54 protein-coding genes, 1 tRNA gene and 1 pseudogene (1 of these 56 cut by a window edge) are annotated in these 55,499 nt (G+C 30.5%); 32 read left to right on the top strand and 24 right to left on the bottom strand.

Annotation, left to right across the window (positions count from 1 at the left end; translation table 11 throughout):
• The 6 genes from PXD04_RS16550 to PXD04_RS16575 all read right to left on the bottom strand — a co-directional run.
• Positions 1–285 carry the 5' portion of a DUF3795 domain-containing protein gene (locus tag PXD04_RS16550; RefSeq protein ID WP_323735925.1) on the bottom strand. Its footprint begins 105 nt before the window's first position, so only the first 285 of its 390 coding nucleotides appear in the window; it begins with the start codon at positions 283–285; the stop codon falls past the left edge of the window.
• A gap of 420 nt (positions 286–705) precedes the next feature.
• Entirely contained in the window at positions 706–1,668 is a 963-nt protein-coding gene (locus tag PXD04_RS16555; protein WP_323735926.1) for an RNA-guided endonuclease TnpB family protein, read from the bottom strand.
• A complete protein-coding gene (locus tag PXD04_RS16560) occupies positions 1,643–1,831 on the bottom strand; it encodes a helix-turn-helix domain-containing protein (RefSeq protein WP_323735927.1) in 189 nt (62 codons plus the stop codon). The genes PXD04_RS16555 and PXD04_RS16560 overlap by 26 nt, the downstream gene beginning before the upstream one ends.
• 182 nt (positions 1,832–2,013) lie before the next feature.
• Entirely contained in the window at positions 2,014–2,418 is a 405-nt protein-coding gene (locus tag PXD04_RS16565) for a transposase (RefSeq protein WP_323735928.1), read from the bottom strand.
• 29 nt (positions 2,419–2,447) lie between these two features.
• Entirely contained in the window at positions 2,448–2,993 is a 546-nt protein-coding gene (locus tag PXD04_RS16570; protein WP_323735929.1) for a hypothetical protein, read from the bottom strand.
• Positions 2,994–3,316: 323 nt separating this feature from the next.
• On the bottom strand, positions 3,317–4,738 hold the full coding sequence (locus PXD04_RS16575; protein WP_323735930.1) for a hypothetical protein: 1,422 nt from the start codon (positions 4,736–4,738) through the stop codon (positions 3,317–3,319).
• Between the two features lie 541 nt (positions 4,739–5,279).
• On the opposite strand from PXD04_RS16575, the gene PXD04_RS16580 reads away from it, so the two are divergent.
• From PXD04_RS16580 to rpsB, 14 genes are all read left to right on the top strand, one after another.
• The gene (locus tag PXD04_RS16580) at positions 5,280–6,245 is read left to right on the top strand and encodes an RNA-guided pseudouridylation complex pseudouridine synthase subunit Cbf5 (protein WP_323735931.1); all 966 of its coding nucleotides are present in this window, start codon (positions 5,280–5,282) and stop codon (positions 6,243–6,245) included.
• A gap of 351 nt (positions 6,246–6,596) precedes the next feature.
• A tRNA-Ser gene (locus tag PXD04_RS16585) sits at positions 6,597–6,680 on the top strand.
• A 274-nt stretch (positions 6,681–6,954) separates the two neighbouring features.
• Positions 6,955–7,407, top strand: coding sequence for a 30S ribosomal protein S13 (locus tag PXD04_RS16590; RefSeq protein WP_323735932.1), 453 nt, complete (start codon positions 6,955–6,957; stop codon positions 7,405–7,407).
• A gap of 49 nt (positions 7,408–7,456) precedes the next feature.
• Positions 7,457–8,014 (top strand): 30S ribosomal protein S4, encoded by a 558-nt coding sequence (locus PXD04_RS16595; RefSeq protein ID WP_323735933.1) that lies wholly within the window; start codon positions 7,457–7,459, stop codon positions 8,012–8,014.
• A 44-nt stretch (positions 8,015–8,058) separates the two neighbouring features.
• Positions 8,059–8,451 carry a 30S ribosomal protein S11 gene (locus PXD04_RS16600; RefSeq protein WP_292475138.1) on the top strand — a complete coding sequence of 131 codons (393 nt, stop codon included), beginning with the start codon at positions 8,059–8,061 and terminating at the stop codon, positions 8,449–8,451.
• 24 nt (positions 8,452–8,475) lie between these two features.
• A complete protein-coding gene (locus tag PXD04_RS16605) occupies positions 8,476–9,273 on the top strand; it encodes a DNA-directed RNA polymerase subunit D (RefSeq protein WP_323735934.1) in 798 nt (265 codons plus the stop codon).
• Between the two features lie 5 nt (positions 9,274–9,278).
• A complete protein-coding gene (locus PXD04_RS16610) occupies positions 9,279–9,638 on the top strand; it encodes a 50S ribosomal protein L18e (protein WP_409988276.1) in 360 nt (119 codons plus the stop codon).
• A gap of 10 nt (positions 9,639–9,648) precedes the next feature.
• The gene (locus tag PXD04_RS16615) at positions 9,649–10,077 is read left to right on the top strand and encodes a 50S ribosomal protein L13 (protein WP_323735935.1); all 429 of its coding nucleotides are present in this window, start codon (positions 9,649–9,651) and stop codon (positions 10,075–10,077) included.
• 24 nt (positions 10,078–10,101) lie between these two features.
• Complete coding sequence (locus PXD04_RS16620) at positions 10,102–10,503, top strand: 30S ribosomal protein S9 (protein ID WP_323735936.1); 402 nt, start codon at positions 10,102–10,104, stop codon at positions 10,501–10,503.
• Between the two features lie 6 nt (positions 10,504–10,509).
• Positions 10,510–10,677, top strand: coding sequence for a DNA-directed RNA polymerase subunit N (locus PXD04_RS16625; RefSeq protein ID WP_323735937.1), 168 nt, complete (start codon positions 10,510–10,512; stop codon positions 10,675–10,677).
• Positions 10,678–10,838: 161 nt separating this feature from the next.
• The gene (locus tag PXD04_RS16630) at positions 10,839–11,027 is read left to right on the top strand and encodes a DNA-directed RNA polymerase subunit K (protein ID WP_409988277.1); all 189 of its coding nucleotides are present in this window, start codon (positions 10,839–10,841) and stop codon (positions 11,025–11,027) included.
• A 125-nt stretch (positions 11,028–11,152) separates the two neighbouring features.
• A complete protein-coding gene (gene eno / locus PXD04_RS16635) occupies positions 11,153–12,397 on the top strand; it encodes a phosphopyruvate hydratase (RefSeq protein ID WP_323735938.1) in 1,245 nt (414 codons plus the stop codon).
• A gap of 10 nt (positions 12,398–12,407) precedes the next feature.
• The gene (locus PXD04_RS16640) at positions 12,408–12,590 is read left to right on the top strand and encodes an indolepyruvate ferredoxin oxidoreductase subunit alpha (RefSeq protein WP_323735939.1); all 183 of its coding nucleotides are present in this window, start codon (positions 12,408–12,410) and stop codon (positions 12,588–12,590) included.
• 58 nt (positions 12,591–12,648) lie between these two features.
• Positions 12,649–13,245 carry a 30S ribosomal protein S2 gene (rpsB, locus tag PXD04_RS16645; RefSeq protein WP_323735940.1) on the top strand — a complete coding sequence of 199 codons (597 nt, stop codon included), beginning with the start codon at positions 12,649–12,651 and terminating at the stop codon, positions 13,243–13,245.
• 30 nt (positions 13,246–13,275) lie between these two features.
• Here rpsB and dusB read toward each other — a convergent pair whose 3' ends face one another.
• The 5 genes from dusB to PXD04_RS16670 all read right to left on the bottom strand — a co-directional run bounded on the left by dusB (position 13,276) and on the right by PXD04_RS16670 (position 16,724).
• A complete protein-coding gene (gene dusB, locus PXD04_RS16650) occupies positions 13,276–14,271 on the bottom strand; it encodes a tRNA dihydrouridine synthase DusB (RefSeq protein WP_323735941.1) in 996 nt (331 codons plus the stop codon).
• A 93-nt stretch (positions 14,272–14,364) separates the two neighbouring features.
• Complete coding sequence (locus tag PXD04_RS16655) at positions 14,365–14,604, bottom strand: hypothetical protein (RefSeq protein ID WP_323735942.1); 240 nt, start codon at positions 14,602–14,604, stop codon at positions 14,365–14,367.
• Between the two features lie 54 nt (positions 14,605–14,658).
• Complete coding sequence (gene amrB, locus PXD04_RS16660; protein ID WP_323735943.1) at positions 14,659–15,495, bottom strand: AmmeMemoRadiSam system protein B; 837 nt, start codon at positions 15,493–15,495, stop codon at positions 14,659–14,661.
• 135 nt (positions 15,496–15,630) lie between these two features.
• Complete coding sequence (locus tag PXD04_RS16665; RefSeq protein WP_323735944.1) at positions 15,631–16,083, bottom strand: universal stress protein; 453 nt, start codon at positions 16,081–16,083, stop codon at positions 15,631–15,633.
• Between the two features lie 443 nt (positions 16,084–16,526).
• On the bottom strand, positions 16,527–16,724 hold the full coding sequence (locus tag PXD04_RS16670; RefSeq protein WP_323735945.1) for a histone family protein: 198 nt from the start codon (positions 16,722–16,724) through the stop codon (positions 16,527–16,529).
• A gap of 349 nt (positions 16,725–17,073) precedes the next feature.
• On the opposite strand from PXD04_RS16670, the gene PXD04_RS16675 reads away from it, so the two are divergent.
• The 3 genes from PXD04_RS16675 to PXD04_RS16685 all read left to right on the top strand — a co-directional run bounded on the left by PXD04_RS16675 (position 17,074) and on the right by PXD04_RS16685 (position 18,905).
• A complete protein-coding gene (locus PXD04_RS16675) occupies positions 17,074–17,451 on the top strand; it encodes a metalloregulator ArsR/SmtB family transcription factor (protein ID WP_323735946.1) in 378 nt (125 codons plus the stop codon).
• Between the two features lie 14 nt (positions 17,452–17,465).
• Positions 17,466–18,233, top strand: coding sequence for an EFR1 family ferrodoxin (locus PXD04_RS16680; protein WP_323735947.1), 768 nt, complete (start codon positions 17,466–17,468; stop codon positions 18,231–18,233).
• Positions 18,234–18,359: 126 nt separating this feature from the next.
• Positions 18,360–18,905 (top strand): hypothetical protein, encoded by a 546-nt coding sequence (locus PXD04_RS16685; RefSeq protein WP_323735948.1) that lies wholly within the window; start codon positions 18,360–18,362, stop codon positions 18,903–18,905.
• Positions 18,906–18,984: 79 nt separating this feature from the next.
• On the opposite strand, the gene pstB is transcribed toward PXD04_RS16685, so the two are convergent.
• From pstB to PXD04_RS16705, 4 genes are read right to left on the bottom strand one after another with little or no spacing between them, the layout of a single operon-like run.
• Entirely contained in the window at positions 18,985–19,740 is a 756-nt protein-coding gene (gene pstB, locus PXD04_RS16690) for a phosphate ABC transporter ATP-binding protein PstB (protein WP_323735949.1), read from the bottom strand.
• 2 nt (positions 19,741–19,742) lie between these two features.
• On the bottom strand, positions 19,743–20,582 hold the full coding sequence (pstA, locus tag PXD04_RS16695) for a phosphate ABC transporter permease PstA (protein WP_323735950.1): 840 nt from the start codon (positions 20,580–20,582) through the stop codon (positions 19,743–19,745).
• Positions 20,582–21,442, bottom strand: a complete 861-nt coding sequence (gene pstC / locus PXD04_RS16700) for a phosphate ABC transporter permease subunit PstC (RefSeq protein WP_323735951.1) — start codon at positions 21,440–21,442, stop codon at positions 20,582–20,584. Before pstC ends, pstA begins: the two co-directional genes overlap by 1 nt.
• Positions 21,443–21,454: 12 nt before the next feature.
• The gene (locus PXD04_RS16705) at positions 21,455–22,246 is read right to left on the bottom strand and encodes a phosphate ABC transporter substrate-binding protein (RefSeq protein WP_323735952.1); all 792 of its coding nucleotides are present in this window, start codon (positions 22,244–22,246) and stop codon (positions 21,455–21,457) included.
• Positions 22,247–22,699: 453 nt separating this feature from the next.
• On the opposite strand from PXD04_RS16705, the gene PXD04_RS16710 reads away from it, so the two are divergent.
• The 4 genes and pseudogenes from PXD04_RS16710 to PXD04_RS16725 all read left to right on the top strand — a co-directional run bounded on the left by PXD04_RS16710 (position 22,700) and on the right by PXD04_RS16725 (position 26,608).
• Positions 22,700–23,053 carry an HIRAN domain-containing protein gene (locus PXD04_RS16710; protein WP_323735953.1) on the top strand — a complete coding sequence of 118 codons (354 nt, stop codon included), beginning with the start codon at positions 22,700–22,702 and terminating at the stop codon, positions 23,051–23,053.
• Positions 23,054–23,077: 24 nt separating this feature from the next.
• Positions 23,078–24,007 (top strand): ARPP-1 family domain-containing protein, encoded by a 930-nt coding sequence (locus PXD04_RS16715; RefSeq protein ID WP_323735954.1) that lies wholly within the window; start codon positions 23,078–23,080, stop codon positions 24,005–24,007.
• Between the two features lie 232 nt (positions 24,008–24,239).
• Positions 24,240–25,299 (top strand): annotated as a pseudogene (locus PXD04_RS16720) (transposase).
• Between the two features lie 154 nt (positions 25,300–25,453).
• A complete protein-coding gene (locus PXD04_RS16725; protein WP_323735955.1) occupies positions 25,454–26,608 on the top strand; it encodes an aldo/keto reductase in 1,155 nt (384 codons plus the stop codon).
• A 77-nt stretch (positions 26,609–26,685) separates the two neighbouring features.
• Here the strand turns inward: PXD04_RS16725 and PXD04_RS16730 are convergent, their stop codons facing one another.
• The 4 genes from PXD04_RS16730 to PXD04_RS16745 all read right to left on the bottom strand — a co-directional run bounded on the left by PXD04_RS16730 (position 26,686) and on the right by PXD04_RS16745 (position 28,430).
• A complete protein-coding gene (locus PXD04_RS16730; protein WP_323735956.1) occupies positions 26,686–27,216 on the bottom strand; it encodes a SprT-like domain-containing protein in 531 nt (176 codons plus the stop codon).
• A 16-nt stretch (positions 27,217–27,232) separates the two neighbouring features.
• On the bottom strand, positions 27,233–27,520 hold the full coding sequence (locus PXD04_RS16735; protein ID WP_323735957.1) for a hypothetical protein: 288 nt from the start codon (positions 27,518–27,520) through the stop codon (positions 27,233–27,235).
• A gap of 14 nt (positions 27,521–27,534) precedes the next feature.
• Positions 27,535–27,813: an STIV orfB116 family protein gene (locus PXD04_RS16740; RefSeq protein ID WP_323735958.1), complete on the bottom strand. Its 279-nt coding sequence runs from the start codon at positions 27,811–27,813 to the stop codon at positions 27,535–27,537.
• 461 nt (positions 27,814–28,274) lie between these two features.
• Complete coding sequence (locus tag PXD04_RS16745) at positions 28,275–28,430, bottom strand: hypothetical protein (RefSeq protein ID WP_323735959.1); 156 nt, start codon at positions 28,428–28,430, stop codon at positions 28,275–28,277.
• Between the two features lie 344 nt (positions 28,431–28,774).
• Between PXD04_RS16745 and PXD04_RS16750 the strand changes: the two genes are divergently transcribed.
• The 9 genes from PXD04_RS16750 to PXD04_RS16790 all read left to right on the top strand — a co-directional run bounded on the left by PXD04_RS16750 (position 28,775) and on the right by PXD04_RS16790 (position 47,836).
• Positions 28,775–29,356 (top strand): hypothetical protein, encoded by a 582-nt coding sequence (locus PXD04_RS16750; protein WP_323735960.1) that lies wholly within the window; start codon positions 28,775–28,777, stop codon positions 29,354–29,356.
• Positions 29,349–30,608, top strand: coding sequence for an N-6 DNA methylase (locus tag PXD04_RS16755; protein WP_323735961.1), 1,260 nt, complete (start codon positions 29,349–29,351; stop codon positions 30,606–30,608). Before PXD04_RS16750 ends, PXD04_RS16755 begins: the two co-directional genes overlap by 8 nt.
• A 29-nt stretch (positions 30,609–30,637) precedes the next feature.
• On the top strand, positions 30,638–32,440 hold the full coding sequence (locus PXD04_RS16760; RefSeq protein WP_323735962.1) for a hypothetical protein: 1,803 nt from the start codon (positions 30,638–30,640) through the stop codon (positions 32,438–32,440).
• A gap of 278 nt (positions 32,441–32,718) precedes the next feature.
• Complete coding sequence (locus PXD04_RS16765; protein WP_323735963.1) at positions 32,719–37,386, top strand: right-handed parallel beta-helix repeat-containing protein; 4,668 nt, start codon at positions 32,719–32,721, stop codon at positions 37,384–37,386.
• Between the two features lie 147 nt (positions 37,387–37,533).
• On the top strand, positions 37,534–39,456 hold the full coding sequence (locus PXD04_RS16770) for an Ig-like domain repeat protein (protein WP_323735964.1): 1,923 nt from the start codon (positions 37,534–37,536) through the stop codon (positions 39,454–39,456).
• Between the two features lie 149 nt (positions 39,457–39,605).
• Positions 39,606–42,665, top strand: coding sequence for a right-handed parallel beta-helix repeat-containing protein (locus PXD04_RS16775; RefSeq protein ID WP_323735965.1), 3,060 nt, complete (start codon positions 39,606–39,608; stop codon positions 42,663–42,665).
• 117 nt (positions 42,666–42,782) lie between these two features.
• A complete protein-coding gene (locus PXD04_RS16780; protein ID WP_323735966.1) occupies positions 42,783–44,666 on the top strand; it encodes a hypothetical protein in 1,884 nt (627 codons plus the stop codon).
• Positions 44,667–44,782: 116 nt separating this feature from the next.
• Entirely contained in the window at positions 44,783–46,666 is a 1,884-nt protein-coding gene (locus PXD04_RS16785) for a hypothetical protein (protein ID WP_323735967.1), read from the top strand.
• 141 nt (positions 46,667–46,807) lie between these two features.
• Entirely contained in the window at positions 46,808–47,836 is a 1,029-nt protein-coding gene (locus PXD04_RS16790; RefSeq protein WP_323735968.1) for an exonuclease domain-containing protein, read from the top strand.
• On the opposite strand, the gene PXD04_RS16795 is transcribed toward PXD04_RS16790, so the two are convergent.
• Positions 47,833–48,072: a hypothetical protein gene (locus PXD04_RS16795; RefSeq protein ID WP_323735969.1), complete on the bottom strand. Its 240-nt coding sequence runs from the start codon at positions 48,070–48,072 to the stop codon at positions 47,833–47,835. The two genes, PXD04_RS16790 and PXD04_RS16795, sit on opposite strands and share 4 nt — an antisense overlap.
• A 104-nt stretch (positions 48,073–48,176) precedes the next feature.
• Positions 48,177–49,433, bottom strand: coding sequence for a DUF438 domain-containing protein (locus tag PXD04_RS16800; RefSeq protein ID WP_323735970.1), 1,257 nt, complete (start codon positions 49,431–49,433; stop codon positions 48,177–48,179).
• A gap of 295 nt (positions 49,434–49,728) precedes the next feature.
• Between PXD04_RS16800 and PXD04_RS16805 the strand changes: the two genes are divergently transcribed.
• Entirely contained in the window at positions 49,729–49,857 is a 129-nt protein-coding gene (locus tag PXD04_RS16805; RefSeq protein WP_323735971.1) for a hypothetical protein, read from the top strand.
• Between the two features lie 134 nt (positions 49,858–49,991).
• Here the strand turns inward: PXD04_RS16805 and PXD04_RS16810 are convergent, their stop codons facing one another.
• On the bottom strand, positions 49,992–50,930 hold the full coding sequence (locus PXD04_RS16810; protein WP_323735972.1) for a DUF1848 domain-containing protein: 939 nt from the start codon (positions 50,928–50,930) through the stop codon (positions 49,992–49,994).
• A gap of 266 nt (positions 50,931–51,196) precedes the next feature.
• Positions 51,197–51,409, bottom strand: coding sequence for a hypothetical protein (locus PXD04_RS16815; protein WP_323735973.1), 213 nt, complete (start codon positions 51,407–51,409; stop codon positions 51,197–51,199).
• Between the two features lie 904 nt (positions 51,410–52,313).
• Between PXD04_RS16815 and PXD04_RS16820 the strand changes: the two genes are divergently transcribed.
• Complete coding sequence (locus PXD04_RS16820; protein WP_323735974.1) at positions 52,314–53,099, top strand: FHA domain-containing protein; 786 nt, start codon at positions 52,314–52,316, stop codon at positions 53,097–53,099.
• Positions 53,100–53,127: 28 nt separating this feature from the next.
• Here PXD04_RS16820 and PXD04_RS16825 read toward each other — a convergent pair whose 3' ends face one another.
• The gene (locus PXD04_RS16825; protein ID WP_323735975.1) at positions 53,128–54,093 is read right to left on the bottom strand and encodes a succinylglutamate desuccinylase/aspartoacylase family protein; all 966 of its coding nucleotides are present in this window, start codon (positions 54,091–54,093) and stop codon (positions 53,128–53,130) included.
• Between the last annotated feature and the right edge of the window lie 1,406 nt (positions 54,094–55,499).

Raw genomic sequence — 55,499 nt, forward strand, 5'->3', positions numbered from 1 at the left:
TCCCATTGTCATTGCTTTTTCCATGTCGATTTTTTGGTTTATGTGTGAAATTAGTGAGTCATGTTTTTCCACATCCTCGTATTTGTCGCATGGATATTCTTTGCATTCAAAACAGTATTCTACTCCTTCGTGTTCTATGCTGCATGGTGCGAAGGTACATAGTTTGTAACACATACTTCCCTCGATACATCCGGTGCATTCTTTTCTAATAAATAGTGGACATAGACTACAGTTTAGTCCACATAATGAAAATAGAAGATTTTCTCTCTTAAATTCTTTAGCCATTTAACTAACTCTCCTAACATAATATAATTAATTAATATTTATATTTAATCTATTACATTTGATGATTTTTGAATTAAACAGGTATAACTAATTTAAGTGTAGATGCTTTATTATATGAGGTGTATGAATTATTATAACTCCTATTTCTTTGAAGTATAATGTAATTGTTTTTATGCTTTTTTAGGCTCTGTAGAAAACCTTGCTTTGAGGGAAATATGAGTAATAACCCAAATATAGTATTTTTACAGAGGGAAATATTTTATTTCAATATTCTCCTTTCTTCATCATAATACAATTCTCACTCATATTGAGTAATTGTATTTTTCATTTGATTCCTGCCTAATTGCCGCTAATGCTAAGCATAGTAAGTGGTACAGGCGATCTCCGGGAAACCCTCGGTTCATATAAATTAATGTGTGATTAATAATGATTTTGTTTGATTTTTTTTAATCCTTCATGGTGTATGTTTTTGGCTGCGTTTATGTCTCTGTCGTGTTTGTTACCACATTGGGTGCATGTCCATGTTCGGTTGTTTAGCGTTAAGTCTTCATTGTAGTATTGACAGTTGTTGCATGTTTTGCTGGATGGGTACCATTGGTTTATGTGTATTAGTGTTCGTCCGTGTTCGTATGCTTTTTGTTCTATTATTTTTGTGAACATGTGCCATGATTTTTCTTGTATACTCTTGGATAGTCTGCTGTTTTTTAGCATACCTTTGATGTTTAGTGTTTCCATGCAGATTACTTGGTATTTTTCTGTTAATTGTTGTGCTATCTTATAGAAGTGATAGTCTAGTATGTTATGTATTTTTTCATAGGTTTGTGCTATTTTCTTTTTGATTTTATTATAGTTTTTGCTGCCAAATTCTTTCTTGGATATTTTTCTTTGTAATCTTCGTATTCTATTATTTAGCTGTGCGATTTTGTTTTGTTGTGGGAAAGGTATTATTTTGCCCGTGTTTATTGTGACAAAACGTGATACTCCCAAATCTATACCACAACTACGATTATTACTCTTAAAAATATGTCTTGTAACATTTTTACATAAAATAGAAATAAAATATTTGCCTGATGCTTTTCTTTTAACAGTTACAGATTGTATTTGGCCAGTTATCTTTTGATGGGTACGAAATCGGATCCAACCTACCTTAGGAAGACGAATAAATTTGTCCTTAATTCTGATATTGTTATTGATATTATTGGTTTTATAAGATTGTACTGGATTATATTTATTTTTATGGCGTGGATACTTGCTGATTTGGTTAAAGAATCTGTTAAATGCATTTTCTAAATTTTTCAATGATTCAATTAAACCTGTGGAATCAACTCGTTTTAACCAAATTTTAGACTTTTTTAGCTCAGTTAACATTAGCTGAACAATCATAAAAAGACAAATACTCCCCATTTTCAGTATATACTTTCTTTTTGGCATCCAGAAAAGTATTAAAAACAAACCGACAACAACCAAACTGATTAGTGAAAAAATTCTCCTGAACCTCATCAGGATAAATACGAACAACAAAACTCTTATACATAACAACTATCAAAAAAATACACCAAATAATAAAATATTTAAAAATAGATAATAAATTATTACTTATTGTATAGTTAATAATTATTTTTGATAATAGTATTTAAATATTTTGATAAAAAGTATTACTTTTCACACTTTATTCATATGATTTCTACAGGGCCCTTCTTTTAAAAAATTATGGCTCTGTAGAAATCCCTATTTTTGTACAATTTGAATCGATCTGTAAATATTGTAGAATACATTTTTAAGTTTTGTTTCTTTTATTTGTAATGTAGTACTTCTACTGTTGTTTATTCCGCGGAATTTTCTTTTTTCTACACTGTTTACTCCTTCTACTTGGTTTCTGAATCTGTATACTTGTGGTCTGAATATTGTTCTGCATTTTGACCTGTATGTACCACTTTTTTGTCTTGTTTTAACTGGTATTTGAAGCAATGCTGTAGTTTCTTCAACAATCGTTTGTTTAATTAGTTCAGTATCATAAGCTTTATCAGCTAATATGTATGTAGGATTATAACATCTTATAGCTCTAATTGCACTTATTGCGAAGTTTGTATCATATTTTGGTCCTTTTATAGCATTATTGTGTCTTATTAACATGTATTCTGAGTCCACAGTTATGTGGTTTTTTATGTAGCTACGTCTTGTTTTTTTTGGGTTCTGTTATTATAATATAGGTCAGAATATGAATTGGTGAATCCTGTTCCGTCTAAACTGAAATAACATTCAGAAACTGGGAAATGTTGTAATAATAATCTATCAATTTCTTTTAATTTTTCAACAGATAGTTTTTTAAAGAATTTTTGAATAGTAGTGTAATGTGGAATAGTTTTAAGGTTTAAAACTTTCGGTAATTTGTCTGATAATGATAAATTGTTTATAGTGTTCATATAATCATATTTATTATATGTTTTATATGCTAAAATTGCAAATAACTGAGGTAATGTGTATTTTTGTTTAGAATAAATTGAGGAATACTTATTAAATTTTATTTTAGCATAATTATATGCTGTTAAAACAAAATCTAACATCATATTACCAGTTAAATCTACTTTTTCAATTTTTGATAATTGTAGTAAAGAAGGAGTTTTCTGTCTTGAAAGTCCAAAATCGAAAAGTTTAAGTTGTCTAGAATTCAAATAATTATTTATAGAATAGATATTTTCTGTTTGCATAATTATATCTATTCTATTTCTATTATAAATACTTATTTTATCTTGTATTACTTTTTAGTTAATTATTATTCTGTAAAAATTAATTTACACTTGCAATAAGTGGTTGTTCAGAATCCGGTTGATGTTTGATTCTGATTTTTCTTTTTTGTGTTTGAAGTTGTGTGTTTTTAGAGTGTATGATTGGGTTTATTTACAAAAAAGAGTGTGTTCTTTGTTTCGTTTTGTTTTTATTGTTGTTTGTTTTTGTGTAGTTTTGAGAGAGAGAGTTATTGTGTGCAGTTAATTAGGGGCTTATAAATTTAGTGTTGTTTTGGGATTTTTTTTTAGATGTATGTGTTTAGATCTATGTTGTCTGTTTCTTTTAGTACGTTGCGGTGTGTCCAGCGTATTTGTGCTATTTTTATTGCTTTTTTGAGTCCTTGTAGTGTTTTATAGATTCTTTTTTGGCTTCGGGGTAGTGTGGTTCGGTAGTAGTTTTCTACTGTGTTGTTGGTTGCTGGTATTTCTTCATCAAGCAAGTGGTTTAACATGGTTTCTAGTTCGGGTTTGATTTTTTCTAGAAATTTTGTTATGTGTTTGTTTATTCCTTTTTTTTGGTTGTGTATGGTGTTGAATCGTCTTTTGGCTTCTTTGTATGTTTTTGCTGTGAATATTTTTTGTATGCGTTCTATGTCATATTGTATTTTCTTTAGTTGTTTATTGTTTTGTCGTATTTCTTTTTTGTGTGTGGATATTGCTTTTGTTAGTGTTTTAATTTTTTGTATTTGTGTGTTTGTTTTTTTATCTTTTAAAGGTATGCGTCCGGCGTATTTCTTTTTGTTTTGTTCTATGTTTTTTATTTTTGTTGTTTTACTGTTGATTTGTTCTTCTATTGTTTTGTTTTTTCTTCGTATTTTGTTGGTGTGTTTGTTTAGTGGTGTCATTAGGTTTTTCATTAAGTGGAAGTAGCATCTGTGGTGTATTGCTCCGGTTGCTTCTATTATTGTTTTGTAGCTTTTTCTTCCATCGGTTATTATTGCTTTGAGTGGTTGGGTGTTTATTGCTGTTTCTAAGAAGTTTTGTATAGTGTTATCATTAAATTCGTCCTGGGCTACTATGTATTCGTACATTATGAGTTTATTCAGATAATCTATTAATGTCATCCGTAGGTAGAGTTTTCTTTTAATAAAAACGTACTGTTCGTCATATGAATAAACTCCTGAGGGTTGTATGTTCATTTCTTTAATTTTTTGATATTGTTGTGATGCCAGATAATTCAGTAAGTCATTAGTATATTTTTGTTCATGATATAAAATAGTGTTACGTGGTATCTGTACTTCATACTGATCATAAATACTTTCTTTTTTATTTTGATATGATGAATATCCAATTAATGATTTTATTATTCCTTTATTACAGATACTTCTCATATAACTACAGAATTTATCTTTAAACTTAATAAGGGAGCTTATACAACTGCTTTTTTCACACTGATTATGAATATATTTTTGATATTTAACTTCCACATTTTTATTTAATCGAATACTTTTAGTACCATTACACGCTAATGGTTTTTTACAGACCTTACAAATAGGATTACGTTTAATAACACGTACTGGTAGGCCTTCTTGTAAAGCTATATCAATAATATCTTCAAAAACACGTGTTTGACAATCTTCATAAACTTGAACTTCATTAGTTTTACCACAAAAAATAATATCAAGTTCAAACATATTATCTTCAGTGGAGTTGAGAGTTTGTTTCATAATAGTATATATTACTCCACATCCTATATATACTATTTTATGAGCTTATTTTAAGAAATAATAAAATAATCGGGAGCATATTATATAATAAACATAGTATATCTCGGATTATTAAAATTTAAGCTTAAATCTTTCTTTTTATATCAATTAAACATTTATAGAACCTATTTAATTAAAAGTATCTTAAAACTATTAATTTAATTAATCAAGCTTTTATTTTAATTAATTTTAGAAAAAAGAAGTTTATCATTTTTTATATATTAAATAAAAACTAAATAATTATTTAATTTAAATTTAAGAATATTTAAATTGTTGTTTTAAAAAAGTATCAACCGGATTCTGAACAACCACGCAATAACTGTAATAATCTATTTTTATCAAAGTATTACTTGAATTTTTAGAAAATAATCGATTAAAATAGAAATTTTTTTGCGAAATATGATAAAAATATAGGTTTTCTACAAAGCCCTTTTTTAATAAAATTCTTTAATCACTTGTTATCATATATATTATTATAATTTATTTTAGGATTTGGTTTTCTATGGTTGATTATGATTTTAAACAAGAAGCTGATACTGATTATAGTTATGGTTGTCCACCTTCTGAGAGGACTTTAGAAGAGCATATTAATAAGGGTATTATTAATGTTGATAAGCCTTCTGGTCCTACTAGTCATGAGGTGGATAATTGGGTGAAGGATATTATGCATGTTGATAAGACTGGTCATGGTGGTACTCTTGATCCTAAGGTTACGGGTGTTCTTCCTGTTGCTATGAATACTGCCACCAAAAGTTTACAATTTCTGCTTTTTTCACCCAAGGAATATGTATGTCTTATGAGATTACATAAACCAATAAGTGAAGAACGTATAATTGAAATACTTGACGAATTTACTGGTAAGATTTATCAAATACCTCCAGTTAAATCAGCGGTAAAACGTGAATTAAGAGTACGTAATATTTATGAGATTAAACTATTAGAAATAAGAGACAATCAAGATGTACTTTTCAGGATAAAATGTGAATCAGGAACATACATAAGAAAATACTGCCATGACATAGGAGAAGCACTGGGCTGTGGAGCACACATGGCAGAACTAAGAAGAACAATGGCAGGATCATTCAAGGAAGATGAAACACTGACAACACTACAGGATGTTACAGACGCTTACCACTTCTACAAGGAAGATGGAGACGAAAAGTACCTAAGAGAAATTATTCAACCAATGGAACATACAACTAAATACGTGAAAAAGGTATATGTAAAGGATTCAGCCGTGGATGCAATATGTCATGGAGCAAGTCTGGCCAGTACTGGAATAGTAAAACTTAACAATCAGATACATGAAAATAACATGGTTGCAGTGATGACACTTAAGGATGAGCTACTGGCTATGGGGAAAAGTTTATATAGTGCGGATGACATAGTAGATATGGATACTAAAATAGTGGTAAATATACAAAAAGTATTTATACTACCAAATACATATCCTAAGATGTGGAAGTAATAGCATAGGAAAAAAATAATAAAACATATTTTTTTCGTATATGATTATTCTTCAAATAGCACAATAACATTTTTTAATTAACTGTAGAACCTGTAATATGCGTATTATGGGCGAGGTCAATATTAACATATTATTATTGGAAAATATAATAGTATAACAAAGTTTTACATAGATTAGCTTTGGCTATGTAAAAATATTATGAATAAAATAGAGTACACTCTCTGTAACATCGAATATATTGTCTTTTCTATTAGTTATTAAAAGATGAGACTATTTGGGAAGAATTTATATTCGAGAAGATAGATATTATTGTTTTAAAAGAACAGTTAAAATAATTATACGCAGATATATGCCGAGATAGTCTAGCTTGGTAAGGCGCAAGACTGGAAATCTTGTGGGCATCCGCCCTCCTGGGTTCAAATCCCAGTCTCGGCGCTTATAATTATTTTAAATTAATATCTTGAAAATTCATTAAAAAATTAACTACTTTTTAACGATTTATTTATTATTTTTAATCACAACATAAACAGGATACTGTTTTGACTAGATTAATTCCGAATTGATTAACTAGATAAATAACACATTTCAATGATAAATTTTATAATAATTATAATAATTCAAAGCTTATTTTTTCTTATAATAGAAATTACTTCACACAAATATTAGATTAATCTAGTTTTTTAATTATATGATAAAAAGGAGAATTCAAATGGCTGAAGAAGAATTTAGACATATGGTCCGTATTACTCGTAAAGACGTAGACGGAAGCAAAACAATTGCATCAGCTTTAACCGAAATCAGAGGAATAGGTAAAGCATTCGCAATAGCTATATGTAAAGTTTTAGATCTAGATCAAGAACAACAAATAGGTTACATCGATGATGCATCAGTTGAAAAAATCGAAGAAGTACTTGAAAACCCTCAAGAATTCGGAATTCCTGAATGGTTCTTAAACAGAAGATTTGATTACGAAACTGGTGAAACAAAACACCTAATCGAATCTGACTTAAACATGACATTACGTGATGACCTCAACAGAATGAAAATGATCAGAAGCTACAAAGGTAAAAGACACGAAGTCGGTCTACCAGTACGTGGTCAAAGAACTAAATCAACATTTAGACACGGTTCATCTGTTGGTGTAAGCAGATCAAGAGGATAAACTTAGAAAACAAAACTTTTTTATAAAAAAATATTAAGGAGATTTGATTATGGGACATCCAAGAAAACCACGAAAACAATACGACACTCCATCACATCCATGGAATGCAGAACGTATACAAGAAGAAAACAGATTAGCTGCAAAATATGGTTTAAAAAATAAAAAAGAAATATGGAAAGCAGACTCAAGAGTAAAAAGATACAGAAGAGATGCTCGTATTATCTTAGGTATGGACGTTGACGAAAGACAACAACAAGAAGCAGAATTATTAAACCATCTTGTAAGATTAGGATTTATCTCACCTAACGCTAAACTAGAAGAAGTATTAGACTTAAACGTAGAAGACGTTCTAAGAAGAAGATTACAAAGTTTAGTACACAGAAAAGGATTAAGTCAAACAGCTAAAGAAGCAAGACTATTTGTAGTACATGGTCACATTACCCTAAACGGTAAAAAAATTAACGCACCAGGACACTTAGTAGCAGTAGCTGATGAAGACAACATAGACTTCTATCCAGGTTCACCAGTTGCACATAAAGTAGATGCTCCACAAGAAGCAGAAGCAGAAACAGAAGAAGTAGCAGCAGAAGAACCAGACGAAGAATAAACACAAGATGTTATAATTACTAAAAATAATTTATAGGTGATAAAATGGCAGAAAATGATAAATGGGGTGTAGCTCACGTTTACTCATCATTTAACAACACTATTATAACCGTAACTGATATAACTGGTGCTGAAACAATTACACAATGGTCTGGTGGAAAAGTTGTACGTTCTGACAGACAAGAATCATCACCATTTGCAGCTATGGAAGCAGCAAACAGAGTAGCTGATGATATTAAAGAAAAAGGAATTGCTGGACTCCATATTAAAGTACGAGCTTCTGGTGGAAACGGTCCTAGAACACCGGGACCTGGTGCTCAAGCAACAATAAGAGCATTAGCAAGAGCTGGTATAAAAATTGGTAAAATTGAAGACGTAACTCCTATACCTCACGACGGAACTGGTAGACCAGGTGGAAAAAGAGGTAGAAGAGTATAAGTATTTTAACAAAAGGGTCATAGTATGAATATAGAAATAAGAGAAAAGGATGAAGAAAGAGCTGTATTTGTAGTTGAAGGTGTAGATGACACATTTATAAATACAATTAGAAGAATATGTCTAGTGGAAATCCCTACTCTTGCAATTGAAGATGTTAACATTTTCAAAAACGATGCAAAAATGTTCGATGAAGTACTAGCTCATAGATTAGGATTAATCCCAATCAAAACAGATTTAAACTCCTACATATTTAAATCAGAATGTGACTGTGACAATCATTGTTCAAGTTGTAGTGTTTCATTTCTTTTAAAAGAAAAAGGTCCTAAAATAGTATATTCAAAAGATCTAAAATCAGACGACCCAGCTATAAAACCAGTTTATGATACAATACCAATAGTAGAACTTCGAGAAGGCGAAGAAGTTGAATTAGAAGCTATAGCAGAACTTGGTTTAGGTTCCGAACATGCAAAATGGCAGGCAACAACAACATGTGGATACAAATACTATCCAAAAATCATCATAGACAACGATAAAGTAACAGATCTAGAAGAATACGTTGAAGAATGTCCAAGAAACGTGTTACAAATTGAAGACGGATTACTAACCTATAATGATGTGGAAAACTGTTCAACATGCAGAACCTGTCAAAGATTATCAGAAAAAGATGATAACGGCATAACCATAGACTTTGAAGAAGGGAAATATATATTCAAAATCGAAACAGACGGATCATTAAGACCAGAGGAAGTTCTAACAATAGCTTGTGATATACTATCAGAAAAAGCAGATAATATTATAAACTTTGTTAATGAGGAGGAATAATTAAAATGAAATTATCAAAAACTAACCCTAATACAATTGATTTAATCAAATCCCTCACCAAACAATCATCTGCAGAAGATGCTCCTATATGGAAAGCTGTTGCTAACGAGCTAAAAAGGGCTAATAGAAAAAACAATGAAGTAAATGTTTACCATATAGACAAATATTCTGACGACGATGATACAGTACTTGTACCAACAAAAGTTTTAGGTGAAGGTAACATAACCAAAAAAGTAACTGTAGCAGCATTTAAATTCTCACAAGAAGCAGAAAAGAAAATCGTAGCTGCTGGCGGAAAATGCCTAAAAATTGATGAACTAATGGCTGAAAATCCAAAAGGATCTAATGTTAAAATCATAAAGTAGGTGGATTAAGATGGTAACAATTATTGATGGAGAAGGATTAGTACTTGGAAGACTAGCAAGTACAGTCAGTAAAAGACTCTTAAACGGTGAAGAAATCACCATTATTAATGCTGAAAAAATAATCATCTCTGGTAACAAGGATTTTCTCTACGCTAGATACAAACAAAGAGTAGACAGAGCAAGTATCTCAAACCCAAGAGACTTAGGTCCAAAATACCCAAGAAGACCAGATGATATATTCAGAAGAACAGTTAGAGGAATGATTCCTTACAGAAAAGCTCACGGAAGAACAGCATACAAAAACTTAAAAGTAAACGTAGGCGTTCCAAAAGAGTTAGAAGGACAAGAAGTAGTGGAAGTTAAAGAAGCACAACCTAAAAATATTCAGAAAAGTATGGAATTAGGTACAATTTCTAAATTATTAGGTGCTAAATTTTAAATAAAACTAGAGGTCGTGTAAAATATGAGTAAAGTAGTACACACTAGTGGAAAAAGAAAAACCGCTATTGCTAGAGGTACAGTAAGAGAAGGAACTGGAAAAGTTAGAATTAACCGTAAACCAGTTGAATTATACAACCCAGAATTAGCAAGATTAAAAATATTCGAACCATTAGAATTAGCAGGTGACATGGTAAACTCTGTAGACATCAACGTAAGAGTAGTTGGTGGAGGAGTAATGGGCCAAGCAGAAGCTGCAAGAATGGTAATCGCTAAAGGTTTAGTAGAATACTTTGGTGACATCAACCTCAAAGACAGATATGTTCAATATGACAGAACAATGTTAGTAGGGGACCCACGTCGTACAGAATCCAAAAAATTCGGTGGACCAGGTGCAAGAGCTAGAAAACAAAAAAGTTACAGGTAAATTCTTATGTTACTCGTAAGATGTTTTTCGTGTGGAAAAGTTATCTCAGCAAGTTTTGATGAATTTAAGGAAAGAACAGAAAATGGTGAAAGTCCAAACGATGTTCTAGATGATCTTGGAATTACAAAATATTGTTGTAGAAGAATGTTCATATCACATGTAGATGTATGGTAAGGAACATTTTATTAGGAAACTAAATAAGGGAGCTAAAAATAATAAGGTAACATTACCTATTTAATAGGCACTCCTCTCCTTTTTACCTTTAAGGTATGGGGGAAAACTTTTTAGTTAAGTTGATGAATAGGATATATACCAGTAAGGAGCATTTAAGAAATATGCAATCTAGAAAAGATACAAGATTTGAAAAAGCTAGATTAATTGGATCACGAGCACTTCAAATTTCAATGGGTGCAACACCAATGGTTGAATTCCAACCAGACGAAGACACAATTAAAATAGCCATACGTGAATATGAGGAAGGAGTACTTCCATTAGATGCAGTAGTTAAAGATGAATACAAATAATTTTTTATTTATTTTTAATACACTGAGTATGAAAAAAAACTTTCTTATTTATACACTTATAAGCAGATAAAAAAATAGCCCTTTAATTGAACAACTATTTCTACATTTAAAAAGAGGTGTTTTTTATGGATAGTGTAATTGAAGACGTACGATTAAGAAAAATTATAGATAGTAGAGGAAATCCAACCGTTGAAGCAGACATATTAACATGGAACGGATTCGGTAGAGCTGCAGCACCTAGTGGAGCAAGTACAGGAGTAAACGAAGTTGCATCCTTCCCTGAAGGTGGAGTAGACCAAGTAATAGCTGAAGTAGAAGACTTAATATCATCAGAAATTATTGGAATGGAAGCAGAAGATCTAAGAGAAATAGACACAGTACTAAAAGAAATTGATGGTACAGACAACTTCTCAACAATAGGTGGAAACACAGCAGTAGCAGTATCCATGGCTACAGCAAAAGCAGCAGCTTCAAGTTATAACTTACCATTATACAAATTCCTAGGTGGAATAATGCCTGTATCAATTCCATACCCACTAGGAAACATGATAAATGGTGGAGCACACGCTGGTACAAACGCACCTGATATACAGGAATTCCTAGTTATCCCAGTAGGAGCAACCAGCATAATAGAAGCAATGGAAACAAACATTAACGTCCACAGAAGAATAAAAGAAAAAATCCAAGCAACTGACAGTACATTTACTGGAGGTAAAGGAGACGAAGGTGGATGGGCACCAAACCTTACCAATGAACAAGCATTAGAAATACAAACTAGTTCATGTACAGAAATAACTGATGAAACAGGAGTAGAAGTAAGACCAGGATTAGATGTTGCAAGTAGTGAATTCTGGAACGAAAAAGAACAAAAATACATCTATGAACGTGAAGGTGCTTCAAGAACTGTTGAAGAACAAATTGATTACATTGCTGACTTAGTAGATACATACAAATTCTTCTATGTAGAAGACCCAATTCAAGAAAATGATTTCGAAGCATTTGCAGAATTAACAGCAAAATCAGGTAAATATTGTTTAATCTGTGGAGACGACTTATTTGTAACCAACCCTGAAATTCTTGCAAAAGGTATTGAAGCAAAAGCAGCAAATTCCTTAATCATTAAACCTAACCAGATAGGTACATTAACAGATACTTATAACTCTATCCAATTAGCAAAAGCAAACAAATATGTTCCTGTAGTATCACATAGATCTGGTGAAACTACTGATGAAACAATTGCACACATAGCAGTAGCATTCAATGCACCAATTATTAAAACTGGAGCAGCTGGTGGAGAAAGAATTGCAAAACTTAATGAATTAGTCAGAATCGAAGAAGAATTACCAAATCCTAAGATGGCTGATTTATAATGGAGTTATTATGGATATTAGTATAAACTATGATAAGTGTAATAACATAGGTTGTCTTGAATGCCTGGACATTTGTCCTATGGATGTCTTTGATTTAATCGCAGAGCGTTTAGTTTATGATATTTCTAAGTGTGTAGGATGTCTGGCATGTCAGGAAGTATGTGCTTATGATGCTATCAGGGTTTTATATTAATTATATTAAAAACGAATTATTATTAAATAAAAAATGAATATTTTAAGAGGTAAATAAAATGTCTGAATTATTAATACCATTAGATAAGTACCTTGCAGCAGGTTTACACATAGGTACTCAACAAAAAACTAAAGATATGGAAAAATACATATACAGAGTAAGAGCAGATGGTCTTCACGTATTAGATGTAAAAAGCAGTAATGATAAAATTCTCATTGCAGCAAAATTATTATCAAAATATGATCCTGATGATGTGCTCGTAGTAAGTACAAGACAGTATGGTCAAGCACCTGTAAAAAAATTCGGTGAAGTAACTGGTTGTAAAACAATTCCTGGAAGATTTATTCCTGGTACACTTACAAACCCTAGATACTCAAAATTCATTGAACCTAAATTATTAGTTGTTACTGACCCACGTAGTGACTCACAAGCAGTTATTGAAGCAAGACAAAACGGTATTCCTGTTGTTGCATTATGTGATACAGAAAACCTTTTATCAAATGTTGATGTAGCTATACCTGTTAACAATAAAGGTAGAAAAGCTATTGCTTTAGTATACTGGTTACTTGCTAGACAAGTTTTAAGAAACAGAGGTATCTTAAATAGTGATGAAGAATTCGATTTAGAACCTACTGATTTCGAATTAAAAATATAATACTATTTATTAGTGGATAAGAATGGGTTCTTATCTATTTTCCTTTTTTTCTATTGATTCTAGATAGTTATCTAGTAATGTGTATAATTCTTTTTTTGTGTTTGTTTGAAATATTTTTTCTTTGATTCTTGCATTGAATGGTAGTTTTTTTATGTAGTATGATGCGTGTTTTCTGATTTTTATTATGGCTATTTTTTCATCTTTTTCTTCTTCTAGTAATAGTTCTGTGTGTTTTTTGATCATGTTTATTTTTTGTTGTGCTGTTATTGTTTCTGGTTTTTTGTTATGGTCTAGGTAGTTGTTTATTTGTTTTATTAGCCATGGGTTTCCTAGTACTCCTCGTCCTATCATTATTGCATCACATTTTGTTTCTTGGAGCATTTTTTCTGCATCGTAGCATGTCCATATGTCTCCGTTTCCGATGACTGGTATGTTTACATTTTCTTTCACTTGTTTTATTATGTTCCAGTCTGATTTTCCGGAGTATTGTTGTGTTTTTGTCCGTGGATGTACTGTTATTGCACTTGCTCCTGCTTCTTCTATTATTTTTGCTATTTTTGTTGCGTTGATGTGTTGTTGGTCCCATCCGCTTCTTATTTTTGCTGTAACTGGTATGTTTACTGAGTCTACTGTTTTTTCTATTATTTGTCTTATTAGTTCTGGTTTTCTTAGTAGTCCGCTTCCTGATTCTGCTTTTTGGCATATTTTGTCTACGGGGCATCCCATGTTGATGTCTATTATGCTTGGTTTTATGTTTTCTTCTATGTATTTGGATGCTTCTTTGTATTTGTCGGGTTGTTTTCCGAGTAGTTGTATTGCTATTGGTTTTTCGTCTTGTGTTATTTTCATTTTTTTCTTTGTTTTGTGGTCGGGGTTTAGTATGGAGTTTGTGTGTATCATTTCTGTTTCTAGTAGTCCGCAGTTCATGTTTTTTATTATTTTTCTGTATGTGTGGTCGCATATGTCTGCCATTGGTGCTAGTACTGTTTGGTTTTTTATTTTTATGTTACCAATTTTCCATTTCATTTGTTATCACATTTTTAGAAGTAGTATGTTATTTTTTGTGGTGGTTATTTTAAATAGTTAATGGGGGTGGGTGGTGAGGGGTTTTTTATTTGTTTATTCTTTTATGATTTTTATGAGGTTGTTGTATTGTGCTGCGTCTTCGAATATTTCTAGTAGGTCGGGGTCTATGTTTTCTGTGTTTTTTAGTGTGATTTGTGTTTTTGAGTAGTGTCCTATGAGGTATTGGTATATGTCTTGGTAGTCTCCGTCGTATATGGGTAGGTCGAAGGTTTCTTTTAGGTATTTGTTTGGGTTTTGGTTGAGTTTGTTTATGTCTATTTCGTATTTTGTCATTTTTTTTTCTTCCTATTATTTTTATAACTATTGTTATATTTGTTGTATTATATATTATTTACCTATAACAGCAGACATATAACCCACAACAGAATCATAGTCACCAGATACATCACCACTAGTACTATGATTTAAAACAATACTCCTATCATAATCCTGCAGTTTAGCCAAAGTAACAGCAGTAATAACAGGCCCATAACCACACATTGTAATATCATAATCAACAATATCATTTACCATATCATCCATACACATAGACTCAACAGATTTCATAACCTTAGCATCAAGGAACAATGCAGTATCAACATCCTCATAATGAGTTAAATCAGTACTGGCAACAACAACACACTTACGACCCAACTTAGACATAACCTTATCCAAACTACGAGCCAAATTCTCACACAACTCAGGCACTTGCCTGCTAATAACAATAGGAACAATCCTAAAACTATGACTACCACAAATATACTGAATAAAAGGAAGCTCAACCTCAATACTATGCTCCCTCATATGAGCAGCATTATCAACAACAACATTATCATCAACATTCAACAACTCCTCAACAAACTCAGTGTCAACATCAACAACACCAAGAGGAGTTTCCCATCCAGAATAACTGCAAACATCAATATTAGTACCAAAACCAGTATGATTAGGACCTAAAATAATAAAAGTATCAGGTAAATCATGACAACACAATTCACTAAAAGTATAAGAAGCGGTTAAACCCGAATAAACATAACCAGCATGGGGCACTACACAACTAACAACATTATCTAAATGAGCATCATCCTTATTATCAGTTTTTTCAAAATATTTCTTAATCTGACCAATCAGCAAATCCTTATCAGACTCATAAAAAAGACCAGACACACAAGGTTCACGTATCATAAATTATCACTAATATATATTTATGAAACATGAAACTAAAATAATAATCTAATCAAAAAACAAGACACAAAAAAAATACACTAAATATCATCAAACATTTAAAAGGACATTAATAAAAAAAAAGTTTAAAAAAAATTATTCTTTATTAGCTGGAATAACAAAAACAGGTACTGGAGCTTCCCTGATAATTTTCTCAGTAACACTACCTAATAAAAATCTGTCAACAGCACCTTTACCACTATTAGAAATTACAATCATGTCAATATTCTCTTTTTTACATAAATCAATTATAACATCACAAGGTTTACCACTAAGTGCCATTTTACGTATTTTTACATTACTCTGTTCCTGAATTTCAGCTACTTTCAGAACTTTTTCTTCAAATTCATTTAAAACCTTTTCACTATATTCTTCAACAGTTTTATATTTACCATAATCTTCTTTTTGAATATTGGTTAAGTGTCTTCTATCCACAACATGTAATAAAACTAGTTCAGCCTTTTCGTCTGAAGCAATTTGAAGTGCATGTTTAATAGCTGCTTCAGCATTTTTTGATCCGTCACTAGTTAATAAAATTCTTTTATACATATAACTCCTCAAATTTATTATAATTCTCTAATTAAAATTATGTTATAAAAGCCTAATAAATTTTAAGTTTATAAAAAATTATTTTTCATTAACAAAAATTGAATACCTTAGTAGATACTTACTGAAAAAGCATATAATTGCAAAAAACATATTCATAGGTTATAGTCTTATCTTATAAAAAGTTTATATGATTAAAGGGGATAATAGATCCTATTTAAAGCAAGATATGATATTATACCATAAAATATATCTTAAATGGGAACAATAAGTATTATGAAATAATATTATAAGAAACAAGTAATAATATACGAAAACAATAAAAAAATAGTAGTGTCATACTATATTATTTCTAATATGAATTGATAAAAAATAGTTTTAATAACAAAAGATTTTATTTAGATGTTACTAGTAAAAGTAACATCCTAAAATATTTCTTTAAACATTTATAATGCTAATTTAACATCATCAGCTGTGATAGTTTTACGACCAGCATGTTTAGCAAGTTTTGTTGCTCTTGCTGCAATTTGTTCTCCTTCTTCTTCAAGAAGGTTTGCAAGTTCTATTGCTGCGTCATCACTTATTCTTTCAGCACCTGCATTTTTTAATATTCTTTTAACTGGTGCAATTGGTAATTCTGCCATAAATATCTTTCTCCTATAATTCAATGTTTAATGCTTTGTAATTAGCATTATATAAAGGTTTTTATAAAAACTATATTTTTCATAAATTTATCCCTATTTTCAATTAATATCTACATTCATTTCCAAAAAAATTAATATAACAATTACCTATATTTGATTCAAAAAGTATTCAAAGTTCTGTAAATAAAAATATTGATTATACTTTCAAAGATATAAATTAATAATAATATATAATAAAATAACAATAATACTTGAAAAAATCATATACCCTAAATAACACACTACTCTTAACATAATATAATTATTTAAGCTAAGAAAATGAAATATTCTAATAGAAAGCGTGATAAAAATGAATATTCAAAACAATATCTATGAAAGTGATGAAGGAACATGTGACATAAATGTCATACACAAAGCATCGGTAGAAAATGCAAAAAATGCACTACTAGACCAGGATACATACATGGAACTAGCCGAAACATTCAAACTATTCGGAAACCCAACAAGACTAAAAATATTATCCTTACTAACAAAAGAAGACCTATGCGTATGTGACATCAGCGAAGCACTAGGCATGAGCCAATCAGCAGTATCACACCAACTAAGAATACTAAGAGAAAGAAACCTTGTAAAATACATGAAAGAAGGAAAACAGGCAAGATACTCATTAGCTGACGACCACGTAATAGGAATTCTAAACATAGGAATAGAACATGTCCTAGAATAATCAATTGTGATAATATGATCATATACTTCTCAGCAACAGGAAACAACCAACACATAGCAAACACAATAGCACAACACCTAAACGATAAAAAAGAATCAATAATACAACTAGACAAGAAAGAACAATACACTATCACATTAGAAGATAACGAAAAACTGGGAATAATAATTCCAACATACTTCCTTGGACTACCAAGTTATGTGGAAGAATACCTTTCAAAAACAAGGATAATACCGGCAAAAAATAACTACATATACATTATAAGCACGTATGGTACAAGCCCAGGATACTCCACAGGATACATAAAAGAATACCTAGAAGAACAAAACATACCCACACACGCACAATATACCATAAAAATGCCAGACACATGGACACCCTTTTTTGACGTGTCAAACAAACAAAAGAATAACACTATAAATGATAATGCACAAAGACAAACCGAACAGATAATAACAATGATAAAGGAACGAAAACAAGGAAAATACACTAAGAACACATTACCAAAAATAATTGCAAACATAGCACAATTAATGTATGACAGGCAAAGAAAAACAAGTAATCTTAAAGTAGATAACACATGCAACAAGTGTGGAACCTGTGCAGAGAACTGTCCAATAAACGCAATAACAGTAAATGATGATAAGATAGAATGGGTAACAGAAAGATGTGTTATGTGTCTCAGATGTCTGCATAAATGTCCACAATTTGCAATACAATACAAGAATATGACCAGAAAACATGGACAATACATAAACCCACACATAAAAACATTAGACTAAATACAAAACAATCAAAAAAATTTAAATAAAAAGCTTTCATAGTAGAATAAATATACAAAAACAAATATTCACAAGAACAGACAAAATACATACAACCATAAAAAAAATATAATAAGGAATGATAAAATGCAAAACGATATGCTAAACAAATTAATACAAGAATTCAACGAAACAATCGACCTATTAATAAAAGACTTCAAAGAATTTAACTATGATGAAAAAGCCTTAGGATTCCTAGCAACAAGAACAAGAACATTCATAACATTCTGCAACCTATCCCTAAACAACATAATATTCGCAGTACTAAAAAGGACAAAAAACTACAACTTTGACGAAGAAATAAAACAATCCAAAGACATAATAAACAACATATTCGAAAAAATAAACCACTCATTAGACCATATACTAGAACATGACCACGAAGAAGAACACGCCCACGACCACAGCCATGAACACCACATACACATAGATGTGGAAGATGTTCAGGATGATATAAATAACATACAAGAAAACCTTGAACTACTAAAAGAATTGTTCAAAAATCTATCAGACTTCGTAGTAACCTCAGTAAAATACCAAATAAACAACATCAACGATGAAGTATTTAAAAATGAATTCGAAAAATTCAAAACAAAACTAGCAGAAATCCAGAAACAATATAATCAAAACTAAAACTCCACTAAAAAAAAACCTAAACCTTTTTTCTCTTTTTAATAATAAAAAAATATAGTATGAAATAATATAATGGTAATTAACCAAACTTACCATTAATATAATCCAAAGTCTTATCAAAACGAGGATTACTAAAAATAGTGCTCGTAATATCACTTTCAACCAAGCACCCATCCAAAAAGAATGTAGTGTAATCAGAAACCCGTTTTGCCTGCTGCATATTATGAGTAACAATAATAATAGTATACTCCTTTTTAAGATCAAAAATCAAATCCTCAATCCTCCTGGTCGAAACAGGATCCAAAGCAGAACAAGGCTCATCCATCAACACAATCTCAGGATTCACAGCAATAGTCCGTGCAATACATAAACGTTGCTGCTGACCACCAGACAACTTTAAAGCAGACTTATCAAGGTCATCCTGCACCTCATCCCACAAGGCAGCAGACCTTAAACTAGAAACAACCCGTTCTCTGATAACATCCTCATCACTAACACCCTGCACCCTCAAACCATAAGCAACATTCTCATAAATACTCTTACTAAAAGGAGTAGCCTTCTGAAAAACCATTCCAATCTTCTTTCTTAAAGAAATAACATCAACATCATCATCATAAATATTTTTACCATCAAACAATATTTCACCAGACAGCCTAAAAGACTTAGTTAAATCATTCATCCGATTAATACTTCTAAGAAACGTGGACTTACCACAACCAGAAGGACCAATCAAAGCCGTTACCTTATTCTTCAAAAAAGAAGTGTTCACATCCTTTAAAATTTGCTTATCATCAAAATATGTGTTCAAATCCCTTACATTCAATATTTCACTCATAATTATTCACCCATTATCTTCCTTTCATACCTGTTAATCAATAAATTAGTAACAATTGTAATAACAAAAATCAACAATATCAAAATACATGCCGTGGCATAAGTCTTATCTAAACTAATACCCTCCGTAGCAAGAATATACAAATGAAGTGTTAATGGCCTTCCAGGATCAAAAGCTGATAATGGAATGTTAGTAGCACTTCCAACAGTAAACAATATCACAGCAGTTTCCTGAATAGACCTTCCCAAACCTAAAATCACACCAGTTAAAATACCAGGGAGAGCAGAGGGTATAACAATATTCTTAATTGTCTGCCATTTTGAAGCACCCAATGCCATAGAAGATTCCTTAACATGCTGATTAATTCTTAATAATGACACCTCGGTTGTACGAGTAACAGTTGGAATAATCATAACAGTCAAAGTCAGAGCTGCAGATAATATACACCAACCAAGATTAAGAAAATCAACAAAAAATACCAGTCCAAACAAACCATATACAATAGATGGTAATGATGCCAGGATATCCAGACAGAAATGGATCATTGTTGATAATTTATTACTCATATTATATTCATTCAAATAAACTGCAGTGAATAATGAAACAGGTAATGCAAATAATATTGCTAAAATTGAAACATAAACTGTTGACACTATCATTGGTAATATTCCACCATTTATTCCTGAATCTATAGGCTTTTCTAGGATAAATTCAAGTGAAATATGAGGTATGCCTTTTATTAGAATATAACCTGTAATTATTACCAGTATTAGTAAAGTGATAAGACCCGTTATTGAAAAAAGTATTTTCATTATATTGTCTGTTTGTTTATACGTATTCATCATGCAACACCTTTAACTTCTAATTTCATTTTAATTCTATATGTTAACATAATAAGTAATAACATGACTATTAACAGTACTGTTCCTGTTAAGAATAATGCATCATAATGTAAATCAATAGCATAACCCATTTCTAGTGCAATATTTGATGTTAAGCTCCTGAACGGGCTTGTAAGAGAATCTGGTATTTGTGCCACATTTCCTGCTATCATAATTACTGCTATGCTTTCACCAATTATTCTTCCAATTGCAAGTATTATTCCTGTAAGTATTCCTGGACTTGCCAGTGGGAGGAGAACGTTCTTTATTGTTTGCCATTTTGTTGCTCCCAATGCTAAGGAGGATTCCTTATAGGATTGACTTATTGAGTTTAGGGAGTCACAGCTTAATGTTATTATTGTTGGCATTATCATTATTGACAGGATTATTGAGGCTGTGATGAAATTAAATCCTTCTCCTCCAAGGTATGTTCTGACTATTGGACTTATTACTATTAGTCCGAAGAATCCATAAACTACTGATGGTATTCCTGTTAATGTTTGTAGTGCTGGTATCATTATCTTGTTCAGGTATTTGTTTGAGTATTGTGTGATGAATATTGAACACCCTAATGATAATGGTATTGCTATGATTAGTGTGGTGATTACGAGTATTATTGTACTTATTATCATTGGCAGTATTCCGTACTGGTTGGCTTCGGGTTTCCATACACTTCCTAGGATGAAGTTTATCATTCCTATTTCTTTTATTGCGGGTATTGATTCGGTTATGATGAATCCTATTATTAGTATCATCATAATTGCGCTGAGTATTGTTGTTATGAATATTGTTTTTTCCATTATTATTTCTTCATTCAACATATTTTTTTTCACCTAGTTTACGGGGATTAAACCTTCTTTTTCTATTATTTCTTGTCCTTCGGGGCTTAGTATCCAGTCTATGTATTGTCTGGTATTTTTGTCGGGATTTTTTGTTAGGTATATGAATGGTCTTTGTAGTATGTAGTATCCATTTTTTATGTTTTCTGTGGTTGCTTCTTTATTGTCTATTGTTATTGTTTTTACGTTGTTGTTTCTTATTTCTGTTAGTGATGCGTATCCTATTGCATGGGGGTTTGTTGATACTGTTTGTATTAGGGAGCCTGTTGAGCTTTGTATTAGTGCGTTGGATGTTATGCTTTGGTTGTTTAATAGTTTTTCTTTTATTGTGTTTCTTGTTCCGGATCCTTCTTCTCTGCTTACTACTGTTATTTCTTCATTGTTTCCGTTGATTTGTTTCCAGTTGTTTGTTTTTCCTGTGAATATGTCTTTTAGTTTTTCTTTGGGTAGGTTTGTTATGTTGTTTGATGGGTGTGTGATTATGACTATTGCGTCCATTGCTATTGTTGTTGCGTTTATGTTTTTGTTGTTTATTTCGGTTGAGTACATTCCTATGTCTGCGTTATCTTTTAGTATGCTGTTTAGTCCCATTGATGATCCGCCTGATTGTACTGATATGTCTATGTTGTTTGTTTTTTTCATGTATTTTTCTGATAGTTCTTCGCTTATTCCTTGTATGGATGATGATCCTACTATTTGTATGTTTTCTTTTTCTTCTAATCCTGGTGTGAATATTAGTATTCCTATGATTAGTATTAGTGCTGTTAGGATGTATTTTGTTTTCATTTTATTTTTTATGCTCCTCTTGGTAATTAGTATATACATTATTTTTGTTAGTATATAAACTATTGTATTTAGTGAATAAAAGTACATATTATGTGAACAAGAGTAGTTGTATAAACACAAATTATGAACAAAAAAAATTCAAACCCCCAAAAAACATGAAAAAATGTGAACAATAAATGAATAAAAATTCATAAAAAGAGAACAAAAAAATGAAAAATAAGAAAAATAATAAAAAAAATAACTGGAATTAAAATAAACAAAAAAATAAAAAAAAATATTCAACAAAAAATACTTCTACAACAAAACAAAACAATATAAACACAAAAAAATTTCCAACAATAATAAACCATCCATAAAATAACATAAAAATGGAATAAAAAATAAATATGTTTAAATACTACTTATTCCAAATTTATACTTACACAACAAAAAAAAATGGGGGATGCAAAAAAAATGGAAGAAAAAGAACTATACTTCACAATCAACGCAGTAAACATGTTCCACGGAATAAAACCATACAAAATAGGATCCATAATCAAACTAGTAAAAGAACCAGAAAACGACTACGACATGGAAGCCATAAGAATAGAACTAAGATACGCAGGAAAATCAGGATACGTAGCAAACAGCGTAAAAACAGTAGCCAAAGGAACATACAGTGCAGGAAGACTATACGACAAAATCCTCGACGAAGACTACGGAAAAGTAATATTCATAATACAAGACACAATAATAGCAAAAATACTAACAAAAGAAGAACTAACAAAAGAAAAAAACAATCCCGACAGTGACATAAACTTCATCTAAAAAAAAGGGGGAGGTGGAAAAGACATGACAGACATAATACAGGAAATATTTGACAAAATACAATACTTAGAAACAGAACAATACAAAAACATGACAGTAACAGCAATAAACATACCAGACAACAACATAGACCTAATGCCACTAGAAATAGGATTAAACATGGGACTAGTAGAAATAACAGAACTAGACGAACAAGGAATAGTAGGAGAAGTAAAAGTAACAAACAAAGCAGTAACACCACTATTACTATTAGACGGAGAAGAAATAATAGGATCCAAACAAAACAGGATAATAAACTCAACAATAATAATACCACCACAAAGCGAAAAAAACATACCAGTAAGCTGCGTAGAAGAAGGAAGATGGAGCTACAAAAGCAAAAAATTCAACTACTCAGACCACATGGCAACAAGCCGAGTAAGAAGAAACAAACAAGAAAGCGTAACACAATCACTAAGAGCACAAAATAATTACAAATCAAACCAGGCAAGAGTATGGGATAACATAAGAGACACAATAAACAATCTAGACATAACAAGCGAAACAAACGCATTACACGACACATACAAACAAAGAATAACAACAATAGAAGAATACAAAAAAGCATTCAAAACACAAGACAAACAAAACGGGATAATAGTATACATCAACGGTCAACTAGCAGGACTAGAAATAATATACAACAAAACAAGATACAACCAGTACCATGAAAAAATAATAGAAAGCTACATAATGGACGCAATACAAACAACAGAAGAAAACAATACAAATGAAATCACACAAGAACAACTAATACAAAAAATAATAGAAACACCACGAGAAAACTATAATCCAATAGGATTAGGAAATGACTACAGATTAGAAGATGATGAAATAATAGGAAGCATAATCACATACGAAGAAAAACTAATAAATGCCTCAATATTCAAAAAAACAGAAGAAAATATAATATAAACACACTTTTACATTTTTTTTTCAAATTAATATCCAAATTAATAAATATTTTAGCCCCCTTGATAAAAATGTAATTTTTTGAGAGCAATAAAACCTTGTTTTTTTAATTTTTTTATAAAAATAGTTTTGAATTTTAATAATACATATGTATTATCTTTTATATTAGTAAAAAAGAGTCATTGTATACTAATATTTATATACAATGAGTTACATATATTATATTGGCGATTACATGAAACTTCATTTGTATTTTAGTAAACAAGACTCTAATTATAGTATGTTCAAAGAAATATTTAATTTTATCGATTCTAAAAAAAGTAGACAAATTATTGCTTCATATGGTATAAAACCAATTGAAACATTTATAAATGATTTAAAAATCCATTTTTTAAGCTTCACATACAATTATGAAGTATCATTTATCCTGGATGAATTAAAAAACAATTCACAATTAAGAAAATTTTGTAACATTTCTAAAATTCCAAGCTTAAACTCCATAATTACTCGTTTATCTAAAATTAACATAACAACCATTGTTAATTTAGTAAACAGATTATTAAGAACTAATTTTACACGTAAACACAAAAAAAGATTAACTTTCTTAGTTGATGCAACTCCCGTAGATGTTGATATGAATTTCTTAAGATCAACATATAGCAAGAAATATCTAGAAAAATTAGATTTAAAATGGTCATATTCATCCTCCAAAGGACATTATATCGGTTATAAAGTTACCATGGTATTAGAAAAAGAATCATTAACTCCTGTAATGATATTAATCCACCAAGGAGCACCCCACGATTCAAAATTATTCACAGAAATCATGGAACAACTAAAAAAATCAAGAATAATACAACCATTAGACATATTACTCTTTGACAAAGGATATTATAGCTATGAAAACTATCAAAAAGGCATATTAGACTATAAAATCATACCATTAATCTTCCCAAAAACAACCTTCAAAAAAGACAAACTCATGACATATTTACACTACCCACTAGAACTATTTAAGAAAAATAAAAGAAATAATAAAATAAAAAAGTTATTAAAGAAAGCTACTAATAAATTAATCAATTTAATTAAAAAAATGGAAACAATATAAACCAATACGTGGCTATATTGAAGATTTTTTTAAAGTATGCAAACAAGCATTCAATATGCATAAAATACACAAATACACAGTCAATTCATTCACAAAAGACATCTATCTAAGAGTATTATTAATAACCCTCGCAGTAAACCAAACCACTAAGACAAAAACAGCACTACAAAAGCTCAGTCAAAAGTGATCTTATCAAGGGGGCTAAATATTTAAACAACCATACATTATATTATAATATTAAATGAACACTATTTATATAATTAAAATTAATAAGATTCGATAAATTCATAGAACATATAGGAGTAAATCTATGAATAATAATATAATTAATAGGTGATTAAATGGATAAATTCGGATTCGGAATGATGAGACTACCACAATTAGATGAAAAAGATCCAACAAAGGTAGATATAGAACAAGTAAAACAAATGGTTGACGAATACATACAAGCAGGTGGAAAATACTTTGATACAGCATACCCATACCATAACGGCGTAAGCGAAAACGTTCTAAAAGAAGCAGTAGTAGACAGATACCCACGAGAAGACATAATAATCGCAACAAAACTACCAATATTCAGTGTAGAAAAACCAGAAGATATGGAAAAATTCTTCAACGAACAACTAGAAAAATGTGGAGTAGAATACTTTGACTACTACCTCATACACAACATAAATGAGATGACACACCACGCAGTATACGACTTTGACTCATTCGAATTTGTAAGACAAAAAAAGAGGGAAGGAAAAATAAAAAATATAGGATTTTCATTCCATGACGACCCAGAAGCATTAACAGAAGCAATGGAAGCATTCCCTGACTGTGACTTTGTACAATTACAGATAAACTACCTTGACTGGAACAATACTGCAGTAGCATCAAAGAAATGTTATGACATAGTAACAAAATATGAAAAACCAATCATAGTAATGGAACCTGTAAAAGGAGGATCTCTTGCTAACCTACCGGAAACTGCAGAAAAAATATTCAAGGAATATGATGAAGAAGCTGAAAACGTATCATATGCTCTAAGATTCTGTAATGAACTAGACAATGTATTCATGATACTTAATGGAGTAAGCAGCATTGAACAAATGAAAAGCAGTATAAAAATATTTAAGGACATAAAACCATTAACCGTTAAGGAACATGAACTAATTGATCAGGTAACTGAAATAGTGAATGATTTAACACCAATAAAATGTACAGAATGTAATTATTGTATCGAGCATTGTCCTGTAAGCATACCAATATCAAAGTATTTCTCAGCATATAATCAGCATCATATAAATCAGATTCAGAAGGGTGATTTATTAGGTCCTGCAGTATACTATCTTGTATTATCTGAGAGTGATGAGAATGGTGCAGCCAGTGACTGCGTAGAGTGTGGTCAATGTGTCAAGTATTGTCCACAACACCTTGAAATACCAGAATTGCTTAAAGATGTTGATAAAGAATTAAACAATCCTATGATGAAAGAGTTCTTATCAACTTAAAAATAGTCTAAATAATATGCATTGATATAGTAATGTTAAATAAAAATAGTTAGGAAGTGTTATGGGGGTGGTTTATGTTAATTATTGCTCATAATCCTTTCAACTTCTTCTTTTGGAAATTCCTTGTAGAGCATGTTATAGAAGTCTTCGTCATGTTCAAATGTACCATAGTGTTTTAGAGTGTATAAGTGGCATAGTTCATGGTATATTGTTAGTTCTATTATTTCTTCTTCCAAATATTTCATATAATGATTTAACTCTATTTCATTATCATTATATGCCCATGCTAAGCTTTTTAGGCTTGATGGATAGATGTATAATTTCTTTGCTTCTAGGCCTAATATTTTCTCGTATTTATCAAAGTATTTAAACACCAGTTCTTCAAATTCTTCATCACTTCTTTGAACAACCTGTTTATTAGTATCATTGTATGCACTGATGATAAGATCACTCTTTTTTTCCAGTACTCTTTCTAGTGTGATGTCTTGATGTGTTGAGAGTTCTATGCATACTAAGCCTAGTGTTGAATATAGGCAACCGTATTCATCTTCTGTTGTTACATCTACTATTGGTATTTCGTTTCCTTTTATATTATATATTTTGAACATATTCTTATTCCTCCAATTATTGTACCTTGTATACCTGGTACCTGTATGTGTTTTCTTTTTTGTAATCTGTTTTGTTTCTTCCAAATTTGCTTGTTATTACATATATTTCATCTCCACTTTGTAGGGTAATTCTTTGTTTTCCTACTTTTTTATGTATTAGACGTGCTATCCTCCATGAGCCTATATTACTTATTGCTTCTTTTGTGTTTCTTAGTAGTATGCTTTTCTTAATTTTCTTTGATATTATTTTATATTTTTTCTTTTCAAACATTCTCATTGAAAAGTTGTCTGATACGTATATCATATTATTTTTTCCTCCTATTTTATTATGCATATTTTACGGTAATCGTAGCACTGTTTGTGGTCTTCGTCATGGCATATTTGCACAAAGTATAGTATGTCATCTACTTCTAGTTGTATGTTAATCCTGTTTTTTTCTATTCCCAGGTGTTCTGCTATGCTGTCATGTCCTATTGAACTAATTAGTTCGTCTTTTTGTTCCTGTATTTCATCCAGGCTTGAGTCTTCTATGGTGAATGTTAATTCCATGTTTGGATTTAACATTTTTGGACTAAATCCATTTGATACGTATTTCATATTATCTTTTTCTCCTCTTTTATTGTGGGGGTGGTTAAAAAAAATTTATTATTAGTATAACATGTTTTTTTTTCTTATTTTTCCTTCTGTTTTCCCCTATGAAGGTGATAAATAGGGGTGTGAACAGAAGTACTCAGATAAGTCTATGTTATACTATCCTTTTTCGTACAAATCAATGTACAACCATAACTAAGAATTTTTCTAGTTCTAGGAAGTGAATAATAAAATGGATATGAATTTTTATGTTTTTACTTCATTTTTCCTATTCCTCCTTTGTATTTGTTGAGCTTCTACTTTTTGTTAAAGAAAAAAAAATATAAAAATATCATATGCCATCATTTGAAATGTAGAAGCTAGGATATTTCATCAGGCATTATGATCCCGGTTAAACTAAGAATTATAAGTTCATAAGTACAAAAAAATGTTTAAAGGTGTGAAAAAAACTTTGAATTAGTTATTGGTCAGATGTTAACACCCCCTGAAGTAATGTTTACTCGTTTTATAATTGTTGTCATCGTTTTTTTCCTGGTTATTAGTGTTATGCTGTGTTTCTGGGATTTATATCTTTTTTCTATTTTCAGATTTTCATAAACTTCGATGTATGTATTTTTCATCATATCACCTCAACAATTGTGTGTAACTATTAACTACACAATCACTGCGTAATATACACTTTGACCGAAGTAGTATATAAAGGTTTCTGTATGTAACAATTATTTACAAAATAATTTGATCATAATTAATCCTATATAATAAAATCAAAAAAATTCTAATAAGCTATAATATACTGAAATAACTGGTTAAAATCAAATATTATAATTCAATAAAATAAAAAGTAATTATTTGTTAACTCCATATATATTATAGAAAGTAATCAAAAACTAAAACAAACATTTATATACTAACAACATAATAATTATATGTATGTAACATAAACTTATACAGGAGGGAAAATAAGTATATGCAAACACAAAAATACCAACTAAAAGAAATAGCAACCATCATAACAGGACTACCAATACAACGATACACAGACAAACCAGACTCAATACCACAACAAATCATAAGCAACATGTCAAAATACGAAATAGACGAAGAATTCACAACAGAAGAAGTCTACATAGCAGATGACATAAAAAAACAGTTCTTATCAAAAGAACATGACATACTATACAAAGTACAGCAACAAAGCTTCGCAAAAGAAATCACAACAGAAACAGGAATAATCATACCAAACACATACCTAATAATACGAGTAGACCCAACCAAAGTAAACCCAACCTACCTAGCAAACTATCTCAACAACCCACAAATAGAATACGAAATAACACGACAAATAGAATCCACAAGAATACTAAAAGTAAACACAGGAATACTCAAAGAACTAACAATAATACTACCAGACAAAAAAACACAAGACAAAATAGCAACATTATCAATAAAAATAAACCAAAGAATACAACTCAAAAAACAATCAATGGAAGCAGATGAACAACTAATTAATTCATTATATGATAATGTAATAGGTGATAACTATGGATGAATTTGAAAGAAGAATGAGACGAATCGTTATTCCAGGAAGAAACATAAACCCAGAACATATGCCTTTTATTACAATGAAATACTTATCAGATAAACAAGAAGAAACAATAAACAAAAACGAATTCCTAAAAAAATATGGTTTTCTCTTCAGAGACTATGAACTATTATCAAACATAATAGAAAAACAGGAAGAAGAAGATGAATCCTACATATCAGACATAAAAAGTTCAATAATAGCACTAAAAAATAGTCAAAACAAATATATCAAAGAAGTATACTCTAAAATAAACGAAGATAACCTAAAAAAAGAATTCCTAGATGACGTACTAAGCATTTTAAACACAGATTTAAATCTATTTAACATAGCAATAAGAAACAAATACCGTAGAGGAATGACACAATCTCCACTAAAGTTATACAAATTAATGGCAGATATTGCAACATCAAATCATAAAGTGTCAAAAGTGTACGATCCAACATGTCATGAAGGACTAAGCATTACTTCATTAAAAGAATTTGACAAGGCAACATTATACGAACAAGACGAAGAAAAATACACACAAGCAATACAAAACTTCATAGTAAACGACATACCACTAGAAAAAATCAGCATAACCAATAAGGAAGTATTAATAGATGAAGATGAAACAAAATATGATACAATAGTATCATTACCATTTTTAAATACTCAGAGAAAAATAACAGAATTTACACAAGATAAATACTCTAAATACAAATCAAGAAATCCTCTTTCACTTTATCTACTAAACTTAATAGAACACCTAGATGAAACGGGCTTATTAATCACCACAATTACTCAAGATATCCTAGTAAGAAAAGATGCACAAAACTTAAGAAAATGCCTAATAGAAAATAACCTACTGGATGCAGTATTCGAGTTTGAAGGCATAAGAGGATTTAATGAATTAGTAATAATAATCAATAAAAACAAAAATACAGAAGATGTACTGTTCATAAAAATACCCCAACACAATGTGTTAAGATCTATTCGTGAAAGAAGAATAGTCAAATGTTTTATGGATAGAAGTATAATAAAACGTTTCAGCAATGTAGTGTCCAAAGAAGAAATAATCAAAAATGAATACAAGTTATTACCAAAACGATATGTGTACTCATTAAAATACGAAACATGTAGCATAGAAGATGTAAAAACACAACAAGAGGAATACACAGAAGAGATACGTAAACTTGATGAAGAAATAGGTAAATTACTGGAAGAGTTAAAGGAATAGTTGAAAATATATTAGAATTTTATGATACTATGCAAGAAGAAGTAATTATTAATAAAATAGATAAAAATATTGTAAAGTTAGGAAATATCGAGGAAAAACAGGAATTGATGGCAGATAGCTTACAGAACAAATACAACCAGCTATCAAAAACTGTGGGGAAAATACATCAAAACGTTAAAAGCCAAAACAACAGATACTCACAAATAATGGAAAACCTAAAAGAAATAAAAAACAATATAGGCAAAGAAAGCACTGGAAACATAGAAGACAAGCTTGAATTAATAATACAACAACTAGAAAAACAAGAAACACAACCTCAATATAATCAAGTGGAAAAAACAAGCAGTACTGTAATGCTTAATTACAAGGAGTATATGTACAAATGGTTTAATAAAAACCTGAAAATAACAAAAAACCCTCATAACGTAATAGACATGGAAGAACTAAAAACTAAGATAGACAAACACTTCGAAACAGAAGAAGAACATACAATAGACCTCTCAAAAATATATAATCGACTGGAAAGCTACCTAAAATACTGGTATAACCAACATAATAACATTATAAGCTTTGAAGACATAATCAATACAAGTCTAAACAACAATAAATTATACTCCTATATAAAATTCATAGACATAAAAGAAGAACGAGAAAACAGGATCAAAAACACAATAATAGCCTGGCTAAAAGAATACACCTGTGAAGTAGAAGGAACAAGAACATACACAGAGGACATACTAAGAAATATTCAGCCATTATTCGAAGAAAACGGTTGGATAATTACCACTCCTGAAGAATACTCTCAACTACAGGAAGCAGGATTTACAAAGGTATGTGTAAAAAGAACATTCAGCCAAATAATAGGGAAGGCAGTACAGGATTACTACAGCCACATAACCAAGGACACAACACAAAGAGACACACCAGGAAACGGACATGTAACATGGTATCCAAACATAGAAATAATAGACAAAAAAGCATCAGACACTCTACAAATAAAAATTAAAGATGAACTGACAAATGACATCTTCGACTCAGACAATAAAATATGCAAGTGGCTTAACAAAAACCTAAAATACACGGGAAATAGTGATGATAAAATAAAAAGGGAAACACTCCAGATACAGTTACGTCAATACCTTAAAGAAGAAAATTCAATGATTTCGGAAGATACATTGCAAAGATTGTTAAACATTATGCTGGATAAACTTGGAGAAAAATATAATACAAAATATGAGGATAGTACTGGAATATTAAGCAGTTTTACCATTATACATGAAGAAGATATGAAGGGAATCATAACAAAATGGGTGGAGTGTCATCTTGAATATACTGGAAACCCTGAAGACATAGTATCAGTTGAAGAGTTGAACGAAAAGTTACTGACAACATTATACAAGAAAAACATCACAATAATAAAAGATGACCTATATCAACAAATACCAGAACAACTAAAAAACAACTTCACAAAAGAATATGAATATAATGAAACAGTAAACAAGATACTTCAACAAGAAGTACAAAAATATGATAAGAAAAACGAAAATATAATAGGTGCTAGGTTAATACAGTACAAAAACCTAAAACAAGAAGACATAACAAAATGGGTAAACAAGAACATAGAACAACTACTAGAAAACAACATATCCAACAAAAAAACAATACTAAACAACTTCAACAAATACCTGACACAAAACAACACAAGAAACAACACAAACCAAACACTAGAACAACTACTAGACGAAGAAATACAAAAACACTACACAAAACAAAACATTACACTTAAACTACTAAAAGACAACCAAGACACATACTACGCACTAATCAACTAAAACAAACAGTAATATAAATTCATCACCTTAATCTAACCCCCCATTTAAGTAAATAATTATTTTTATACTAACTAACATTTTTAATCATTTTTTTTTCTTTCTATGTACTTTGAACGATTATGAAATATTTTATTATAATAATATTTCATTTAGTAATCCTTTTTTATGTAATTCTTTTTATTGTATGTGGAACATATAACATATTATATAAATTTAGTCAATTTTGATTAAATGATATTGTAATGGTCTTTAAATGAAGACTTTAATGGTGTGGGATAATGAAAACTATAAGTAAGTTCTTAATATTTACATTAGTTTTACTATTAGCTTGTCTGGGAGTAGTATCAGCAACAGGTAATGTTACAGATACAGCAGATTCTCAGGACAGCACACATAATAGTGACATTCAAACCTACAGCGTATTGGATGATAATATTCAAACTAATAGTAAAGTATTAGAGAAAAAATATGAAAAAAATAAAACACTTAAACAGGCAGGACGTACAATAACAGTTACTAACAAAACCTTTGACACATACTTTAAACAGTCCAGTGAAGATGAATTTCCAAGCAGTACCAGTCTTATACAGGATGGTGACACAGTAAACCTTAAAGGTTCATTCAAAAACTGTAATTTTGCAGTGGATAAGCATATAACATTCACTAGTCTTAATAAGGATGCCAAACTATATGATAGTACAGTATTTGTATTAGGAGATAAGGCATCAGGGTCAAAGATAACTAACCTGAACATATTCAATAATGGTACTTTAATCAGGGGTATTCAGGTAAAAAATGCATCAAACATTGTTGTGGAAAATAACACTATAAAAACGTTAGGCTTAAGATCATATGGATTTGTAGCAGATAACATGAACCATAGCAGTATACGTTTTAACAGTTTTGAACGAGAAGGTGATGATTGGAGATATATCACATTCCTAATCGGTAAATGTTACTATAATAACATTGCAAACAATACTATCCGATGTGGAGGAGCAAATGGTATATACCTGAGTATTTATGGAAGTATAGATGCTAAATTCGAAGCAGGACCAAGTGACTATAACAACATAACAGGTAACAATGTAACAGCTCGTGGAGACATCACATCATGGTGTTATACAATACAAGTAATGGGAGGAAATAACAGAATAACCCATAACACAGTAAATGGTGGATTCAGGGGAATTTCAACCCAGGACTATGAAAACAATATAATCACATATAATGATGTGCATGCAATCAATGAAGGAATATACGCCTGTGAAGGAGCAGTAGTATCAAACAATAATGTTCATGTAACAGATACTTCATATGGTATAACAATCGGCAGTGACAATGTACAAGTAAAAGACAATACAATCAAGTCATTAAATGGTGCAGGTATCGAAATAAGGGGAAGCAATGCACAGATAACAGGTAACACTATCATATCAGAAAACAGTACTGGTATACATTCCAAGGGAACCTATACTAACCTAATCATTGACAACAATAAAATAAACAGTAAAGAAGAAGGAATACTCTTCAAACAGCAATCTAATACAAAGAAGATTAATCACATAATGGTTACACGTAACACTATCACAACAGATGCAGAGTACGCAGTAAACCTTGAAGAAACAGGATCACAATATGATGCAGACGTAAACGTAACAGTGACAACATCCAACGTATTAACCGCAAATAAGCTATCAGGAATGGAAGCATATAAAAAGCCAGTTAATGCTAATAGTAATACTGACCGGGACACGAATCAGGTAATAACAGTAACCGATAATAACTATAACACATGGTTTACTGATGGAATCCAGAAAAGCAGCATAAAACAGAATGCAACCGTAAACCTTGAAGGAACATTCAAGGACAAATCATTCACATTCAACAAGAAAGTACACATTACTGGTAAAAACTGTGTAATACTTGATGGAACAATTACACTCACAGGTGATGCACACGCTTCAACAATAAACAGTATAACAATAAGAAATAAGGCACATAATACAACAGTACATGGTATAGAATTAATAGAAGTGAACAATTGTCGAATAACAAACACAAAAATAGACAATTATGCAGAATATGAAAGCCTGGGAATATTCCTATACGGATCAAACGGTAACATAATACAATCTAACACATTAACAACAAGTGGAGACTATGTTAACAATGGAATACTCACATACTCCTCAGATTCTAACAAGATAGAAGACAACCGGATAAACATTAACCAATCCGGAAAACCAGTAGCATATGCTGATTCAATAATGTTCAATGAAAGAATAGGAACAATACAGGAAGTACTGCATAACCATGGAATAATATTATTATACTCCTCTGGCAACAACATTAATAAAAACACTGTGACCGGAACCTCAGAATTCAAGAAGTATACATTCCCAACTAATGATTGCAGAAACAGTATAGTGGGAATTGACTTATACTTTAACTGTAATGACAACCGTATAACAGAAAATAATATAAACATTAATGGTTACGGACCATACAATTATGGTATGGGAGTACTAGGAGGACAATGGGGAACATCAATATACTCAGTAAACGCATCCAACAACCAGTACATAAGCAACAATGTTACATTAACAGGGGGATACTTTGCAACAGGATTCATAGCAGGAAGAAACAGTGCACAGACCATAATAAAAAACAATAACATACGAGTAGACGTGTACAAGCAAGGAACAAACAGAGGAGACTATGCACATGGAATCACACTAGAAAACAGTACAACATCAACAATCACAGGAAACAACATTTACCTAACAGCATCCTCAATATACAGCATAGAACTATTCGATTCAGGAAACAACAAAATAATATCCAACAACATACAGGCAAATGGAACATACCCATATGGTATAGCAGGAACAAGAGCAATCAACAATGAAATACAAAACAACACAATAATACTAAAAGAAGAAAACATGGGACCAACCAGCCAGGCAACACACTCCGAGTCAATAGAATCAGGAAAAGAAGGAATAATGCTGACACAAGAAAGCACAAACAACATAATCACATACAACACAATACACACAAACACACAAAACACAATAAAACTAGAACAACAAACAAGAAACAACCAAATAAAAACAAACTCACTAGTATCCAAGACAGGCACAGGAGACAAAACAGTAAACAACAAGGGAACAAACAACATAACAAACAACTTCCAATACTTCACAAACATAACAACCACTCCAATAACAGCCAGGATAGGAGACACAATCACAATAACAGCAAACATACAAACAACCACAAACAAACAGGAAAACCTGACAGTCACATACAAACTAGGAACCAATAATATAGGATCAAGCAAAGTAAACAACGGAAAAAGCACACTAAAATACACCATACCAAACCTGTACAGGCCAACAACATACCAACTAACAATAACAGTAACAGGAAACAACTTCCAAAACCAGACAACAACAACAAGAGCAACATTCACAAAACAAGCAGAAAAAATAAACATCAAAGTAGCACGAACACTACAACAGATAGGATACAAAGCACAACTAACAGCCAACATAACAACAAGCACAGGAGGAAAAATAAGCACAGGCGAAGCAACATTCTACCTTGACAACAAAAAACTAAAAACAGTAAACGTAACACTAGGAAAAGCAAGCACCAACTACCAGATAAGCAGTAAAGCAAAAAGTGGAGTACACACAATAAAAGTAACATACCATGGAACAAACGATTACCAGAAAGCAGAAGCAACAAACATACTAGGAATACAAACAAAGACAACAATAACACTAAAAACACACACAACAAAAATAGGAACAAAAGCACATATAAAAGCAACAATAAAAACAGGAACAACCAAAGTAAAGTCAGGTAAAGCAATAATCTACATAGGAAACAAGAAAATAGCAACCACAACAATACAAAATGGAAACATAAACCATAACTACACAATACCAACCACCTATAACAAGGGAACATACAACCTGAAAATAGTATACAACGGAAATCACACACAAACCCCGGCAACAAACACAACAAAAATCAAAATAAACGGAATAACACCAGTATTCAAGTACACAACAACAAAAGTAACAATAGGAAAAACAGCAAAACTCATACTAAAAATAAGTAACGGAAAAACAGGAAAAAACAAGTACAATGCACAAAACGGAAGCATAACCATAAAACTAAACGGTAAAACACTAAAAGACAAAAACGGAAAAACAATCACAGGAACAGTAAAAAATGGAACAATAACCATAAAATTCACAGCACCAGAACAACTAAGCGGAAAACAAAACATAACATTCACATACAAAGGAAACAACAAATTCACAACACTAACCAAAACATACAAGAACGGACTAATCATAAACAAAATAACAACCAAACTAACAGTAAACAAAATAAAAACAACAAAATACGGCAACAAAATAACAATCACCGGAACACTAAAAGATGCAAACAACAAGATACTAAAAAACACCAACATAAAAATCAAACACAACAAGAAAACAATAACAGTAAAAACAAACACTAAAGGAATATACAAGTACACAACCACCACCAATACAGTAGGAAGCAACAACATCACAATAACATATCCAGGCAACAAGAAATACCAGACAAAAAGCATAAAAACAACATACAAGACAAGCAAACAAAACACAAAAATAACAATAAACAAGATAAAAAACACAAAAAATAACAAAACCATAACAATCAAAGGAACACTAAAAAGTGCTAACGGAAAAACACTAACAAACACGAAAATAAAAATAAAAACAAACAATAAAACCGTAACAGTAAAAACAAACAATAAAGGAGTATACACATACAATTATAAACCCTATAAAAGAGGCACATATAAAGTAACAGTTAGTTTTATTGGAACAAAAAATTATAAAGCAAATAATAAAGTTGTAACATTTAAAGTCTATTAATCCTTCTTAACCTCCACCATTTTTTTTTATTAATTTTATGATGAAATGTTTTTATTTAATCTACTTATATATAAACTGCTTTAAATTAAATATCATTGATTAAACCTATTCTTAATCAAATAATCAAATTTTTTTACGGGTGTAAAAATGATGAATAAAAACATTAAAAGAATGTTCTTATTACTTACATTAATATTCCTATTAGTAGGCGTAGTTAGTGCAGCAGAAACAGTATCTGATGATACAGTTAAAGACACAACACTAACAAGTGCCAAACAGGTAGATACTATTAATGAAGTAAAATATGAAAAAAATATAAATAAACAAAATAATAAGGATACAAAAACAGGATCTGCAAACACAACCGATACAAAAGCATCAACATACATCACTACCGCAGCAAACTATAAGCAATTATCAGATAAAATTAATCAGGCAAAGAAATCCAATTACACCACATACACAATTAACCTGAAAAAAGGAAACTACAATGCAACAAAAACTTTAGTCTGGGCAAACACAGAGAAAACCACAAAACTAGTAATCAATGCAAACAATGCTATCATAAACGGTCAAGGAAAATACCAGTTTATCCAAGTAGACGAAGATTACACACTAGAACTGAACAAGATAACATTAACCAAATTTGTATCAGAAAATGGTGGCGCAATAGAAAACAATGGAACACTAACAATAAAAAATTCAAAACTAACATATAATAAGGCAGATGAAGACGGAGGAGCAGTATACTCCTACGGAGACCTTACAGTAACAAACTCACAGTTCACAGGAAATAGTGCAGGAGAAGATGGCGGGGCAATCTACATCTACAGAAGCTATGATGCAAAAATAACAAAAAATAATTTCACAAGCAACAAGGCAGATGATGACGGCGGAGCAATATGCATATACGGTTCATATGATACAAACATAACATATAACCAGTTCGTCAAGAATAAGGCCGAAGATGGTGGAGCTATAGCAAACATACCTCGCAGCGAATCATATACTTACATGGGACAAGAATCCTACATAGAAGGTGAACAGTATCTAGAACAATACTGGAATCCAACAAAAAACTATGGAATCACAGGTTATACTACAACATATAACTATAATCCTATGGGCTTTTCAACACCAATCCAAATACCACAATATGGATATACTGGTGGATATGATTATAGAACAGCCACTAGGTATGTGACAAAGTATAGGACAGTACCAAAAACAGGATACAATTACTATGGATCCGATACAACAATACAAAGCAACAAATTCATAGAAAACGAAGCAACAGACGAAGCAGCAGCAATAAAAATAGATCATGGTGATGTACTAATAATCAAAAACAAATTCCACAGAAACAAGGACAACCTAACAAAAGAAGCCATAAAAAATGATGGAAAACAATACACAAAAAACGTTTACAAATACAGTAGCTATGGAAACCCAATACTAGACGAAGGAAACACAAACATAACCCAGAACACCTTTGATGACAGAAAAGACACAACAATAACTTTATCAAAACTTAACACTGCATACTATGGAACTAAACTAAAAATAAGCGGAAAACTATTAAACAACAAAAACCCAGTGAAAAACCAAAACATCACAATATCATTCAATAACAAAAAATACACAGCCAAAACAAGTAAAACAGGATATTTCGCAATAAATGTAACAACAAAGAATATTGGAAAATACACATTAAAACTAAGCTATGCAGGAAACAAGAATTATTTATCAACTTCAGCTTCAAAGGTAGTGACAGTTAACAAAAGAATAACTAAAGTAACAATCACAAAAATTCCACAGAAAAAATTAAAAGACAAAATAACAATAACTGGTAAATTCACAACTAAAGAAGGAAATACTCTGAAGAATACCACATTATCAGTGACATTTAATGGTAAAACATATAAAGTGGTAACTAACAGTAAAGGTGTTTACGCTAAGAAAGTTGTAGCAAACAAGGTTGGAACAAATACCGTGTCTGTAACATTTAAGGGAAACAGTAAATACAAGGCAGTAACCAGTAAAACCACATTCAAAACAGTTAAAAAATAACATATAAAATTTTATCCCCTCCATCCTTCAACCTTTTTTTTTAATGATATTCTATTACTAAGTACATTATTAATGAAAACAATTACTTTAACCTACTTAAATAAGAATTTAATCAAAGAAAATATCATATCATTAACATGGTGATAGTAATGATAAAAAATAACATTAAAAGAATAATAATATTCTTAGCATTACTAGTAATTCTGGTAGGTGTAGTAAGTGCAGAAAACACAACAGACCACACCAACACACAGGACAAAATAGTAAAAGAAAAAACAACTACTACTAGTACTGCTAATATTGAATCAATACAAAAAGAAGCAAAAATAAATAAAAATAATAAAACAACCAAGTCCTCAACGGGAACAACATACACAACAAGCGTATCCAATTACCAACAACTAGCAGACAAGATAGAAGATGCAAAAAATAACAACTACGACACATATACGATAAACCTTAATAAGGGAAACTACAATGCAACAACAAGCATGACATACGACAAGCAATACCAGCCACTAGTTATCAACGCAAACGGAATAACCCTTGATGGACAACAAAAATATCAATTCCTAAGCATAGAATCAGGTGCAACATTCACACTAAACAATGCAATACTACAAAACTTCAAAGCAACAGGGGGAGGAGCAATATTTGGTGATGATGACACAACATTAACTATCACAAAATCAACCTTCAAAAACAATAAAGCAGAAGCAAACGGAGGAGCAATATACACACATAACAAACTAACAATAACAGACTCAGAATTCACAGCAAACACTGCAACAGGGTATGGAGGAGCCATACACAGTTACTATGGAAAAATAAGCATAACAAACACACAATTCCAGAACAACAAAGTACTAAACGAATCAGGTGGAGCAATAGGAAACTTCTATGGAAACATAAATATCGACAAAACAGTACTAAACAATAACAAAGCACCACAAGAAGGAGGATCATTATACAGTAGTGAAGGAAACATAAAAATAACCAACACAAATATCACAAACAATGAATGCAATGATTATGGTGGTGGAATATCCACAGAAAAAGGAACATTAATCCTGGAAAACAACAACTTTATCAGCAATAAAAACACTGACTCATACGGAGGAGCAGTATCCTCTTATAATGACAAATTCAATGCAACAAACAATCAATTCACAAAAAATCATGCAGAATGGAGAGGAGGAGCAATTTACAGCTTCAAATCAGAGACTAAACTACATAGGAACAATTATACAAGTAACACTGCATACAATGGTGGTGCATTAGTAAACGAAAAAGGAATTGTAAATGTAAGGTACAGTAATTTCATAAAAAATATTGCAGACTCAGATGGAGGAGCAATAGATAACCTATATGGAGAACTAATAGTTACCAACTCCCTATTCACAGAAAATAATGCAATATTTGGTGGGGCAATAGAAAACATTGGTGGAGTATACTCCTACAGTAGGACAACATATGATGCATGGGGAAGACCAGACCAGACAACATACTACAAAGACATGTACGGAAACATGCTAATAGCAGAAAACACATTCACAAATAACTATGCAGAAACAGGTGGCGCAATAGGAAACTACGTGCCAGTACAAGAAGGATTACTACCAAGTGATGTTGAAACAAGTAATGATGGAGTACAAATAAACCATAACAAATTCCATCAAAACAGAGCCGAAGAAGGTGGTGCAATATGCGTAGAAGAAGCAAACAATGCCTACATAATGAATAACACCTTCACAGAAAACACTGCCCCCGAAGGAGGAGCAATAAAAGTAAACGAAAAGTGTGAAGAAGACATAAACATAGCATACAACACGTTCACCAAAAACACTGCAATAAACGGATCAGCAATAAACACGAAAGGTAGTGATGTATTCATAATAGAAAACCTGTTTGTACAAAACAAGATGATAAACAGCACAGACAAATCAAGCAATGCATTCACTATAATAAATGAATCAAGAGCATTAATAAAAAACAATACAAACGATACCAGAACAAGTTACCCCGGACAAATATATGATGACGGATTTACAAGGATAGAAGACAATATTATAAACGATAACAAGACACAAACAAAGATAACATTAACAGTACCAACAAACAATGTAATCCAGAACAATCAGATAACAATAAAAGGAAAATTAACAACAAACGGAGAAAATATAGCAAACAGTACCTTAAAACTAACAATAAACACAAACACTGTAACAGTAAAAACAGATAATAAAGGAATATTCACATATAATACAAAAGCAACCAAGGCAGGAACAAACAAGGTAACAGCATCATATGAAGAAAACCTAGTCCATTTAAGCACATCTACAACAAAAACATTCAATGTAATAATGGAAACAAAAATAATCCTTAACAAGATAACAACAACACAATACAAAGACAATATAATAATCAAGGGTAAATTCACCAACAAAGCAGGAAACATAATAAAAAACACTAACCTAAAATTAACATTCAACGGTAAAGCATACACACTTAAAACAGATACTAAAGGAGTATTCAACAAAACAATAAAAACAAGCAAAGTAGGAAAAAACAATGTAACAATAACATTTGCAGGAAACAACAACTACAAAACCAGCACAAACAAGACAACATTCACAGTAACCAAGAGAACAACCAAGATAACAGTTACTAGTATAAAACAGAAAACATATAATGACACGGTAACAATCACGGGAAAACTAACAGACAAAACAGGAACAATCCTCAAAAACACGGCCATAAAAGTAACAGTTAACGGTAAGACATACACGGTTAAAACAAATAGTAAGGGAGTGTACACTAAGAAGGTAGCTGCTACAAAGGTAGGAACCAATAATATAACTGTAACCTATAAGGGCAACACATACTATAAAGCAGTAACTAAGAAGACAACATTCAAAACAGTAAAACGAGCAACACGAATAACAGTAAATAAGATTAAAGCAACCAAGAAGGGCAGTAAAGTAACAATAACAGGAAAACTAACTAACAACAAAAATGTTATACTAAAGAATACTAAGATAAAAATCACAGTAAATGGTAAAGCAGTAACTGTTAAAACTAACAGTAAAGGAGTATACACTTACAAGTACACAACAAGTAAAAAGGGAACCAACAAAGTAAGCATATCTTACTCTGGAAATGCTAATTATAAAACCACATCTGCTAAGACTAGTTTTAGCGTAAAATAGTATTTTACTATTTTTTTAACCTCCCCTTCATCATTCCCCTATTTTTGGGGAAAACTATTTTTAATGAAAGTCCACATAATACCTATTATGTAACAAAGGCTATGGAGGTGTTATCTTTTGACAAAAATAATGCATATAACATTAATGCTAATGCTAACAGTAGTATTATTATCTATAGTTTCTGCAGCAGACACAAGTAATGATACTGTTAATACAGAGAAGATAACAGCTTTCACAGAAGATAAAGTAGTATCACATGATAATACACTTTCCGAGAATGTGGATGATAAAAAAAATAATAAAGTAATTGATGATACAGAATTAACTGATGAAGATACTGGAACTGGCTGTAGTTCTGTTATTATACAGGGATATAATAATGATAGCAGTATCTCGTTTAGGCGTGATGCAACTAATAAGTTAACAATTAATGTTAAACATGATAATTCAATAGTTAAACAGTATAAGGAAGGATCCTACTTCTTCCATGTCTTAGTAAGTAAGGATGGTTGGATGGTGGGTAATGGTGGAGCAGATAATTCTCAGGTTAATCATGCTATTGAAGATAATGCTCTTAGTATGATTAATAAGAACAGTATCACTTCCGAGAATATGAATAATATTTATAACCAGGAGTCCCGTTTATCTTTGGGTCATTTTGTAATTAAAGCTCCTAATGGTAGTTATAGTTTAATTATTAAGAATGGTTACAGGGTCTTTAAGGATTCTGGTGTCTTGAAGAGTGGACAATACCTGATTGTTCCGAATAGTATGAACTTTTTCAGGAAGAATAGTGTGGATGATATTAAAACAGAGGATAGGATGATATATACTTCTCGTATGCTAACTGCACGTGACGGCTTTGGAGTAAACAGGCGAGAAATAGTAACCTATTATTATAAGAATAACCGGGTGAACAGTACTGTTAAGGTAACTGCCACTAATGATAATGGTAGGTATGTTGGCAGAAGAACCGCTTACCTGATTGATGACATCAGAACAAATAATAATTACTACTCATCAAGCAGCATACCTGTTATTGACGGCTCCAAACACTTGGATACTGTTAACTTCTTTTTGCGTAAAACAAGAACTAAAGTATCAGTGAAAAATATAGTTTCAAGTACTGGTATGGTAGAATTAAGTGGTACTGTACGTGATGAGTTTGGCAGAAATGTAAATACTGGCCAGGTTATTATAAAGGTTGACGGAAAAACTCTTAAAAACTCGCATGGAAATATCCATGTTAATGTAGTTAATGGAAGTGTTAAGTATAAATCAGTGTTAACTAATCTTTGGAGTAAGAAAAATCATGATTATATGATGACCTACATGGCTAACTCAGTATATGATACAAGTAAATCCGGTACTGCCAGTATAAGTGTTGATAATTTCTTCAGACTACGAAGTTATCATAAATCAACTATTATATACGGTAATAAATTAAGTATAAATTCATTTATTAGATACAATAGGAATAATAGTTTTGTTGATGGTGGCAGAGTATTCTATAAGATAAATGGTAAAACAGTACTTAATTCAAAGAATCAAACATTATACAAGCGTGTCATGGATGGTAAAACTGTTTATAACCATACTTTTAAAGGATATTATGGTGCAAAAAGGTACACCCTAACAACTGTTTATGTTAATGGTGCTTACAGGAAGGAATACAATACATATGTTACTGTAAAAAGAATTCCGACACGTATAATAAATGCTAATATCAGTACCCGTGGTAATCTGATTAAAGTCAGGGGAAAACTGGTGGATAATAATAAGAATCCTATAAAATATGATTCACATGTAATGATAAAAATAAATGGTAAAACATTAAAGAATAATAAGATTACACGAAAGTTTCTTATTAAAAAAGGATATATAAACTTTAAATTCACAGTGCCTCTAGAGTACAGAGCAAAAGTTTACAAATTAAGCCTTATTATACCAGAGACAAGGATAACCTCCTCATACAATAGGAATTATACTGTTAAAGTATAATTCTTAATCAAAACTATTTTTTTTTTTACAATATTTTAATAGGTAATGATAAATAATTACAGATATATACCTAATAGTACCTACTATATTAAAACAAAAATATTAGGGGAGGTATTATGTATAAAAAATATTTATCAGCACTAATATTCCTGCTGATAATATTCACACTAATAGGAGTAGTAACTGCAACAGATAGTAACACTACTAAAGAAACAGTTACTCCTACAATACAAGAAGAAAATAACGATAATACTATCATAACCAAAGAAACAGAGAAAACAGTGAAAACCAAGAAAATCACACAATCAGATAATGACACAGAGATAGATGAGGGATGCTGTACAACAATAGTTCAAGGAGAAAACAATGACAGCAGCGTATCCTTCCGCAGAGACACAACATCAAAGGCAACAATAAACGTCAAATATAATGATACAATACTTAAACAATTCAAGACAGATGGATCATACTTCTGTCATGTGATGATAAGTAAAACAGGTTGGGTTGTTGGAACAGGAGGACTTGAAGGAGGAACTACCTGTCGAAACATTGAAAGTTACTCATTAAACATGATAAACAGTAACCATATGATAGATAGTGAACTAAAGAAAATATTTGACATAAAAGGAAGAGCAACCTTAGCACACTACGTTATTAAAGCACCAAATGGTACATTTAATCTACTTATAAAACGTGATGGTCAATTACTTAAAAGATCAGGAGTACTGAAACCTGGAGAATATGTAGTAGTTCCAAACAGGGTAAGACACTACCAGAATGGTATGTTAAAAAATTTCAAAGACGAAGAAAAGCTCATGCTTAACTATAGTAGAATGTTATCAGCTCATGATAGGTATGGAGTGCAGAGAAGACAAATATTAACATATTACTTTAAGAACAATATTGTAAACAGTAGTATCAAGGTAACTGTCAGTAATGATGATGGACGTCATGTGGGAGTAAGAAGTGGACAATACGTGGATAATATACAAACAAACACTAAGTACTATCCTTCATATACAATCCCTGTATTGGATAATTTCCTTGAAGTTGAAAATGCCAAGTTTTTCATAAGAAAAGCAAGAACTAATATAGTGACTCATAATAAAGCAATACATGATAATAAGGTTGAATTAACTGGTACTATTACTGACGAGTTCGGAAATAAGATCAATACAGGTAAAGTATCTGTTAATGTTGATGGAAAAACGCTAAAATATTCTAGTGGTAAAACCATCTTTGTTCAAGTAGTTAATGGAACTGTAAAGTATAAACATGTGTTAAAAAATCTTTGGAGTAAAAAGAATCACACATATTATATGAATTATATTGAAAATGCAAACTATGAAAACAGTAAGTCACAGGCTTCACACATAAAATTATCTGATGATTTCTTCAGAGTTCGAACATATCATAATTCTGCAGTGTATTATGGTGGTAAGTTAACTATCAAGTCATTTGTCCGTTATAATAGTAACAATACAAGGGTTATTGGTGGTAAAATTATCTATAAAATTAATGGTAAAACCTTATTGAACTCTAAGAATAAGACCTTGTATAAATTTGTTAAAAATGGTGATACTGTATATAATCACACATTTAAAGGCAATTATTGGGCTAAGACTTATGTGTTAACTACTGTTTATGTACATGGTGCTTATCGTAAGGAATATAAGACTAGAATTAGTATAAAGAAGATTCCTGCACGAATAATATCATCAAAGATAAGTGTTAAAAACAGGACATTGCATTTTACTGGTAAACTGGTTGACAGATATAAGAAGACAGTTAAATATGATTCATATCTTAAGGTGAAAATTAACGGTAAATATTTGAAAAAGAACAAAGTTGCCGTGAAGTTTAATATTAAGAATGGTCTTGTTAATTTCAAATTCAAACTACCATCATATTATAAATCCGGTAAAAATAATTTAACTGTAGTCATACCTGAATTTAGGGAAACATTAAGTTATTCCAGAAATTATACTTTTAGAGTATAATTTTTTTTTAATCTTTTTTTTATAATTTCTTTATTTTTTTTTCTATTCTATAGTTACGAAACTATTTTTACATATTTTCATAAATATACTAAATAGAATTTATTCTATTAAAAGAAAAATAATAATTTGGTTGTATATTTGATGGAAAATTATATTGTTTTAGACTTAGAAACACCCAACAGGCTTAGTAATTCCATGTCATCAATAGGAATAGTGGTAGTAGAAGGTGGAGAAGTAACTGATGAGGTATATACTCTGATAAATCCTGAAGCACATTTTGATGATTTTAACATAGCATTCACTGGCATCCACCCAGAGGATGTGGTAGATTCTCCAACATTTCCAGAATTCTATGAAGAATATAATGATTTGTTGTTAGGAAATGTTATTGTCGGACAGAACATTACATTTGATTTAAGTGTTATATCAAAGGCACTTACCCGATATAATATGCCAATACCACCATTTGAATATTACTGCACACTAAACTCCTGTAAGCGTAATCTTTCATTACCTGATAATAGTCTCAGTTATATTGTTGCTAATGTCTTGAATACAACATATGATGCACATAATGCTATGGCTGATGCTCAGATGACTTACCAGTTATATAATTACTTGGCTGATTATGAGGATCGAAGCAGCTTTCTTAAAACATATTATTATAGGCCTAACTGTAAACGTGACTTTGACAGAAGCTTTGACTATGATTATAACTATCTATATGGATTACTTAAGAAATTAAATTATGCTGAAAGTGTAACAGAAAATCATAACAACCTGTTGGAAACATGGTATGATTCAAACAAGTGCACAAATGCTCATCCATTAATCGAGAATGTACTGCTTAAAACATCATATATAATAAACAACCAACCAACAAGAAAAGAAAAACATCAAATAATAAATACATTACAGCCAATAAAAAGATCACCAGAATACAAGGCACCAAAACTAAAACTAATAGTACTTAAAGGAATAATAGACTCAATAACATGCGAAGAACAAATAAAAGAAGAAGACATAATATACCTGAAACAATGGATAAAACAAACACCAATAAACGATAAACAACACAAACAATTCATAAAACAAATAGAATATGATGATAAAAAAAAGTTAAAAAAACAGTTAGAAAAATACTCAAAAATACTGGAAGACTACATCTAATAAGAACTTTCATGATTAATCAAATCAATAAAGTCATACAAGCATGAGACAATACTCTCATTAACATTCCTTTTTTTCAAATCATCCACAATAGATTCAACAATATTAACCAAGGCTTCACTTTCAATCTCAACCTTATCATTATACATATTAGTAAGAAGCTTAAGCTTAGTATTCTTATTAGTAAAACCCATCAGATGAAGAAAAACCACAATATCATAAACAATCTGTTTCATAAAAAATACTCTCAAAAAAATAAAATTAATATAATACTCTAAATAATAATATGTACACTAATAATTAATAATTCTTTCTAAAAAAATAGTATGATGAATGGTGATTAAGGAAAAATCTTATCCATCCCAATAGGACCTGTCATATTATTGCCTGTACAATCAACAATACCATCAATAGGAAGAACTGCCTCCATAGTACCAAGATAAACACCATTATTATCCCTGAGAGCATAATAATTGGTTAAAACCTGCTTACCATCAACATATGATAAAACATGCATACTATCTCTTTTACCTTCCTTAAAATCTTTCAACAACTTATCAACCATATTCATAACACGGGGTGGATGGCAAGAATGCATGTCACGATTAAGAGCAGTCTTAGGCCTTAAGAACACCTTATTCTCAGTTTCATCAAAGAATCGGTTAATGTCATTCTCATCAATAACCGTAATCTCCATAGGTAAAATATTTAGCATAGCACGTAACTGATTAAGAGACAAACTACCACCAGGTAGAATAATTTTATCATCATCAACATCTAAGTCATAGACATCATTATTTTTATCCCATAAAGGCAAAGTATCTACAATACAAGGACTATAAAGGTGCATATCATTAGATATTAATAACCAGTCATTTTCACTAAAATTTTCTGCACATAACGGAAACAGTATATTCTCTTCTTTATATACCATTTCCTCAACAAGCATTATGACGCCTAACAAATCTTCCACATTGACAACATTATGCATCTGGAATCTGATATCATCCTCAGCACCCCACATAACTCTGGCAGGACCCGGATAATTGTACTCCTCCATGAGCAAAGGTAACAGAAGTTCATCCTTCTTAGCATAATGCTGTGTGATAGAATTTAACAGGGGTATATCCTTTTTAATAACATCAATACTATCAGAATCTCTGAGTTTCTCTTTAATTTCCTTTAGTAACATGATAATAGCTTCATTCTCAATAGTTAATATATTAAGAGGATGACCTGAAGTATTCTTAAGTTTAATAGTTTTCTTAGAAATTTCATCACTCTTATTATCAATTTTTTTATCCTTAATATAAACAGTGCTATGGGCAGCCATTTCCTCTTTCATACGCTCTAAACGTTCCTCATCTGTCATTTCATGAAATAGCACGGAATGAATATTGCAAAGTTTCTGAATATCCTCAACTCTAGCACCATCTGCCATCATTCTCTGTTCAGCTTTTGCAATAAGTTTTGCAGGCACATGCTTAAAATTAATTTTAAAATCAGCTTGAACAATTTCAAGGTCTTCTCCATCAGACACTCGTTTAATATAACTTTTAAGTAGTTCTACTTGTTCTTCAAAATTATCGTAATTCATATCAATCAAATTTCATTTTATATTTTATTGGATATGTTTTCCAAGAAATATTTAATACAATTTAACTATGAAAGTCACAATTAATATTAATTTATTGACTTTTATTTAAATAATTTTTTCTTTAACAGCTATGTAATGTAACAGAATTATATAATAAATTAAGAAAATAATATTTTTGATTAAAATTTTCATAAATAATTTAACATATTACAAAATTATGAATTCATATTACCCTGTAATTACATGCTAATCATTAAACATAAAAAAAATATTAATCGACATTAAGAAGGAAAACATGAAAAAAAATTATAATAGAAATCATATTAACTACACAATATATGAAGTACAAAAACTAAATAAATACATTAACCTGTATAATATACAAACAGTAATCATTACATATACATCAGAAACAATAAAATAAAAAGATAATCAAAAAAAAATATGGGAGTATAACAACAACCCCAAAAACAAACACCACCAGAAAAACAACACTACAAGTACACAAGAAGAAAAAATTACAACCAACACAGACCACACACATACACAAAAAAAATATTAAAACAAAGTAGTTTGACATTTATCCCTCAAAAGAAAAGAACTTTGCTTAGCTTCATGAACAACATCATCCTCCAACACATCCCCAATAAGCAAAGGCGAAGAAGAATCATGCAACTTAAAATTTCTTTTAGCAACCAAAGGATTCTTATTAGCATAACAATACTTACAGGCATTAGGACAAGAATCATACTGACCAAAATCACGCCAAGGAATACACATACACCCCTCACGAGAACCAGTATGTTTAACATTTTTAAAACGCAAATTATTAGAATCCTCTAAAATCTTAGATGTAACACAACCAGACCTGTGAATACCATAATCTGCATATTCATCACCAACAGCACAACACTGTAATCTAAATGAACACCCTTTTACAATACTAGACAAACCTTCCAATAACTTAATCTTATCATCTAAATCAACACCAGAAACTCCAGGCATATTTTTAATAACCTTCTGGTACATGTCAATAAAACTAAAAATACAAGACGAAATATGACCATCCAACCTTGAAGACATATATCTAAAAGTATCCAAATGATGATTTATATCATATTTTTCTGTTAAAAAGATAGGATCATAACGCCATGAAATCTTCTTAAAACCAATAATCTCAGACAAACTAATTAAAGTATCAATACTCTCATCTATTGACGGAACATTGGCTTCAATATCATTACCATAACCAGTAATCGTGTAATGACAATAAATAGGATATTTACTATCAATTTCTTGAATATCGTCTAATATAGGTTCATAATTTTTAGAACAAAAAATAAATGCATCCACTTTACTAGTACTTAAATCATACTTTGTTAACTGTTTAGGATTATAAGGATTTCTTGTATAAACAAAACCTTCATCTAACCTGTTTAGAAACCAGGGAGTATAATAATTAACAATGTCTGTTCTTCCACTTACATTAAAAATCATAAAACATTACACCTATATATTATTATATAAATAGATTAAAAAAAGTATTTTCCTGTGGAAAAAAGTAAAAAGAGAAAAGTAATCAAATATAAATGATATCTACTAGCAGGTTATTAATTTAATCTTAATAAACACTATGATTAATAGTTCCTGTTTTCATCAAGATATTAACTTATTGGAAGGATGATAAGAATAATCCTGCAAGCATTCGTCATATATTCACATATATCCTAAAAAAAATAAATTTGATGGGGATTATTTTTATATTAGTTTTGATTTTCATTTAATGATATACTGTTAATTATTTTTGTTATTTCATTATTATTTAAATCAGTGTCTGGTTTTTTAGCGATGATTGTTAATTCATTTGCAGTAGAGTTATTAGGACTTATGTAATATATTTTTTTGTAGTGGTCTGCTTCGATTTTTTGACCTGTTGAATCCACTAGTTCTACTGGAGGGTATTCTACCCATTGCATTAATAATCCGTAGCTTACTGTTTTTAGGTTTGATGGTTTTGCTGAGTATTTGTATACTTTAAAGTTATTGATGGTATCCTCGGATATGTCTTCATATCCTGCTTCTTTTCCATTTTCAGAGATTGCCTTGTAGAAATCTGTTGTAAGGGATGTGTTACCAATAATTCCATTAAATAGTATTATTTTATCATCTTTTGTAGCAATTCTCTTGGTGTAATCTATTTCATAATCGCTTGGTAGTGTTACTTTTGCTCCAGTACCTTGTAATGTTTTTTCTGAATTGCCTATAAGGAATAAAACTGCAATTATTGCTATAATTATTACTGCTATAACAGCAATTGCTATTTTAACTTTTTATCCATTATAGTTCAACCTTCTAACTGTTAATTTTATTAAACAATTGGTATTTATATAGGAAGTGTATTTAAATATATTAAAGTAATTAGTTTATTTAATGGTCTTATTTTTTGATATGAATTATTTTTGTCTCTTTTTTATTAATATTATCATAGTTTTTATGTTTTTGTTTAAAATATTTTTAAATTGTTTAATATAAAGCTAGTTATTTATACAACTTAAATATGGTTTAAAAGATAAATTAGATTAATAATATAATATACAATTATTAATCTTTTTTCTGAATTTTAAAGAAATAGAATTAATAAAGATGTGTAATAAAACATAATAATTTAAAATTGTAATAATGCTTTATTTATTTAGAAAAAGGAACTAGTTATTACTTAAAAAATAATTTTGAGAAATATGTTATTATTTTATTTTTCATATGAGTAAAGTCTATGAATAAAAAAAAAATGAAATGATTAACTATGTTTATTTAGATATAGTATGTAAATGTAGAATTATTATTTTCATACCAACTCTCAAAGGGGAGGGGGAAATTGAAATGGAAAATCATGAATCAAAAGAAAGCTGTAATAAAACATATGACATAATATCATCAAAAGTTTCAGCACTAAATAATAGGGTAAGATTTGCTATCATTGAAATATTATCTGATATTGAACGAAAAAATCAGGTTCAAATAATCAAAAAAGAACCATTATATTCACGTGAATTAAATGCATTATTATTAGAACATTATAATATTAATATATCTCCACAAATGTTAGGTCAACACTTAAAACAATTAGAAAATGCAGATTTAGTAGAAGAAAAAGAAATTAGAAAAGAAATACCTAACAAAGTTGGTTCAAGAATTGTGAAAGCATATAAAATTAACACAGCAGCGTTTAAAGATTTATTCTTAGATATTGATCTTTTCAGACAAGAACTATTATCCTTATTTGAAATATATGAAAAACACCAAAAAAATACCAGTACCCAAAAGTGTACTTTAACTATCTTAAATGGCCCGGATAAAGGTAAAACATTTAAAATAAGTAAAGAAGACTTAATCCTGGTAGGACGAAAAGAAAACAATTACGTTGATGATAAAAATTCTATGATATTACTAGATGAAGGTTATTGTAAAGTGTCAAGTATAACTAAACCACACCTAAAACTTTATTACCATGAAGATAAATGGACTATAGAAGATACAAATAGTGAATACGGAACATATATTGATGATAAAACAGTACCAAAAAACATGAAAACAACATTAAAGAATAACTGCTTTTTAAGATTAGCTAGGGGAACAGGAGGAATAGTGTTTTATTGTTCCTATTAAAATAAAAAAAAAGAAGGAATGGGATTAGTTATAATCCATCCCTATCCATATTAGCAAGTTTTAGATATGAATCATTAGAATCAAGATTTCCATTAACATACAATAAAGCTAACATTTGTGTGAAAGATTCATCTACAGAGGATTGATAAACTTTTCCATGACCCGGAACTTGAACCAATGGAGTAACAGCAGGTGTACCCTTAAGATTTAATTCATCTTCAATTGCCCCATCATAAGTAATACCAGCTACCAGATAAGTTAATTGTTTATCTAACGATAATGATGACATATCCGTTGCTAACTGGTAACTAGCATATGTAGGTACTTGTGTACACATAATAGTTGTTTGTCCAGGATCTTTTCCAACTTGTGTTTCATGAAAATCACCAACAGCACTTGCATGATTATTAAAAGCAAATTGAACTACATTATATGATATTGTACCGGGCCTATCAGCTTCCTGGTTAAGATTAACTCCATTTGTAAGCTTAGTATTCTTACTTAAAGCATCAGGTGAAGTAAACGGTAAAACATATACAGTTCCTTTAATCTTCCTACCATCCAAATAATTTATAATCTTCATCGCAGCAACACTTGGATTCAATTGATCACCATGCACACCCGCAGTAATCACTGATACAGGGCCTTTACCATCTCCAATCTTATATATTGGCACTCCACTCTGTGCCTGAGCTAAAACTTTTTCTGATATCTCAGATTGGGGCATGTTTTTAGCTAGTTCACTATTCTCCAATACATTAGCTCCATCATTAGTCAAGCTTATGATTTCTACAGGTGACGTATCAAAGTAAATAATATATGCTGACACTCCACCTATAGCCACCAAAAATACAATGATAATTAATCCAACAAGTAATAATGGATTAAATGACCTTTTAGGAGAAATATTATCATCTATGAAAACATTACCTCCACAGTTTCTACAAAAATGGGCATTATTATCATTTTCAACCCCACAATTTTTACACTTCATATATAAACTTATTTAAACTATTATATTTAAAAGTAATAATTAGGCAAAAATTTAAACATTTATACATAAAATGGAGGAGGTAAAGTGAAAAAAGCATATTTAATAATATTCTTATTAGTAACTTTATTACTGACAGGCTGTGTATTTGCATCAAACGATACAAGCCTAAAAGTTTCAGCCAATAAGAATACTGTTAAAATGGGAGATACAGTGAAATTCACAGCAACAAAAAATATTCAAGATAACGATGCAGTAGTCTTTAAAGTAAATGGTAAAACAATAACTAACAATAAAAACCAATCAAAAATAAAACCCACAAACAAGAAAGCATCAATCACTTACACAATACCTGATGGTTTCAGAGCAGGACAAGCACAGATAACCGCAGTAACTAATATTAATAATAAAAGAAAAGAATCAAACACATACATTAACATCGAAAAGATGAACACAAGATTCACAAATATAACAATTAAACGTAGCCTAAACTCGTATAATGTCTACTCAGTACTACTAGATGATAATAATCATACAATGAGTGGTTCTGCTAAGGTAGCAATTAAAGTAAACGGCAAAACACTACATAAAAATAATCAAACACAATACTTCAAAGCAAAAAATGGTGTGCTCAATGCAACATTTAAATTAAATGAAAGTTTCCAGAAACGAAACATAACAGTCACACTAGTAACCGGGGACACTTACTCCTATATTGGAACAAGACATGAAATTAAAAATCTATTAGATGGATCTGTCGAAGTAAAAAGAATGAACACTAATTTCATAAACACAAGCATCAAACGAAACAATACCAAAGTAAGCATATACTCATTACTAGTTGATAACAATAATTATACAGTGAAAGATACAAGTAAAATAGCAGTTAAAGTAAACGGTAAAACATTACAAAAAAACAATCAAACACAATACTTCTATGCAGTAAATGGAGTGTTAAATGTAAGCTTTGAAATTAATAAAAAATTAAGCGACAAAGATATAAACTTTACACTAGTAACAGGGGACACTTACTCCTATATTGGGGTGCGCAAAAACTTCACAAGCAATATTATCAGAAATACGCAAATGAATATATCATCAAACATAGCATTACCATACAATAATATTACAATCCCAGTACTAGTATTATATAATAATAAAACAGTTAATGATGGAAATATAAGTGTTTACCTGGGAAACAAACTCATAAAAACATCAGAGTATAATGCTAAGCATMAATRCNATWAARTTNAGNWMTYWTTWKAYMTKKKTWYATRCWCWYTTRAWATWKYMTRKAAWTYYSYTRRTTANNWGTCNNWTMCYATNNWWKMYRWKWWWRGTNKAWCNATTANGRAWSAAKATNAAANYCNNMKAWCAWCNNWSGTAKMYWCARWATTYKWAWRATTWTA

It is taken from the genome of Methanosphaera sp. ISO3-F5 (genome assembly GCF_034480035.2).
Taxonomy (GTDB): Archaea; Methanobacteriota; Methanobacteria; order Methanobacteriales; family Methanobacteriaceae; genus Methanosphaera.

What these genes read in the sequence shown, in the direction of transcription:
- PXD04_RS16630 (WP_409988277.1), top strand. Translation starts at nt 10,839, where the DNA reads ATGCAATCTAGAAAAGATACAAGATTTGAAAAAGCTAGATTAATTGGA.
- PXD04_RS16800 (WP_323735970.1), bottom strand. Translation starts at nt 49,433, where the DNA reads ATGAATTACGATAATTTTGAAGAACAAGTAGAACTACTTAAAAGTTAT.
- amrB (WP_323735943.1), bottom strand. Translation starts at nt 15,495, where the DNA reads ATGATACGTGAACCTTGTGTGTCTGGTCTTTTTTATGAGTCTGATAAG.
- PXD04_RS16600 (WP_292475138.1), top strand. Translation starts at nt 8,059, where the DNA reads ATGGCAGAAAATGATAAATGGGGTGTAGCTCACGTTTACTCATCATTT.
- PXD04_RS16725 (WP_323735955.1), top strand. Translation starts at nt 25,454, where the DNA reads ATGGATAAATTCGGATTCGGAATGATGAGACTACCACAATTAGATGAA.
- PXD04_RS16745 (WP_323735959.1), bottom strand. Translation starts at nt 28,430, where the DNA reads ATGATGAAAAATACATACATCGAAGTTTATGAAAATCTGAAAATAGAA.
- PXD04_RS16775 (WP_323735965.1), top strand. Translation starts at nt 39,606, where the DNA reads ATGATAAAAAATAACATTAAAAGAATAATAATATTCTTAGCATTACTA.
- PXD04_RS16575 (WP_323735930.1), bottom strand. Translation starts at nt 4,738, where the DNA reads ATGAAACAAACTCTCAACTCCACTGAAGATAATATGTTTGAACTTGAT.
- PXD04_RS16565 (WP_323735928.1), bottom strand. Translation starts at nt 2,418, where the DNA reads ATGTTAATAAGACACAATAATGCTATAAAAGGACCAAAATATGATACA.
- PXD04_RS16810 (WP_323735972.1), bottom strand. Translation starts at nt 50,930, where the DNA reads ATGATTTTTAATGTAAGTGGAAGAACAGACATTGTTAATTATTATACT.
- pstA (WP_323735950.1), bottom strand. Translation starts at nt 20,582, where the DNA reads ATGAATACGTATAAACAAACAGACAATATAATGAAAATACTTTTTTCA.
- PXD04_RS16735 (WP_323735957.1), bottom strand. Translation starts at nt 27,520, where the DNA reads ATGATATACGTATCAGACAACTTTTCAATGAGAATGTTTGAAAAGAAA.
- PXD04_RS16655 (WP_323735942.1), bottom strand. Translation starts at nt 14,604, where the DNA reads ATGACAAAATACGAAATAGACATAAACAAACTCAACCAAAACCCAAAC.
- PXD04_RS16790 (WP_323735968.1), top strand. Translation starts at nt 46,808, where the DNA reads ATGGAAAATTATATTGTTTTAGACTTAGAAACACCCAACAGGCTTAGT.
- PXD04_RS16715 (WP_323735954.1), top strand. Translation starts at nt 23,078, where the DNA reads ATGACAGACATAATACAGGAAATATTTGACAAAATACAATACTTAGAA.
- PXD04_RS16685 (WP_323735948.1), top strand. Translation starts at nt 18,360, where the DNA reads ATGCAAAACGATATGCTAAACAAATTAATACAAGAATTCAACGAAACA.
- PXD04_RS16740 (WP_323735958.1), bottom strand. Translation starts at nt 27,813, where the DNA reads ATGAAATACGTATCAAATGGATTTAGTCCAAAAATGTTAAATCCAAAC.
- PXD04_RS16770 (WP_323735964.1), top strand. Translation starts at nt 37,534, where the DNA reads ATGATGAATAAAAACATTAAAAGAATGTTCTTATTACTTACATTAATA.
- eno (WP_323735938.1), top strand. Translation starts at nt 11,153, where the DNA reads ATGGATAGTGTAATTGAAGACGTACGATTAAGAAAAATTATAGATAGT.
- PXD04_RS16665 (WP_323735944.1), bottom strand. Translation starts at nt 16,083, where the DNA reads ATGTATAAAAGAATTTTATTAACTAGTGACGGATCAAAAAATGCTGAA.
- PXD04_RS16610 (WP_409988276.1), top strand. Translation starts at nt 9,279, where the DNA reads ATGAAATTATCAAAAACTAACCCTAATACAATTGATTTAATCAAATCC.
- PXD04_RS16825 (WP_323735975.1), bottom strand. Translation starts at nt 54,093, where the DNA reads ATGAAGTGTAAAAATTGTGGGGTTGAAAATGATAATAATGCCCATTTT.
- PXD04_RS16605 (WP_323735934.1), top strand. Translation starts at nt 8,476, where the DNA reads ATGAATATAGAAATAAGAGAAAAGGATGAAGAAAGAGCTGTATTTGTA.
- PXD04_RS16640 (WP_323735939.1), top strand. Translation starts at nt 12,408, where the DNA reads ATGGATATTAGTATAAACTATGATAAGTGTAATAACATAGGTTGTCTT.
- PXD04_RS16805 (WP_323735971.1), top strand. Translation starts at nt 49,729, where the DNA reads ATGAAAAAAAATTATAATAGAAATCATATTAACTACACAATATATGAA.
- PXD04_RS16785 (WP_323735967.1), top strand. Translation starts at nt 44,783, where the DNA reads ATGTATAAAAAATATTTATCAGCACTAATATTCCTGCTGATAATATTC.
- rpsB (WP_323735940.1), top strand. Translation starts at nt 12,649, where the DNA reads ATGTCTGAATTATTAATACCATTAGATAAGTACCTTGCAGCAGGTTTA.
- PXD04_RS16680 (WP_323735947.1), top strand. Translation starts at nt 17,466, where the DNA reads ATGATCATATACTTCTCAGCAACAGGAAACAACCAACACATAGCAAAC.
- PXD04_RS16625 (WP_323735937.1), top strand. Translation starts at nt 10,510, where the DNA reads ATGTTACTCGTAAGATGTTTTTCGTGTGGAAAAGTTATCTCAGCAAGT.
- PXD04_RS16670 (WP_323735945.1), bottom strand. Translation starts at nt 16,724, where the DNA reads ATGGCAGAATTACCAATTGCACCAGTTAAAAGAATATTAAAAAATGCA.
- PXD04_RS16590 (WP_323735932.1), top strand. Translation starts at nt 6,955, where the DNA reads ATGGCTGAAGAAGAATTTAGACATATGGTCCGTATTACTCGTAAAGAC.
- PXD04_RS16760 (WP_323735962.1), top strand. Translation starts at nt 30,638, where the DNA reads ATGCAAGAAGAAGTAATTATTAATAAAATAGATAAAAATATTGTAAAG.
- PXD04_RS16580 (WP_323735931.1), top strand. Translation starts at nt 5,280, where the DNA reads ATGGTTGATTATGATTTTAAACAAGAAGCTGATACTGATTATAGTTAT.
- PXD04_RS16710 (WP_323735953.1), top strand. Translation starts at nt 22,700, where the DNA reads ATGGAAGAAAAAGAACTATACTTCACAATCAACGCAGTAAACATGTTC.
- PXD04_RS16795 (WP_323735969.1), bottom strand. Translation starts at nt 48,072, where the DNA reads ATGAAACAGATTGTTTATGATATTGTGGTTTTTCTTCATCTGATGGGT.
- pstB (WP_323735949.1), bottom strand. Translation starts at nt 19,740, where the DNA reads ATGAGTGAAATATTGAATGTAAGGGATTTGAACACATATTTTGATGAT.
- PXD04_RS16765 (WP_323735963.1), top strand. Translation starts at nt 32,719, where the DNA reads ATGAAAACTATAAGTAAGTTCTTAATATTTACATTAGTTTTACTATTA.
- pstC (WP_323735951.1), bottom strand. Translation starts at nt 21,442, where the DNA reads ATGTTGAATGAAGAAATAATAATGGAAAAAACAATATTCATAACAACA.
- PXD04_RS16815 (WP_323735973.1), bottom strand. Translation starts at nt 51,409, where the DNA reads ATGCAATGGGTAGAATACCCTCCAGTAGAACTAGTGGATTCAACAGGT.
- PXD04_RS16615 (WP_323735935.1), top strand. Translation starts at nt 9,649, where the DNA reads ATGGTAACAATTATTGATGGAGAAGGATTAGTACTTGGAAGACTAGCA.
- PXD04_RS16750 (WP_323735960.1), top strand. Translation starts at nt 28,775, where the DNA reads ATGCAAACACAAAAATACCAACTAAAAGAAATAGCAACCATCATAACA.
- PXD04_RS16705 (WP_323735952.1), bottom strand. Translation starts at nt 22,246, where the DNA reads ATGAAAACAAAATACATCCTAACAGCACTAATACTAATCATAGGAATA.
- PXD04_RS16555 (WP_323735926.1), bottom strand. Translation starts at nt 1,668, where the DNA reads ATGATTGTTCAGCTAATGTTAACTGAGCTAAAAAAGTCTAAAATTTGG.
- PXD04_RS16595 (WP_323735933.1), top strand. Translation starts at nt 7,457, where the DNA reads ATGGGACATCCAAGAAAACCACGAAAACAATACGACACTCCATCACAT.
- PXD04_RS16620 (WP_323735936.1), top strand. Translation starts at nt 10,102, where the DNA reads ATGAGTAAAGTAGTACACACTAGTGGAAAAAGAAAAACCGCTATTGCT.
- PXD04_RS16570 (WP_323735929.1), bottom strand. Translation starts at nt 2,993, where the DNA reads ATGCAAACAGAAAATATCTATTCTATAAATAATTATTTGAATTCTAGA.
- PXD04_RS16820 (WP_323735974.1), top strand. Translation starts at nt 52,314, where the DNA reads ATGGAAAATCATGAATCAAAAGAAAGCTGTAATAAAACATATGACATA.
- PXD04_RS16675 (WP_323735946.1), top strand. Translation starts at nt 17,074, where the DNA reads ATGAATATTCAAAACAATATCTATGAAAGTGATGAAGGAACATGTGAC.
- dusB (WP_323735941.1), bottom strand. Translation starts at nt 14,271, where the DNA reads ATGAAATGGAAAATTGGTAACATAAAAATAAAAAACCAAACAGTACTA.
- PXD04_RS16730 (WP_323735956.1), bottom strand. Translation starts at nt 27,216, where the DNA reads ATGTTCAAAATATATAATATAAAAGGAAACGAAATACCAATAGTAGAT.
- PXD04_RS16755 (WP_323735961.1), top strand. Translation starts at nt 29,349, where the DNA reads ATGGATGAATTTGAAAGAAGAATGAGACGAATCGTTATTCCAGGAAGA.